Origin of the sequence: Nonomuraea sp. NPDC003709 (assembly GCF_040610775.1) — a bacterium.
GTDB lineage: Bacteria > Actinomycetota > Actinomycetes > Streptosporangiales > Streptosporangiaceae > Nonomuraea > Nonomuraea angiospora_A.
This window is the reverse complement of the sequence record NZ_JBEXMW010000018.1, coordinates 111,531-166,335: the sequence shown is the minus strand read 5'-3', so window position 1 is coordinate 166,335 and position 54,805 is coordinate 111,531. Positions and strand designations below refer to the sequence as shown.

Sequence of the window (54,805 nt, the reverse complement as noted above, 5' to 3'; positions counted from 1 at the left end):
GATCTGTTCGCCCCGGCCGTCGCGCTGGGCATGGCGGTCGGCCGGATCGGATGCCATCTGACCGAGGCGCCGGGCAGGCCGACCGAGCTGCCATGGGGAGTGCACGCGCCCCCGACCACTCCCGAGTGCCCCGGGTGTCTCACTGGGCAGGCCATGCACCCGTCGTTCATCTACGAGATCATCTTCCAGCTCGCCGCCTTCGCCGCGCTCCAATGGGCGCGCAAGCGGCTCACTCAGCCGGGCGAGCTGTTCACGCTCTACGTCGCCGCGTACGCCGTCTTCCGCTTCCTCGTCGAGTTCACCAGGGCGAACGAGACGGTCTGGCTCGACCTGACCAGGCCCCAGTGGTTCCTCGTCCCGAGCCTGCTGCTGCTCGCCCTCAGGCTCGGGTACGGCTGGCGGCGCGGCTACTACGATCCCCTGTTCGAGCGAAGGGTCATGGCATGAGTGCAGGTATGGGTTTGCGGGGCGACCGCATCCACAGGTACGTCAATGCGTTCTGCCCCCACTGCCACGGCCAGGACCTCGACAAGGTCGAGCGGCTGAGCGGCTATCTGGCTGAACGCGACGGCAGGATCTGGCTGGAGCGCGGCTGCCGCGAACACGGCCTAATCAAGACGTTGTACGACGAAGACCCAGAAATCCTGAAATATCTCGAAGAGTGGACCGCCCCGACCAAGCAGCACGTACCCGATATTTCCGGGAACTTCCTCCCCATCCCTTCCGCCTACCTCCACGGTCTCCCCGAAATGCAGACCCAGCACACCTGCATTCTCCTTGAGGACATCGCCGAAGCCTGCAACCTCCGCTGCCCCACCTGCTTCGCCGACAGCTCCCCCGACCTGACCGGCATTGTCCCCGTCCAGGACATCCTCGCGAACGTCGACCAGCGTCTTGAAAGGGAGAACGGCAAGCTCGACGTCCTCATGCTGAGCGGCGGCGAGCCCACGCTCCACCCCGAGCTCAAGACCCTCCTCACCGAGCTCGAACAGCGTCCCGTCACCCGCATCCTGATCAACACCAACGGCGTCCTCGTCGCCAGGGACGACTCCCTCCTCGACCTGCTCACCGAGCACAGGGATCGGGTGGAGGTCTACCTCCAGTACGACGGCCCGTCGGCCGAGGCCTCGAAGCACCACCGGGGCGGCGACCTGACGCGCATCAAGGCCCAGGCCGTGAGCAGGCTGTCCGAGCGGGAGATCTTCACGACCCTCGTCATGACCGTCGCGCTGGGCGTCAACGACGGTGAGATCGGCGACGTCGTACGCCTCGCCCTCGACACGCCGTACGTGGGAGGCGTGTCGATCCAGCCCCAGTTCGGGTCCGGCAGGTCGGGCGCCATCGACCCCATGGACCGGCTCACCCACACCGGCGTGCTCAAGCGCCTCGGCCCGCAGACCGACGGCCTCGTGACCTGGCGCGACCTGACTGCCCTGCCCTGCTCCCACCCCCATTGCTGCTCGGTCGGCTACCTCCTGCGCGACGACTCGAGAAGGTGGCGCTCGCTCACCGCGCTGATCGGCCACGACCGCCTCAAGCAGAACCTGGGCCTGGTCTCCAACCGCATCGCCGACACCGAGCTGCCGCGCGAGCTGCGTCTGGCCGTACAGGAGTCGCTGCTCGGCCTGCTGTCGGAGCAGTCGTCACTGTCGCACCCGCAGATCGGCGACCTGTGGCGGACCATCAGCGAGAACTGCGACCTGGGCATCTCCACGCTGCTCGCCCTGACCGTCAGGCGGAAGAAGCTGCGCAGGATGCTGGGGGAGCGAGTGGTCCGGATCACGGTCAAGCCGTTCATGGACATCTCGACCATGATCGAGGAACGGCTCGCACAGTGCTGCGTGCACGTGGGGACGCGGGCCGAGCAGGACCAGTGCGCGCCGTTCTGCGCGGTGCAGGCCTGGCCCCAGCTCTCCCGCCAGCGCCTGTCGGCGGTGGCAGCCCGGCCGCGCGCCCCGTTCGAGGCGGCCCTGTAGGGGAGTCATCGGGGGATGGCCGCCACGTTCAGAACGATGTACTCCTTGGCGTCCTGCACCCTCGCCGCGGTGTACCAGAAGGGCGCGGTAGACGGCGAAGTCGAGTATCCGTACCCCACCGAGCCGTCCCCCGCGGCGAACGGCCTCTCCCCGAGCTTGGCCATCGTCCCGGTCGCGAAGTCGTACACGATGTTCAGCGGCACCCCCCGCTTCATCGGCTCATCCAGCACGCTGAAGAGCGCATAACGGTCGCCCAGCAGCCCAAGTCTGACGTTTCCGATCGGCCGCAGCTCCTGAGGCAGGGCCTGCCGCTCGGACCCGTCCACGCGCTGCACGATCGCGCGCCGCTCCTGCGCTCCGACGCACCACTCCGGCTGGCACTGCATCGACCGCACTCCGTCAGGCAGGGAGACCTCGGCCGACTCGCCGGTCTCCAGGTTGACGATCCGGTTCTGGCCCGCCGCCCAGGGCCAGTAGGTCAGCCGGAGCCCGTCGGTGCCGGGCAGCCGCTGAGGCGTCCCGCCGGTCACGGGCATGCGGTAGACACCGCCTCCTCCTCTGACCGACCACACGAGGGTGTCTCCCGGGATCCCGAACGACTCGACATCCTGCGCGATCTCGCCGACGCGCCTGGCCGCCCCGCCCGCTCGGGACATGAGCCAGAAATTCACCGGCCCACCGGCGAGCGGGCCCGTGTACCAGGCGATGTACTGCGTTCCCACCGCCACGTATCGCAGATCCTGGGCCTCGGGGATGGAACCCAGGATCCGGATCGCACCGCGCGCCGAGTCGTACACCTCCAGCCGCCGGTCCTTCTCGGATTTCGCCAGCAGCAGCACCTCCGTCGCGCTCATGCTGGTCGCCACCTGCGTTCGCCAGCCCTCGGAGTCGTAGGCGGGCACTCTGAGCACAGCACGCGGCCACAACTCGGCGGCCGACTTGATCGAGTCCCAGCCGTGCAGGACCGTCGCGGGCTCGGCCCGGCGACCGTCGCCCCCACGTGAGACCACCGCCGCCGTACCCGCCACGACCGCCACCACCGCCGCGGCGGCGAGCACGACCCGCACGCGCTGCCTGGTACGCCGGGCGCGGCGGCGGCGGGCCACGCCGTCCGCCAGATCATGGCTTTCGACCTGGACGGCGGCCGCCCGCAGGGTCCGGACCAGGTCGCGCTCGTCCCGCACCGCGTCACCACGCCTTCCCGAAGCCCCGTTCATCGCGCCTCCTGCAGCACTCGCTTGATCCGGAGCTTGTCCAGGGCGCGGGCCGCCTGGCTGCGTACGGTTCCGCGGGAGACGCCGAGGATCTCGGCGATCTCTATGTCCGAGAGGTCCTCGTAGTATCGGAGCACGAGTACGGCCCGCTGCTTGCGGGGCAGTTCCTGGAGCTCGGCCCAGAGGTCGGCGTCGCCGTAGCGATCGAGTTCGCCGCGTTCGGGGACGGTGGCCACCAGGTCCTCCCGGCGCCGCCGGCGCCACGACCTGATGTGGAGCCTGACCATGGTCGTGCGGACGTACCCCTCGGGGTCGTGCTTCTTGCGCACGCGGGGCCAGGCGTCACCCAGCCGGGCCAGGGCCTCCTGTACGAGATCGGCCGCGTCCTCGGAACTTCCGGCCAGCACGAAGCCGTACCGGAGCAGCGCGTCGCCCCGGGCTCGGACGAACTCGTCGAAATCCTCCACGAACCCAGGGATCACGCGGGACGCGCTTCTGTTGCAAACCTACTCGGCGGGAACGTACAGGCTCAGCGTCTCGGCGATGCAGGCGGGCCGCTTCTCGCCCTCGATCTCGATCGTCATCTTCAGGTTGGACAGGTAGCCGGCGGGGGTGCCCTTCACGTCCGTCAGCTCGCCCACGGCCCTGATCCGGGCGCCGACCAGGATCGGCCGGGGGAAGCGGACCTTGTTGAGGCCGTAGTTGACGCCCATGGCGATGCCCTCGACCTTGACCATCGAGAACATGAACGACGGCAGCAGCGACAGGCTCAGGTAGCCGTGGGCGATCGTGGCACCGAACGGCCCCTCCTTGGCCCGCTCCACGTCGACGTGGATCCACTGGTGGTCGTCGGTGGCGTCGGCGAAGAGGTTGACCTGGTCCTGGGTGACGGTGCGCCACTCGGTCGGGCCGAACTTCTCGCCGACGGCCGCCTTGAGCTCCTGAACATTCGCGAAGGTCCGCATGGATCCGAACGCTATTGCGCAGGCGGGACGGGTGCCAAGTTCGGAGTCGCCGCGACCTGTTGCGAAGATCTTTACTCGAAACCATCGCATAGGTGTTCGAGTCCGCGCTACAGTTCTGTGTACCGCAATCGAACAAGGGTTCGGCCTGGTGAGAGGGGGTGTGTCCGATGACGGTGCTCGCGACCGCCCCTGCTCGGACACGCCGTAGCACTTTCTTCCCAAATCTAAGACGGCCGCTATATCCGGCAATAAAGTCCGAGAGCGTGGACCCTGTGCGAAACCCCTACGCCCCCGGAGCCGGCCAGCGTCCGCCGGAGCTCGCCGGGCGCGACCGAGAGCTGCAGCAGTTCGAGGTCGTGCTGGAGCGGGTGGCCCGCGGCCGTCCCGAGCGCAGCATGGTCGTCACCGGCCTGCGAGGGGTCGGTAAGACCGTCCTGCTCAACACGTTCAAGTCCATGGCCATGCAGCGGCTGTGGGGCACGGGCAAGATCGAGGCCCGGCCCGACCAGTCGATCCGGCGCCCCGTGGCGGCCGCGTTGCACATGGCCATCCGGGAGCTGGCGCCGCGCCACCGCGCCCCCGAGCGCATCGAGGAGTTCCTCGGCGTGCTCAAGGCGTTCGCGATGCGCGATCCGGCGGCGGCCAAGGGCACCTCGCACTGGTCGCCCGGCATCGAGGTGCCTGCCAGCCGCGGGCGCGCCGACTCCGGCGACCTGGAGATCGACCTCACCGAGCTGTTCGTCGACGCCGCGAGCGTGGCCACCGACCTGGCCGTGGGCATCGCGCTCTTCATCGACGAGATGCAGGACGTCCCGGCCGCCGACGTCTCCGCGCTCTGCGCCGCCTGCCACGAGCTGTCCCAGACGGGTGGGCCGCTGATCGTGGTGGGGGCCGGGCTGCCGCACCTGCCGAGCGTGCTGTCGGCCAGCAAGAGCTACTCCGAGCGGCTCTTCCGCTACGCGCGCATCGACAAGCTCGACCGCGAGGCGGCCGATATGGCGCTGATCCTGCCGGCGCGGGAGGAAGAGGTGGAGTTCACCCAGGAGGCCCTCGACGCCCTCTACGAGGCGGCCGACGGTTATCCCTACTTCGTGCAGGCGTACGGCAAGGTCGCCTGGGACCTGGCGCCGCGCAGCCCGATCACCATCGAAGACGTCAAGGTCTCCGCGCCGGAGGCCGAGGAGGAGCTCGCGGTCGGGTTCTTCGGCAGCCGCTACGAGCGGGCCACCCCGGCCGAACGCGACTACATGCACGCCATGGCACAGATCGGCGACGAGCCGGTCGCCACCGCGGAGGTGGCCGACGCCCTCGGGCGAAAGCCGTCCAGCCTCTCACCTGCCCGTGACAGCCTCATCAAGAAAGGGCTCATCTACAGCGCCGAGCGCGGCCTGATCGCGTTCACGGTGCCGCACTTCGGGAAGTTCCTGCGCGCTCAGCCGATCTGAGCGACGCCCCTAGACCTCTATTGGGCTGTCTAGTGGGGAAGCTAGACAGCCCAATAGAGCTATATCGCCATGCCTGTCGAGCGGAATCTAACGCTTTCTAGCGTCAGGCCGATACTGGCGTATATTCCGGCAGAGTCCCGTTGCCCGCCGCGCTGACCACGGCCATCCGCACCGCCGGGCGCCGGCCGCTGAGGTAGACGGCGAAGACCACGTCGTCCGCGTCGTGGTTGCGGAAGGCGTAGAAGCGCCAGCACAGCTCGCGCCAGCTGTCGTACGGCTCGGCCGAGGTCAGCTCGCCCGCGTGGGCCCGCCAGGTGCCGCTGGACCTGAGCCTGGCCAGCGTGACCGACTCGGCGGGGCCGCGGCGTTGCTCGCAGGGGGCGCGGAACCGTACGCGGTCGATCAGCTCCTCGATCTCCGGGGAGAGGAGCGCGAGCACGGCCACGCCCGCGACCGTCAGCCACTGCGGGTGGACCACGGCCACCCACCCCGGCACCGGTGCCCACACCGACAACCCGGCCATCCCGGTCAGCGCGACCGTCCGGCCGACCGAACGCAGTCCGACCGGCGCCGAGCTCACCTCGCCGAAGCAGCCGCAGCCCGCGTCCGGCCGGCGTCTGCGCAGCTCCAGCAGTACGTACGTGGACAGGGCGAAGAAGGCGACCGTACCCCACCGGAAGAACGGATGCGTCGTGACCAGCAGCCCCACGGCCAGGAACAGCTCACCCGCCGCGCAGACCAGCAGCGCGACGGCCTGCATCCGCCCCGGCACCAGGACCGCGGGCCCCAGCCTGGACAACGAGCCGGGTTCGCCTCCCGAGCGCACGGTGATCAACTTGGCCATCATGCCCAAGAGGAGCAGCGCGATCAGAAGCGGCAGCTGCGATTCGAACACGTGCCCGTCACCCCAATCCGATCTGAGCGTTGAAACAGCCTTTGACCAGGTCGCCGCCGAGCTCCACGTAGGAGAACGGCGACAGCTCCACGACCCGCCCGCGCGGCGACGTGTCGCACTCGACGCAGCGGTCGCAGAAGCGCCCCGCCACGCACCCGCACGCCACCACGGGAACATTGGCGTTCCGCTGCGAGCACAGGTTCCTGACCTGGAGCAGCGACCCGACGGCGAGGTACGGCAGCCCGGTGCACGACACGCCGGCGTCGGGGCAGCCGGTGTCGGAGCGCTCCAGCATCGGGTACGCGGCGCCGCGCTCTTCCTCGTCGAACGTGTCCGACCAGGTGGCGGGGCCCGAGATGCGGGACTGCAGCCCGGCGTAGGCGGGCGGCGGGGTGGGCACCGCGCGGGCCGGGTAAGGGGGCTGCGAGGTGGCTGGCAACATGGCCAGGCTTGTCCCGTTCTGCCTGATCCCGATCGCGTCGAACAGGTAACCGGGCTCGAACTTGGGATGCCGCACCTGCAGCCGCCCCGACGCCCGGTAGGGGATGATGACCGTACGGTGGCCCCGGTGCGGGCCGCAGTCGAGCTCGACCGTCAGGTCCCTGCGCCCGCTGATCGACAGGATCGTCCCGGTGATGCGGGTGGTGTCCGCCCAGATGCGCTCCACCACGCGTCCGTCACGCGTACGCATGACGATCATGGAACCCGCGGGGAGGTCGGCGGGCGCGGCGTCCTTCCCGTGCCAGGCGGTGGCCCAGGGGGCGATCACGAGCCGTTCCTCGGCGCCGTCGGGGGTCTCGATGATGATCAGATGCGGGCTGACGTCCTTGATCTCGCCGGCGACGGCGCGTAAAGGCTCCCCATTGTCCGGGTCAGGACCGGGAACGCCGGATTCGCGACCGAGCGCGGCCGCGGCGAGCACCCGACGGCGCTCAACGCTCGGATACCCCATCGGCCCCTCCCTCGTCGGTACTAGATTCACACGACTTGGGCGTAGCTCACACCGTTGCGGCGCAGACGGGATCAAAATACGCATCCCCGGGGAAGTGAGATGACACCCGGCGTCGAACAAACCGCCACCGACCTTGACCTACCTTTATCGTCGGCGGGCCGAAACCTGAATTCTGGTTCAAGCTCAATAGAGCATCAGGCTGCGATTCTGGCCACGATGCAGACCACCGGTTGGGAAGACGAGTTCCGCGAGTACGTGAGGGCGCGCGGTCCTGCGCTGCTGCGCGCGGCCCACCAGCTCACCGGACACCCGCTGGACGCGGAGGATCTGCTGCAGAACGCGCTGACCAAGACGTACCTGGCCTGGGACCGCATCGAGGACCGGGGGGCGCTCGACGGGTACGTGCGGCGGGCCATGGTGAACATCAACATCTCGCAGTGGCGGCGGCGCAGGCTGGAGGAGTACCCCTCGGACGATCTGCCCGAGGTGTGCTGCACCTCCGAGGAGCCGCACGGGGATGTGCACGAGCAGCTGGAACAGGCTCTGGAGGAGCTGCCGGAGCGGATGCGGGCGGCGATCGTGCTGCGGTATTACGAGGACATGACCGAGCCGGAGATCGCCAGGACGCTGGGGATCAGTGTGGGAACGGTAAAGAGCACGGTGTCGCGCGCGATGGCCAAGCTCAGGAACGCGCTGGGCCTTCCATCGCACGGGCACGGCTCATGACCTTCGATCTACGACCTCGGCCTCATGGTGCTTCGGCTTGCACGCCCATGGCGGCTTGCGCCGGGGCCGTGGCTTCTTCCGGCTGGTGTGCGGCGATCTCCGTGCATGCTGCCGTGGCCTGAGCCCCAGTTGCCCCACCTGCCCCTGCGGTGGCGCAGGGCCGTACCACGTCCCTGATCTTCCGCAGCGTGGCCAGGAACGCCTCCAGCTCCTCCGCGCCCAGCAGCCCGGTGAACCAGTCGTCGATGTCCTGCACATGCTGCGGCAGCACGGACTCCAGCCGCGCCCGCCCGGTCTCGGTGAGTACGGCGTAGGAGGCCCTGCGGTCGCTGGGACACGCCTGCCGGGTCACCAGCCCTTCCCGCTCCAGCCGGTCGACGACCCTGGTCACCCCACTCGTCGACAGCTCGGTCTGCGCGGCAAGATCGCTCATCCGCAGCCGCTGTCCGGGGGAGCGGCCCAGCCGGAGGACGGTCTCGAAATCGATCTCCGACAACCCCGCGCCGCCGAGCACTGGCTGAAGTCTGGCCAGCAGCCCCCCATGCACCTCCGTCAGAAGCCCAACGGCCGTCAGCCGGTGGTCGTCAAAGTTCATCACCCTCATAGCGTAACCGACGATAGTTGACGCGCGGAATATTCCTCGTGTAGAAATTTGTTGCCGCAGACATCCGCACAGCAACGAACCCCAATCGAGGAGAACCCCGATGACCACCACCCGCACCTGGGAGTCCCTGACCATCCCCGCCGTCGGCACCTACAACTTGGACGTGGCTCACACCCGCATCGGTTTCGTGGTCAAGCACATGATGGTCAGCAAGGTCCGTGGCCACTTCGGCTCCTTCAGCGGCTCGGTCACGATCGCCGAGAACCCGCTCGAGTCGACCGCCGAGCTCACGATCCAGGCCGACAGCATCGACACCGGGGTCGCCGACCGCGACGGCCACCTGCGCAGCGACGACTTCCTGGCCACGGAGAAGTTCCCGGCGATCACCTTCAGGAGCACCCGCGTGGTCGGCCACTCGGGCGACGAGTTCACCGTCGCCGGCGACCTGACCGTCCGTGATGTCACCAAGGAGGTCGAGCTCACGGTCGAGTACGGCGGCGCCGGCACCAACCCGTGGGGCGCTCCGGTCTGGGGCTTCTCGATCACCACGGAGTTCGACCGCGAGGAGTTCGGCCTGACCTGGAACCAGGCCCTGGAGACCGGCGGCGTCCTGGTGGGCAAGAAGGTAAAGATTGAGATCGAGGGCGAGGCCAACCCGGCCGCGTAACCCGGTTATCCACAGCCCCGAAGCCCGTCCACGCTCTGGGCGGGCTTCATCCACAGGCAGTTACCCACAGGCTGTTGATAACTCTTGACGAAGGACGGGGATCAATCACTTTGCCGCCTCGCCAGAAGGCCGGTACGCTGTCCTGAGCCGCGAAGGCTTCCAGGAGGATTCGCCTAGTCAGGTCTATGGCGCCGCACTGCTAATGCGGTTTGGGTTTACCGCCCATCCGGGGTTCAAATCCCCGATCCTCCGCAGGTGAACGGCCCTCTCCCGATCTTCGGGGGAGGGCCTTTCGGATCTTCAAGGGCGCCGTAGTTGCAACGGCTAGGGATTTCCCCAGGGAGCGGAGGCGAGTTGCTCCCCCGCGTCGGGCATCAGGGGTGTGGATACGTGGGTGTAGCGCTCGGTGGTGGTCACCCTGGTGTGGCCGAGTACCTGCTGTACGACGCGGATGTTCGCACCCTGCTCTATGAGGAGTGTCGCGGCGGTGTGCCGGGCGTCGTGGACCCGGGCGCCGGGCTTGCTGGAGGATGGCCTTCCAGATCTTCCAATCCTCGGTGCGTTCGATGGGAGTGCCGTGCTTGGTCGCGAAGACCAGGTCGTGGTCTTCCCATCGATCTTCCGCCCTCTCCCGCTCGGCATCCTGCACCTCGCGGTGTGCCTCGAGCTGGGCAAGGAGCTCTGGAGGGTGAGCTTGCTCTTGCCCTTGCGCTGACGGAAGACCAGGCCACCGCCGGTTCGCTTGGGCACTTGTCCGCATGGCCGGCGCAGTCCGTGAGATAGGGCCTGACTGGGCGCAACCCGGCTTGCACGTCGGTCGGTGACCGTGGATCTTGCATTTCTTGTGACACGGCCGGCGGAGCCACTTCTCACCGCATGCGCGCGGGTCGTTGAGTCCACCACCGCGCCCAGCTCAGAGCTCTAATCGTCGTGCCATTAGCCAGAGTAACGAGGGGTCGACCACGGTCACTCACGACCGGCCCGACGCCCAGCTCAGCCGCCTTGCGAGGCATGATCTCCGCAATTCGCAAGCTGACAGCGCGGGTTCGATTCCCGTCACCTGCTCCAAGCACGACGGACAGGCGGAACGGCAGCCTTCCAGTCAGGAACGCGACGGTGTCACTCGCTTCCGCTACACCGCCGAACGCGACGACGAGGTGTTGTCCTTGGACCGAGAGGCGGCCTTTCCCTATCACTCAGGACGCGGTGGGAAGGCAGAATGCCTGGTATGGAGTTACGACCGGAACTGCTTCCCCCGCCCGTCTCCCAGGAGCGACAGGAGCAGCTAGGGAGCGAGATCGACCGGATCGCGGAACTCATGGAAACCGGCAGGCTGATAGAGGCACGCGAGGCCGTCGCCGCTTTCAACAGGCAGACTGGGCACAGCTACGAGCCGTCCGATTTCGCCGCGTACTGGGAATCGCAGGATCTGGAGGAACTCGCCCGGGACGCCGCTCGCGCGGAGCGGCCCAAGGTATCGGACATCACCCGGGAAGAACTCGCTGAAATTGTCCGCAGAATCATGGAGGTCGACCCGGACTCGGACTACTACCTACGCCTGCTAGAAGCCAATGTGCTCCATCCCCGCGTCAGTAATCTGATCTTCTGGCCGCCGGAAGAACTACAGGACGCCACAGCCGAGGAGATAGTTGAAGCCGCCCTGACCTATCGCCCCATCGCGTTGTGAGCGCGGCCCATGGCGGTACGCCACCGAGCAACGTGGCACCGACGTTCGGTGTTCTTCTACATCGGCACATAGTGATCTTAGGTAGCGCATGCGGTGCAGGCGACGCCCTACTTCGATCCCTCAGGTGCCGTCGGCAAGTGTTCACAGCGCCAGGCGTGATCAGCGATAGGGAGCGAACCACTGATGAGAACCTGCGCGACGTAGTGATCAGCTTCATGCGGCCTGGCTGGGGCTGCTATCCGAACGAGCCGTCCTCGCGGCCGACGAACCGCACGCAGCCGTCGTGCTCGAACCGCACCCGCCCGTCAAACGACGAGGCGGGGTTGGTGCAGGCCCCATAGTCCAACCCGAGCTGACCGCTCAACGCGATCCAGAAACGGCATCCTCCGCACTGGGCGTAGTACCACTCTTCCAGATACTCGGATTGTGCGGTGGAGCGATTCAACGACGCACCCCACCGCACATGGCACTGATCGTTGTGATCTCGATCGTTACCCGTCCAAGGCTCAACGGTAGCCATTCTCAGCGCCTCCACCTAAATCCGAGACCGTCAGCTCCGGCGATTGCCAAGTGGCCCCCCGTCCTCCCAGCAGCAATAGTGAGAAAGCGTCTCCCAGGTCCCCGCCAAGCAAAGGGATCAGCCGGCCCGCCAGTGGTTACAGGTCGGATTGCAATACAAGGCCGTTCCGAGCAGTTCAGGATGGACATCGTATAGGCGTTGACCCGCATTGAACGATTCAGAACGGCTCGAGCTGGATCTTTAATCCGCAGGTTCCGGGTTCGAGGTCCTGTCACAATCAGGCTGTGGATTCTGAGGACTCCCCGCTTCTCAAGGCTGTCCAGCTCTATCTCACCGGCGTGCGTACCGAGGAGGCCGGCACCAGCGCGACTCGCGTCGTGGCGTGCCTGGAAGACGGCGACTGGGAGATGGCCCTCCTCCTTCTTGAGGATCTCGGTGATGTGGATCCACAGCCGCCTGAGTTCTGGAGCCGACTGGCCGCCGCCGCGCGCCTGATGTGGCTAAAGAATGATGCTGACTGGTACGAATGGCGGCGCGGTGAGGCCCGTAGCGGTGCCTTCAGGGCTGAACTGTGTCTCGACCGTACCGAGGACGGAGGCCGTGCACTGCCGATATCTCCTGGCGATGCGCTCCGGCCCATGTGGGACATCGGCCGGCGGACACCCGAGGGCGGGCCTCTGTGGAGCATCGCTTTGCTCTGGGTGGAGGGCCGAGGCTCCCTGAAGCCGGGCGGGTGCGGGCTGGTGAGACTGCTTCCTCTGACCCCAGGGCACTGGTGGCACCTTGAGCCGGGTGACCTGATCACCATGCATGAGAGGCGACGACCCTCTGGAACGGCACGCATCATCGAGGTCATGCCTCCCGTGATGACCGCTCCTCAGTTGCAGTTCTAGTTGCAATCCAGCGTCCTCCGCAGGCGGAAGGCCCTCTCCCAGATCTTGGGGGGACTTGGGGCTGTGGCTTTGACCCTCGGCCACCTCGTGAGACCTTCGAATTCGGCGTGGAGTGGCCTGTCGGCGGCGTTGAGCTGAGCATCGTTGACCTGGACGGCGGGGCCATCGTGGCCGCCGCCCAGCAGTGGGTTCCGTACTGGCCGGATGCCCCGCAGAGCGAGTGGATCCTCATCTGGGGGAAGTGATTGCCTGTGATCCACTGTCGGCTGGTATGTCGTTACTGCGGTGCTTGCGGTTGCTGGAGTCGGGGCAGGAATCTACGGCTGGCGAGGGCGGTCGTCGTCTTGGCGGCGAGCGCGGCGATGAAGGCTGTGATCGCGAGCAGTACGCACCAGGCCCACACCGTGTACCCGACGGGCCTTCCGTAGCTGATCCAGTGCAGGGCGAAGATGGCGACGGCGGCGTATGGGAACGCGAAGGACCAGAACGCGGGGCCGAATGCCAACCGGCGGTACACGGGGATCAGCCGGAGTTGGACGATGACGGCGAGCGCGGTGAAGCCGCCGAACACCAGGGCGACGGCGTCAACCTTGTCGTGGGTGATGGCCAGGTAGGCAAGACCGCCGAGAGCGGGCGGTGCGATCTCGATGGCCAGGGTGGGCAGCAGTGGCGCAGGCAGGCGGGGGCGGAACAGTAGCCGGGCCATGATGACGGAGCCGATGAGCAGCCACGAAATGACGCCGAGGCCCATGAACGCGTGGGCGATGGCGATCCAGCCAGCGCGGGCGGCACCGATGGAGGCGATGAGTCCTCCAGCGACGGCGGGCAGGACGTAGCCGGAGTGCAACCGATCCAGGTCGAGCTCTTCGACGATCCATTGGCCGGTGATCCACCCGGCCAGGATGGTGGTGGCGGCGGCGAAGACGGCGAACAGCCACCGGCCGGCGGTGGGGGCGTGGGGCATCAGGCCGGTCGCCAGGAGCATGCCGACGATCGGGATCAGCGACACGAACGGCGCCAGCACCGGATCGGCCAGTTCGGCGCGCCAGCCACCGGGTCGGCGCGGAACCTGCGACACGTAGCCGACGATGAGCACCAGCCACACGACGGCGGTGACGATGAACAGGACGTCGGCCACCAGCGCGGGCGCCACCCCCCGCATGGCCGCGTACCCCCAGCAGGTGGCCAGACCGGCCAACCCGTAGGAGATTCCGAACATGTTCGGGGTGATCCCAACCTGGGGCTGAGCTGTCCGCGTGTTCATCGAGCCCTCCACCGCGAATACTGGCGGCCGCGTGCCCTCTGCAAATTCGCTGACGCTGACTGTGGCTGTCTGGGCGACGTCGTAGGATCCGGCCGCCTGGCAATTCGACCTACCCCGAAAACCCATGCCCATGTCACGTGCGTGATCCATGCCAGACAAGATCAGGCGATCACCAGGCCGTGGAAAGACCATGCGTCAGCTGGCCGCACCGCGGCCCAGTGCATGGAAGTCGCGTCGCCCAGGGACGCGTGGCTTCTTGCGTGACGGCACCCTGAGCTTGGGAGATGGAGTTGGGTACCACAGCAGAGGCGATCATCCGCCTAACTCTGTTTGGCCCATAGCCATCCCATGGAGACCAGCGCGGCCAGGTGATCCAGGTGGAACCGATAGGGACACACAGGATCCGAGCTGCTGATGCGGTGAAGCGCAGCCGCGGAACTTGCCGTAGTGGAGCTCGTAGTCTCGTCCTTCTCGGCTGGTTGTTACTCGTAGCGGCCGGCTGGGTCGTTCTCACCGGAGCAGGGGGCGATGCGACCACAGCGGTGATCGCGCTGGTGGGCGTGGGATTGGGGTTTCTTGTCACAGCCGTCGTGCTCGCGATCGAGGACCTTAACCGTCCCTGATCAGGGAGACCCCCAGAGGGCCGCCGTCTATGCGGTCCCCGGAGTCTTTCATCTGGAGGGTTGCTGCATGGGTGCAGTACTCACATGGGTCTCCTGAACACTCTGCTCGATGAGGAGGGCATCGTGGACTCGGGCGTCCTGTAGGTAGGCCTGTTTGAGGATGGGCTTCCACTGCTTCCAGTCCTCCGTGCGCTCGATCGGGTCGCCAAGCTTCGTGGTGAAGACCAGATCATGATCGGTCCACCTGTTTCCCAGCCTTGAGCCCTTCCTCGGACTGCGCCCGTAGGAGGGCAGGAGCGCGACAGGCGGTGTCCTGGGGGCGATCAGGTCGGATGCTGTGTCGGTGTCAGCGGCTGTGTCAGCACGCCAACGGCCCGGTATCAGAGCGGTCGGTGACAGTGAATGCACAGAGCGCGAACCGGGGCACGCCCAGCTCGCCCCCGCCCCCCGTGGAAGCCCGTTTCATAGCAGACCTGAAGGAGTACAGCACCATGTCCATCACCCTCATCGACCAGGACAAGCTCACCCTGCGGACCGCCGCGTGGGGCGCCGTCTCCCTGATGTCCGCCGCTGGTGCCGCCGGCTCGGCCCACAAGGTCGCCACCGAGGGCTCCATCGCCCTGACCTCCGCGACCGGCCTGGTAGGGCACGTGCTCACCAAGGCGCCCAAGGGCGTGAAGTACGGCAAGTCCGTCGCCGACCTCGCCGACCTGGTGCTGCCGGCCCTGACCGCATCCATGAGCCTGCTCAAGCAGCAGGATCCGGCCGAGGCCGACAACTTCCGCAGCACCGTCAGCGTCGCCCTCGAAGCAGCCGCCCGTACCCACCAGGGCCGGCCCAGTCCCACTCTGGTCGAGATGACCCGCAAGATCACCGCAGCGCTCGACGCTGCTTGATGGGATGTCAACCTCGTGTCACGGGGTCCGCTCCGGACCCCGTGACAAGGCGGCGTGACGGGTCAGGCACGGGTCGAGTCCCGCCACCGGGCGGCCAAGCTGGTGGGCGCCGAACTTACCGACAGGCAGTGTTCAGACGCTCAGGGGCGCCTCACCGCACCCAGCCGAAGCTTCTCAGAGGGCCGGCGAACGGGAGCTCACGGCGGTGAGACGGGCTTGCAGTGCCGGTTTGACGGTTGGCCAGTCTTCGGCGACCACTGCGAACATGGCCGAGTCGCGGACCTTGCCCTCCTCCCCGTGCGCCCACGACATGGACCAGGCGCGCAGCACGCCCTCGAAGGGGATGCCGAGGTGTTCCAAGGCCTGGCGGCACCGGTGGTTGCGGGCGTCGGTCTTCAGGTCGACGCGGGCAACGCCGAGCGTGTCGAACGCATACGACAGCAGCAACAGCTTCGCCTCGGCATTGATCCCGGTGCCCTGCGCCGAGGCGGCCAGCCAGGTGAAGCCGATCTCGATCGCGCGCAGGTCCGGCCGGTCCGGCCACCTGCGGGGATCCCACAGGCCGGTGCAGCCCACCGCCTTGCCGTCGGTAAGCCGAACCTGCGCGAATGGGGTCAGCCCGTCGCGGACGAGCTGGGCCGCCAGGTAGTCCGGTATCTCGCGAGCGCGAGGCACCAGCGTGAAGTCGTAGGACGACCGATCCTCCTCGGCCGCCTCCGCGAGATCCGGCGCATGTCGCATCGCCAGCGGCTCCAACCGCACCAGATCCCCGGAAAGGACAGGAACATCAAGCCGCACGCTCATCAGCTCTCCCTCATCGTTCCTGGCATTGGCACCTTTCCCGCGGGTTTCCCGCCGGGGAGGTTGCCGGACCGTCACAGGGCCAGGTCCCTCAGATCCTCTGGATGAACTACCGAGTCGAGATCATGCCCGCACAGGCGGACACCGTCAATTCGCAAGCGGGTCCGCCCAATCAAACCGACGCGGTTTCTCCCATCAGGCGTTGATCGACCTGCCGAGGGCGCTGCCCGCGAGCCAGTCGTCCCATGACTTCGCCCACGGCGTCGGCCCGTTGCCGAACTCGAGCTTCCGCGACGTCCCCGTGACCTCGATGATGTCTCCCCGCTGCGTGAAGTTGTAGAACCAGCGGGCGTTGGCCATGCTGGCGTTCACGCAGCCATGGCTGACGTTGCTGTTGCCCTGCGCGCCGGTCGACCAGGGCGCGGCGTGGAAGAACATGCCGCTGTAGGTCATCCTGACATTCCACTTGGTATGGGCGTAGTACTCGCCGGGCCTGCCGATGGTGGCCGAGTCCATGAGGGTCGACGCGGCCTTCTCCTGGGCGATCATGACGCCGGACCAGCTTTCGTCGCCCTTCTTGCCCAGGCTGACCGGGATGGCCTTGACGACCTTGCCGTTCTCCCGCACGACCGCCCGGTGGGTGGCATTGCGGATCTTGGTGATGTGCTCGTCGCCGACCGTGAACGTCAGGCTGCGGTCCCTGGTGCCCCACAGGTCCCGGCCCGCGCGCAGCCCGGCCAGGTGCGCGACCACCGTGATCTTCTCGCCGACAGGCCAGTACTCGCGCGGCCTGAACTGGACCTCGCGGTCGCTCACCCAGCTCCACGCGCCTTCGACCGGCTTCGACATCCGCACCTCCAGCGACCTCTCGACCGCGGCCCGGTCGCTCCTGGCGGTCATGGGGCGCGACAGCAGGAGCTGGACGGGCATGCCGACGCCGACCTTCTCGCCGTCCAGCGGGGACATGCCGCTCTCCAGCACCCGCTTCGGCTTGAGCGTGGTGAACGTGGCCCGCGCGGTGACGGGTTTGCCGTCCCTGCCGGTCGCCTGCGCGCTGACCGTGTACGCGGTCGAGGGCCGCAGCGGCCACGTGGGGTGCCACGTCCCGTCCGCGCCGAGGGTTCCGCGGACCTCATGCCCCTTGGCGTCGGCGACGGTCAGCTTGGTGACCTTGCCGTCGGTGGCCTTGACACTGACCCCGGCGTCCGGGGGCACCTTCTTCGTGCCGTTCGCCGGGATGATCGACAGCTTGGCTGCGAGGGCCCGCTCCTGTGGGCCGGCGGGCGGTGGTGGGTTCGAGCCACCCGAGGTGCAGCCTGCGGTCAGCAGCAGCGTAGCCGTGAACGTGCTGACGAGTATGGTTCGGCCGTTCCGCATCGTCGATGCCTCCATTCCCCGACAAATAGGCATCTTTCGGACAAGACGGCCTATTAGCGATACGGAGAGCTATATGCCCATAACTGTGGGTAACAATGCAAAAGTGCCTTGATCGATGCGGCAGGTTGCGAGGCAGGCGTATCCAGAGGGCGTCTGCGAGATCGAGGAGTGGGACCTCGGGACGTGGCACCCGCCCACCATGAGGTGAGGCCGTTCTTGCTTCTCGGCTGTGTGGGCGGCCCTGAGCGCGTCCGCCATACCTCTGGGAGACTGGGTGCCTGTGACGCGCTCTGACCTGGCTCGCAGGATTCATGCCGCAGCCCACCTCACCGGCCACTTCGTGCTCCGCTCAGGACGTACCGCCACCGAGTACTTCGACAAGTACAAGTTCGAGGGTGATCCCGTTCTGCTGGATGACATCGCTCGGGCGATGGCGCCCGTGGTCCCGGGGGACATCGAGGTGTTGGCCGGGCTTGAGATGGGCGGGATTCCGGTGGTCACCGCGCTTGGCCGGCACACCGGTCTGCCGTGTGCGTTCGTCCGTAAGCAGGCCAAGGCGTACGGGACCTGTCGTCTGGCCGAGGGTGCGGATGTGGTGGGGCGGCGGGTTCTGGTGGTTGAGGATGTTGTCACCAGCGGTGGCCAGATCGTCCTGTCCACTGCTGAGCTGCGGAGCCTCGGGGCCCAGGTCAGTGAGGCATTGTGCGTCATCGACCGCGAGCAGGGAGGTGCGGCGGCGTTGGCCGCGGAAGGCATCAGGCTTTCGTCGTTGTTGACCGCGACCGATCTGCGCATGACGGACTGATCCGCCGGGCCCATCGACAAGGGCTTCTCTCTACGATCGTCACCCGTCCGGGCGGGCAGAACAAGACTGTTTCTTTGGTCGGTGCCGTCGCCATGCTGTAACCGTGAACGCCACAAATAGCGAGGTCTGGGATCCGTTCGGCACCTTGCACAACGCCCTGTGGATCGGAGGGGGACAATGGGCCGGCAAATCCACCGTCGCCAGGCTGCTGGCCACCCGGTACGGGCTGACCGCCTATCACTACGACTATCACGACGCACGTGCGCACAATGACCGTCGGATCGCCCGTCGCGTGCGGCTTGGCGAGCCCATCGCGGACCCTGAGCCGGACGCCGTCTGGGTGAACACCAGCCCGCAGAAAATGGCCGACGAGATCCTGGCCGGGTTTCCCGCGCGGTTCGAATGGGTTCTGGACGACCTGCGTGGCCTGGTTTCGGGGCGGCCGGTCGTCGCCGAAGGCTGGGGGCTGCGTCCCGAACTGGTCGCTCCCATCATCGACTCAACCTGGCGAATGATCGTCATGGTGCCGAGCGAAGAGTTCCGCCGGCGTCAGGTTCGCGAGCTGCCCCGGGCCGCCGCCGTCGATCACCAGGTCAGCGATCCTGATCGAGCACAGCGCAACCGACTCGCCCGAGACCGGCTCGTCGCCGACGAGGCCGTTCGTTCCGCTCGTCGTTTGGGCATCCGGGTTCTGGAAGTGGATGGGGTCGATGATGCGGAGGCTGTGGCGGATATTGTGGCCGACCACTTCAGTGCCTATCTGCCGCTTACGAACGTCTACGGGTCTTGATTACTCGGGCTCCGCGGAAGAGTTGTACGCATTCATGGAACCAATGGCGTGGTCTCGGTGATGCCGATGCCGGAGACCGTGGCGACCGTCGGTTCGTAGCCGTATATGACGTTCATCGCTTTCGACAACTCTGCGCGGTCCAGCCCGATGGCGTATCCATTTGCCCGGAAGATAGTACGGCCAGTACTCGGAAGAGCGGCGTGGACCCTCGGTTGCCGCGGTGACTCCGGGAAATGTCCCTAGGAAACCCAGGTTCAGGGGTGGTGCCGGTACGAGGAGAGCCGATCCCGCACCGGCCGGCCTCTTGTGGGAGGGTTGAAGATCGTGAGTAGCGTTGGTCAGGGCCCCTGAGGAGACAGTGGCAGTGATCGTGCGCGAGATTCTCGCCCTGTCGACCGGACATCTATGCGCAGGCAGAGCGTCATTTCGTTGCCGTTCTGACCGGCCCTCGCGTTGAACTGCGTGTACCTGCTGGTCGCCGAAGGGTACGCGGCGCAGTCGCCCGCCTGCGGCGACTCTGTCGTTTAACCAGACTCCGGAGGGTGAACGGCTCCGCCTTAATTGAGTCGCGGTGGCGATGGCGTGGTTCTTATCGTGTCGGCATGCCTTTCTACGCTCACTCGCTGGCCTGGCTGCTGGGGCTGGAAGGAATCGCGCTGTTACGCGCGCAGGCGGGTGATCTGGGGGATGCGGCCTTTGTGGAGGAGCGGATCGCCGAGATCCGCAAGATGGTGACCGACCCGGATCCGGAGCTGAACGCGGGCGTGGTCGTCGGCCAGGCCTCCACCACGGAGGGGTACGCGCAGTGGGCTGAGCAATACGACGGCGAAGGAAACCCGCTGATCGCCGTGGAGGAGCCGCTGGTGCGGCGCATCCTGGAAACGTTGGCGGTGGGGCGGGCGCTGGACGCCGCGTGCGGCACCGGCCGGCATGCCGCGTTCCTGGCCGGGCTGGGGCATGAGGTCGTCGGCGTGGACTCCTCGGCGGAGATGCTTGCCAGAGCGGAGGCCAAGGCTCCGGACGGGGAGTTCCATCAGGGGGACCTGTGTCGCATGCCGGTCCCGTCGGAGAGTTTCGATGCGGTGGTCTGCGCGCTGGCGTTGACCCATCTGCCGGCCCTGGGGCCGCCGCTGGCCGAACTGGCCCGTGTCGCTCGCCCCGGTGGGCACGTGGTGCTGTCGGACATCCATCCGCTGTCGCTGTATCTGGGAGGCGTGCCGAGGGTGGCGGGATCGGACGGGGGCGTACGGGCCATGCCGGCCAGCCGCTTCCTGGCCAGTGACTACATCAACGCCATCCACGAGGCAGGGCTGCGGATCGTGGCCTGCCACGAACCTCGGTGGGGCGAGTCGTACGGCGGGCACGGTGGCCCTCTCGCTCAGCGGTGGTGTTCGGAAGCGGCGGCGGTGGCCTATCGGGACACTCCCGCCTTGATCGTCTGGCATCTCCGAAAGCCCTGACCCGCTCACCAACTCAGCGCCTTCGGCCGGCCGGTCGTGGCGGGCGGCCGGTCACGGAGCATCCGGGCGCCGAGCGGGACCAGGGCCACGCAGAGCAGGCCGGTGACCAGCACGTCGGGGATGGAGGCGCCCTTCAGCACGCCCATCCACGTACCTCCTGCCAGCAGCAACATCACGGCGCGGGCGGTGCCGAAGAGGCCTGAGCGCCAGGCGGCGATGGCCAGCAGCAGCGAGCCCGCGTACTGGCCGACGGAGGCCCAGACCGGTACCCGCCACGGTCCGTAGGAGATGTCCACATACTCCTTCATGATCGCGCTCGTCGCCTGGTCCAGGCCGATGACCTCGGTGAGCTGGAAGGCGGTCTGGTCGGCGCCGGCGAAGTACAGGCGGGCGAACAGGCCGATGACCAGCAGCGTGGCGCCCCAGTAGGCGAGGTGGCCGCCCACCTGCTGGGCCAGGGCGACGAAGGCGGGGAAGAGCAGCAGCGCCCCCAACGCGAACACCGCGTAGGAGAGGGTGAGCAGGGCGGGCGCCGACGTGTAGGTGAGGAGCTGGCCGTAGGCGGCGAAGGGCTGTGCCTCGGCCCAGGCCTGCTGCTGAGGGGTGAGGGCGGTGACCGTGCTCAGATGACGCAGCAGGTATCCGGCGGACATGATCACCGGTCCCACGATGAGCGTCACGCCGCCGATCCATCGTCCGGGGAAGGGAATGTCCATCGGGGCGCCGGTGAGAGAGGAGGGTGTGTTCATGGGAGCGAGCCTGGCGCCGCTGAGGTGGGCCCGTCATCGGCCGATGGTCAACCGGCGCCCCTGTCGAAAGTCAGGGGCGCCGGGCAGGCGACCGGAAACAAGCCGGACAGGTGTCAGTCGAGGATGTGGGTGGTGGCGCGGGCGTAGCGGTCGCGGATCGACGGGACGGCGTCCCCTTCGTACGTCTCCGTCTCCTCCGACCGCCAGTCCGGCGTGGTGACCAGTGTGGCGGCCTGGTACGCGGCGCCGTTGGCGACGTACTCGGCCGGCGGCGGCACCGTGATCGGGACACCGAAGATCGTCGGGGCGATGCGGCGGACCGCCTCGGAACGGGCCGCGCCGCCGATCAGCAGCACCCGCTCCGGCTTGGTGCCCAGCGCGTCGAGAGCGTCGGCGAGGCCGCACAGCATGCCCTCGATGGCCGCCCGCGCCAGGTGGGCGGGGGTCGAGGTGGCCAGGGTCAGCCCGTGGACGGAGCCCGTCGCGGTCGGGCGGTTGGGGGTGCGCTCGCCCTCCAGGTACGGCACCAGCGTCAGCCCGCCCGACCCCGGCGGGGCCTGGAGAGCCAGATCGCTCAGCGCGTCCAGGCTCACCCCGGCGATGCGGGCGGCGGCGTCCATGACGCGGGCGGCGTTGAGCGTGCACACCAGCGGCAGGAACCGTCCCGTCGCGTCGGCGAAGCCGGCCACCGCGCCCGTCGGGTCGGCGCTGGGCGACTCCGCGACCGCGAACACGGTGCCGGAGGTGCCCAGCGACACCACGACGTCGCCGGAACGGGCGCCCACGCCGAGCGCCGCCGCCATGTTGTCGCCCGTGCCGGGGGCGATCAGCGCCGCGCCCCCTTCGTACGCCGCCTCGTCCGGCCCCAGCACCCGGGGCAGCAGGGGGATCGAGCCGAACGCCAGCTTCAGCAGATCCGTCCGGTACGCGCCCGTCGACGGTGACCAGTAGCCCGTGCCCGAGGCGTCCCCCCGGTCCGTGGCGAGCCGGTCGAGCGGCGGCACCGGGGAGTCGGCCGAGAAGGTCCCCGAGGCGAACGCGCCGGCCAGGCGCCAGGAGAGCCAGTCGTGCGGCAGGCAGACGGCCGCCGTACGGGCCGCGTTGTCCGGCTCGTGCTCGGCCAGCCAGCGCAGCTTGGTCACCGTGAACGAGGCGACCGGCACCGACCCGACGGCGGTGGCCCAGGCCTCCGGCCCGCCCAGCTCCGACACGAGGTCGGCGGCGGCCTGCGCGGAGCGGGTGTCGTTCCACAACAGGGCATCACGTACGACATTTCCGGACTCGTCTAGGCAGACCATGCCATGCTGCTGCCCGCCCACGCTGACGGCGAGCACGTCGTCCAGCCCGCCGGCCTCCTCGATGGCCCGCAACAACGCGTCCCACCAGTGCGACGGATGCACCTCCGTGCCGTCGGTATGCGGCGCGCGGCCCTGCCGGACCAGCGCGCCCGTCTCAGCGTCACGAATGACGACCTTGCAACTCTGCGTCGAGGAATCGACCCCAGCGACCAGCGTCACCCACGAACTCCTAACAAGTGCTCCAGCGCAAGCTGGTTGAGATGCGTGAAATGGTATCCGCGCGCGGCAGCGACGTCCGGATCGACGTCGTCGGAGGCGAGATCGGCCGACGTCTCACCGCGGTTGAGCGTGGGCAGGCCGAGCTCCTCGACCCGGTAGGCCGGCCCGGTTTCGGCAAGCGCTTTCCTGAAGGCCGCGATCGCCCGGTCGCGATCGGGCTGGACGGCCGGCAGGTCGTCGTCGTGGAAGGTGACGCCGTAGGCCCCGAGCTCGGTCAGTCGGTGCACGCTCTCCACCGGATCGAGCGGCTGCCAGCCGACTGTCCACAGACCGAAGGTGAATCGGTCTTCAGGGGTTGGCTCGTACATGTCTCGATGCTCCCCTGGCGATCAGCTGTTCACAAGCCCGAGGGGTCACGTCCCACGCTGATCTCCTCGGCGATCTTGCGGATCTCCGCCACCTCGAGGCCCGGAGCTTTGGGCAGGTGGCGCAGCAACGCCTCCATCACCACGGGCACGGGCTGGCCGGCGAACCGTCCCGCGATGCCGTGGACAGCCCTGAACAGCGCCTCATCGGTGTCGTGCATCGGCCTCTCCTTGTTCGGGTACCCGGAGAAACCTACGGCCTCGGCACGACAGTTCGCTCGCTACCCCTCCAGCGTGTTCCGCACTGCGACGCAAATCTCGTCGAGCCGGCGTACCTGCTCGGGCGTCAGCACGTCGAAGAGGCTCCGCCGTACCTCCTCGACGTGTCCGGGCGCGGCGGCGGCCAGCGCGGCGAACCCGGCGTCCGTGAGCACCGCGAAGCTGCCGCGCCCGTCGTCGGGGCAGCGCTCGCGCCGGACCCACCCGCGCTCCTCCAGGCGCGCCACGGCGTGCGACAGCCGGCTCTGCGAGCTCTGCGCCCTGGCGGCCAGCTCGCTCATCCGCATCGACCGCCCGGGCGCCTCGGAGAGCGCCACGAGGATCATGTAGTACGTGTGCGGCATGCTCGCGTCCCGCTGGAGCTGGCGGTCGAGCGCCTCGTTGATGAGCTGGGTCGCCGCCAGGAAGTTCCGCCAGGTGTGCTGTTCGTCCGCATCCAGCCATCTCGTCACGGTCCCAATTTAGTTGAACTCTCATATACTTGAGACGGGACTCCGCCCGGAAAGGGGCACATCATGCCTGTTCAGCGACTCAACCACGCGGTTCTTTACGTTCGCGACGTGGAACGCAGCGTCGGCTTTTACCGCGAGGCCCTCGGCTTCGACGTCGTGATGGGCATGCCGGGCGCCGCCTTCCTGCAGGCCCCCGGCTCGACGAACGACCACGACCTGGGCCTGTTCCAGATCGGCCCCAAGGCGGACCCGTCCCCGGCCGGCAGCACGTCCGTGGGCCTCTACCACCTGGCGTGGGAGGTCGACACCCTCGACGAGCTGGAGCGGGTCGCGGTCAAGCTGAGCGAGCTCGGCGCGCTGGTCGGCTCGTCCGACCACGGCACGACCAAGGCGCTGTACGCGAAGGACCCCGACGGGCTGGAGTTCGAGGTGTCGTGGCTGGTGCCGGCCGCGCTGATCACCGACGAGGTCCTCGCCGCGCGCTCCAGCATCCGCCCGCTCGACCTGGCCGCCGACAAGGAGAGGTACGGCGCTCAGACCCGAGGCGGAGTAGGCGTGTCCATCCCCGTCTGAAGTACCGTAGGTGTGATACGACCCTTCTTTCACGGGGAACGGTCATGCCAAGCGATCCTGACCACGTGCTCGACGCCATCGACGGTGTCGTCGACGAGTGGGAGACGCTGAGCGCGGACGCCATGCGCTGGTCGCCTCCCGAAACCAAGAGTCCCGACTTCCTGACCGAGGTGACGGAGATCTTCGGTCCGCTGGTCAACGCGTTCGCGCAGGCGCTGCGTCCCGTCAGCGACGCGTTCGAGCGGGTCATGCACACCTTCGACGACGACGATCACTAGCCGGTGCGCCGGCGCTGCGCCCGGCGCGGGTAGGCCTTGGCCGTCTCGGCCAGCCGTACGGCGTGTTCGGCCTGCTTGCGCCAGTGCCCGTAGGCGTCGCCGCGCTGCGCCAGCCGGTCCAGCTCGCTCATGGTCGCCAGCGGGATGAACGCGGGCTCGGCGTCCCGCCACGGCGTGCCGGGCAGCGGCATGAACGTGTGGGTGTGGATGCGGGCCCCCAGCTCGGCCAGGTCGGAGGCGAGCTTCAGCGACTGCTCCTGGTCCTCCTCGGTCTCGCCCGGCATGCCGAAGATGAAGTCGACGTTCGGCCGGAAGCCGTGCTCGACCGCGATCCTGACGGCGTCGCGCACGGGCGAAGTGTCGTGGCCGCGGCCCGAGGTGGCCAGCACCTTGTCGGAGCCGGACTGGGCGCCGATGATCAGGTTGTCGTTGGCCACGTAGCGCTTGAGCATCCGCATGGCCTCTGGGCTGACGTGCTCGGGCCGTACCTCTGAGGGGAAGCTCCCGAAGAACACCCGGCCGCGCGCCGGCAGCTCCTCCTTGACCCCGGCCAGCAGCTCCTCCACCTTGCCCAGGTCGGGATCGGGCCCGGGGGAGCCGTACGAGAGCGAGGTCGGCGTGATGAAGCGGATGTCGCGCAGGCCTCTGTCGACCATCCCGCGCACGTGCTCGCGCACGCTGGCGACCGAGCGGTGGCGGAACTGCCCGCCGAACATGAACGGCGTCTGGCAGAAGCGGCAGGTGTAGCGGCAGCCGCGGGTGATCTCGATCGGCCCGTTCCTGCCCACGAAGGAGGGGAACGCGTCGAGCGGCAGCTGCGGCGCCGGCCTCGTGCGCAGGGCGACGCCGTCGGCGTCCTTGATCGCCAGCCCCGGCACCGAGGTGAGCGGCTCGTCCTGCTGGAGCGCCCGGACGAGGGAGATGATCGTGGTCTCGCCCTCGCCGATCCCCGCCAGGTCCCAGCCCGCGTCGACGACCTGCTGCGGCTCGGCCGTGGCGTGCACGCCGCCCGCGATGTGCAGCCCCCGGCCGCCGCTCAGCGACCTGACCGTGGCCAGCTCGGCGGCCATGGCCTCGGCGTCGGGCGAGTAGAACGACCAGAGCACGAGCACGCGGTCGGCCTGGCTGGCCGTGATGTGCTCCGCGGTCTCCTCAGGGGTGGTGCCGAGTCTCAGCTCGTGCTCCACCCCGGCGCTCTCCAGCGCGGCGAGCAGCGCGTGCACGCCGTACGTCACCGCCTTGCGGTAACGGACCACCACGCCTACAGCCAGTGCCACGTCCGGCAGCGTAGCTCAGGCGGCGCGCATCGAACGCAACGCGCCGGTCAGCTTGGCCAGCTCGGCGAGCATGGCGTCGGCGGCGGAGTCCATGACGTCGTTGGCGTGCACCTTGCCGTCCTCGCCGATGAACTGGGAGTAGAACGGGATGTTCACCGCCTCCAGCACCGGGATCATCCTCAGGGTGCTGGTGACCTGGCGCAGGCTGTTCGCGGCGCGGGTGCCGCCGGAGACGCCGCCGTAGCTGACGAACCCGGCCGCCTTGTGCTGCCACTCGTGGTGCAGGTAGTCGAGGGCGTTCTTCAGTACGGCGTTGAAGCTGTGGTTGTACTCGGGGGTCACGAACACGTACGCGTCGCCCCGCTCGACGGTGGCGCTCCACTCCTTGGTGTGCGCGTTCACATACTGCTTGAGCCGGGGGTGGTTGGGCTCGTCCAGGAACGGCAGCGCGACCTCCGCCAGGTCGACCAGCTCGACCTCGAACAGTCCCGACTCCACGGCCTTGCCGTGGAACCACTCGGCGATGGGACGTCCGGCACGGCCGGGACGGGTGCTGGCGACGACGATCTGCAGGACCGGCTTGCCCATGGCATGCTCCTTCACTCAGGCGATGTAGCTACTCAACATTATTGAGCTGCTACATATTTCTGAGCAAGCGCTGATAGGATTTGTGGCATGAGTCTCGATTTGGTGTGCGCGCGCTTCCACATCGCCTTAGAGCTGATCGGCGCCCGGTGGTCGGGCGCGGTGATCCACATGATCTTCAAGGGCGCCCACCGGTACGCCGACCTCAAGGCGGCCATCCCCGGCATCAACGACACGATGCTGGCCCGGCGGCTGCGCGAGCTGGAGAGCGCCGGGCTCATCGAGCGCCGCGTGCTGCCCACGTCGCCGGTGCGCGTCGAATACCACCTGACCGAGATGGGGCAGGAGCTGCGGCCGGTGCTGGACGAGCTGGTGACCTGGGCGCACAAGTGGATCCCGCTGCCGGAGGCCAAGTCCGCCTAGCGATCCCGGCCTTCAGCGATGGGAGGACGGGATCCGCTTGGGCAGCGGCGGCGGCTCCGGGGCCTCCTGCGGAGGCGGCGGGGGCGGGTCGGTCCTGGCCGCCCGCCAGCGTGAGGGGAAGAGCGAGGCGGTCAGCAGAATGCACCCGGTGGGGAGCGACCAGGACCCCGATGAGCATCACCGTGCCGACGTACACGGCCGGCACGACCCAGTCGACGGTCATGGCCGCCGTGTGGCGATAACGCTCGATCCCCACGATGAAACCGGTTGCAATGAGCGGGGTGGCCAGCAGTCCCGCGCCGGCGCCGAGCAGATGGCGAACACCGTTTCGCAAAGAGAACACCTCCAGCAACGGGACCATAGCGACCTGCCACGCCGCTCACCTTTTAGGCGATAAATCGGTCCATAGCCCGTGTCCGAAAAGACCCCATAACACCGAAATAGAGACTCTTTGGCATGCTGGCAGGCGCCTTAGCAACCGTTAGCTTGACAGCACCCCCACCCGAGGAGTGCACATGTCGAGTAAACGCTGTGCGTTGGTTGGCGGCGTCATCCTCGCCGCCTGCCTGGCCACCCCCCTCAGCCCCGCAGCAGCCGACCCGGCGCCTCAATCCGCCTCCCCGTCCCTTCCCCCGCCCGTCGTGGACGCGCTCGAACGGGACCTCGGACTCTCCGAGCAGCAGGTCAACGCCCGCCTGGCCAACGAGGAACGCGCCGCGTCCACGCAGGCCACGCTCACCTCCCAGCTCGGCGCGTCGTACGGCGGCGCCTGGCTGAACGACGACGCCTCCAAGTTCCTGGTCGCCACCACCGACCCCAACGCCACCGGCACCATCAAGGCGCAGGGCGCCGAGCCGGTCGTGGTCGCGCGCTCGCTCGCCCAGCTCGACGCGGTCGTGCAGCAGCTCGACCAGGCGCCGAAGAAGGCCCAGGCCGGGGCGGCGCTCTGGTTCGTGGACGTGAAGACCAACAGCGTCGCCATCCAGGCGCCCACGGTGGAGGCCGCCGAGGCCCTGGCCAAGGCCGCGGGCGTGGACAGGAGCGCGGTCAGCGTGTCGGCGACCGCCGAGCGGCCCGTTCCGCTCATCAACATCATCGGCGGCGCGCCGTTCTACATCGGCTCCAGCCGCTGCAGCGTCGGCTTCTCGGTCACCAGGGGCAGCACCCCAGGTTTCGTCACCGCCGGGCACTGCCGCGTGGCCACCAACACCACCAACCCGACGGGCACCTTCCAGGGCGCCTCCTTCCCGGGTAACGACTACGCGTGGGTCGCCGCTCCCGGCAACACCGCGCAGCCGTGGGTACGCGGCTCCGGCGGCGCGAACGTGATCGTCCGCGGCTCCACCCAGGCCGCGGTGGGCTCGTCCATCTGCCGCTCCGGTTCGACCACCGGCTGGCGCTGCGGCACCATCCAGCAGCACAACGCCACGGTCACGTACCCGCAGGGCACCGTCACCGGCCTGACCCGCACCAGCGCCTGCGCCGAGCCCGGCGACTCCGGCGGCTCGTTCATCTCGGGCAGCCAGGCCCAGGGTGTCACCTCGGGCGGCTCCGGCAACTGCTCCGTCGGCGGGACCACGTACCACCAGCCCGTCAACGAGATCCTGAGCGTCTACGGGCTCACCCTCCGCACAGGCTGACCCACGGCGCCGAACTCCGCGCGGCACGCCCGGCTGGGCGCGCCGCGCGGAGGTTTTTGCGTTCACAGCAATGAGTTCTTCCGCTCCGTCCTGTCTGTCTGATGGAAAGCACGTCAACACCATCGGAGGAGCTCGCGATGAGGCGACCCGTTCTCGGCAGCCTGCTGCTCGCCAGCACGAACCCCGAGCGTCTGCGCACCTGGTACGTCGACGCCCTCGACCCGGAGGACAACTCCGACGTCGGCGGGTACGGGGTGCTCAAGTTCGGCGAGTTCTACCTGTTCATCGACACGCGGACGGATGTGTCGGACAAGAACCCCGAGCCCGGCAGGGTGATCCTGAACTTCGACGTGGCCGACGCCCGCGCGGTCGCCGCGCGCATGGACAGCGCGGGCGTGACGTGGCTGGCGGAGGTCGAGGACCGCGACGGCAGCCTGTTCGCCACCGCGATCGACCCGGACGGCAACTACGTCCAGATCATCCAGCTCAGCGAGGCCCATCGCGCAGGCATGTGACCTCAGGGTCGGGTCAGGGTCGGCTCGGGGGCGGAGCCCGATGTGAGAGGGCCGCCCCCGGCGGGAGAGTTGCTTCATGACCGCAGTGAAGAGGCTCTCCCCCCTGATCGCCTGTGCCGCGATCCTGTTCTCGGTGGTCGCCGTGCTGGTCGGGCAGTTCGGGCCCGATCCCCAGCTCGACCCCATGAACACAACCGTCAGCGAATACGCCGTGTCCGACCGCGGGGGCGTCACGGAGATCGCCATGGCGGTGCTCGGGTTGGGGTCCCTGGCGCTGCTCGTGGGGTTGCGGGCGGCCGGGGCGCCGGTGCGGGGGATGCCTCAGTGGTTGCTGGGGGTGTGGTCCGGGGCTCTGGTCGTTGCGGCCCTGGTCCCGACCACACCCCTCGGGGCGGATCTCGACCTCGCGGCCCAGATCCACCGGTACGTCTCCGTCGCGGCATTCGTGAGCCTGCCCGCCGCCGGGCTGTTGATGGTGCCCAGACTGGGCTCAGACGCCCGCTGGAAGCCCGTGGCGCGGGTGGTGGAGTGGGTGACCCTGGCCGGGGGGTTCGGGCTGCTGGCGATCACGTACGTGGCCCTGCCCGGCGAGCGGGTGATGATCGGTCTCGTCGAGCGGTTGCTGCTGGGTGCCGAGGTGACGTTGCTGGGCGTGCTGGCCGCGTGGCTGGCGTGGCTGACCTGGCGTCCGGTCAGCCGGCGGGCTGCTGTGCAACATGCGGATTTCCTGACATATCACAGATTTATCGCAAGTCGATCTTAAAACCACCTGTTTCGATGCTATTCTCTCCCGCGATCTTCTATCCGGGAGCGGGTGTCATGGCATCGGGCAGATCCATCAGATTCAAGATCTCGACGCTGCTCGTCATCCCCTTGGTCTCCCTGGTCGCACTCTGGGGCTTCGCCGCGAGCACCACGTCGGGGGACGCGCTCAACCTGCTCAAGGTCGAGACGATCTGGACGGGCGTCATCAACAACGCCGACGGCCTGATCTCCAATCTCCAGACCGAGCGCCTGGCCTCCGCCGAGCGGATCGCGGGCACGGTCACGGACCCCGACGCGCTGAACAAGGCGCGGGCCAAGGTCGACAACAACCGCAAGACGCTGCGCGAGCGCGCCATGTCCGAGGACGTGCAGTCGGCGCTCACGCAGGACATGAAGACCCAGCTCCAGAACGTCTTCGAGGCGATCAACCGGATCCCGGACATCCGCCGCAAGGTGGACGACCGCAAGCTCACCCCCGGCACCCTCGTCACCGAGTACGCCAAGGTCTCCGACGAGATCCACCTGCTGTACTCCAGGATGATGGTCAGCACCGACCTCCAGATGGCGCTCCAGGCGCAGGGCCTGATCGCCGCCGACGAGGTACGCGAGCTGCTGAGCCGGGAGCACGCGCTGATCGTCGCCAGTAACGGCCGGATGACCATGCACGCCGACCTCCACCTGCTGGCCGGCCTGGACAACACCCGGACGTACCTGTTCCCCAAGGCCCTGGCCAACCTCGACACCGAGCTGCGGGCCCCGTTCGAGAAGCTGTACTACTCCCCGCGCTACGGCACCATGGAGAACCTGCTGGAGAGCTACATCTCCGGCCAGCCGGTGGACGTCGAGCTGTGGCGGGGCGTGTCCGAGCAGGTGCAGAAGGAATACCGCGACGCCGTCTGGCGCACCGGCGACAAGCTGCTGGCCAGGATGGAGCCCGCGGGCATCGGCATCGTGGTGCGGGCCGCCATCGCGGGCGCGCTCGGCCTCATCGCCGTCATCTTCTCCATCGTCATCTCGATCAAGGTCGGTCGCAGGCTCACCCGCGAGATGAGGACGCTGCGCCGTACCGCGCTGGACCTGGCCGAGATCAGGCTCCCGGACGTCGTGACGAAACTGCGCAAGGGCGAGAGCGTGGACATCGCCACCGAGGCGCCACCCATCACGGTGGGCCGCGGCTCGACCAGCGAGGTCACCGACCTGGCGACGGCGTTCGACAGCGTGCAGAGCACGGCCGTGGACGCGGCCGTCGAGCAGGCCAGGCTGCGCGAGGGTGTGTCGCAGGCGCTGCGCAACCTCGCCAGGCGCAGCCAGTCGCTGCTGCAGCGCCAGCTCAAGATGCTCGACGAGATGCAGCGCCAGACGGAGGATCCGGAGGCGCTGGAGCGCCTGTTCAGGCTCGACCACCTGACCACCCGCATGCGCCGCCACGCCGAGGGCCTGGTGCTGCTCTCGGGCGGCGCGGCGGGCCGCAGGTGGCGCGGCGTCATCCCGATCGAGGACGTGCTGAGCGGCGCGGCGGCCCAGGTCGAGGAGTACACCCGGGTACGCGTCTACCCGATGAACGAGTGCGGCGTCTCGGGCGCGGCGGTGGCCGACCTCATGCACCTGTTCGCCGAGCTGATCGAGAACGCCGCCTCCTTCTCCTCGCCCAGCAACGAGGTCTCCGTACGCGGTGAGATGGTCGGCCGGGGCTTCGCGGTCGAGATCGAGGACCGCGGCCTGGGCATGGACGATGCCGTCCGCAGGGGCATCAACGCGCGCCTGGCCAGCCCGCAGGAGTTCGACCCCTCCCAGACCGAACGGCTGGGCTTCGCGGTGGTCGGCATGCTCGCGGCCAGGCACGGCGTCAAGGTGACGCTCAAGCCCTCGCCGTACGGCGGCACCACCGCCATCGTGCTCGTGCCCGGCTCCCTGGTGGAGCCCATGGCGACCCCGGTGCAGCCGCTGGAGTTCGAGTCCGTCTCGGTCTCGGTGCTCGGCCGCGGTGAAGTCCGGCAGGAGCCCACAGGGCCTGGCGAGCTGCCGCGCCGGGTCCGTACCAGCAAGCGGGGCCAGCAGGCGGGCGGGACCGGCCCCGTGGCCGTGCCCCAGCAGGCGTCACAGCAGCAGACGGGCAGCGGCCCGGTGGCCCTGCCGCAGCAGCAGGAGCCCGACCTGCCGCGCCGTCAGCGGCAGCGGGAGACCGGGTTGCCACAGCGTGACCGCCAGCGGGAGACGGGGCTCCCGCAGCGCGAGCGGCAGCGGGAGACCGGCCTGCCGCAGCGCGAGCGGCAGGCGGACCTGCCGCAGCGGCTCAAGCAGACACCGCCACCAGTGCCGCCGGCCGAGGAGCGCTCACCAGAGGAGACCAGGGCGCTGCTCTCCTCGCTCCAGTCGGGCTGGCAGCGCGGGCGGCAGGACGCCAGTGAACAGGATGGGGGATCTCAATCGTGAGCGGCGAGCACGAGTGGGTCGATGAGGAGGCGGGGCCCGTCGTGCGGCCGTACGCGGTCGCGCGTGGGCGCACCAGGCCCACTTCCTCCAACGCGCTCGACCTGCTGGCAACCGTCGCCGGGACGGGGCTGCCCGTCCCGGCCAAGGCGGAGCTCAGCGCTCAGCACCGGCGGTTGCTGGGCTTCGTGGCAGGTCAGACCAGGCCCGTCGCCGAGGTCGCCTCGGATCTGGGCCTGCCCGTCGGCGTCGTGAGAGTGCTGCTGGGCGACCTGCTCGACCACGGGCTGGTCACGGTCCGCCCGCCGCGCGACAAGGCCGCGACGCCCACGGAGAGCCTGCTCCGAGAGGTGATCAACGGCCTCAGGGCGCTCTAGTTCGCTGAGGTCAGCGTCCGCAGGGAGTGCTCCACGAGGGCGATCATGACTTCCTTGGCGGAGGTGCGCCGCCGCACGTCGCACAGCATGACCGGCACGTCGTCGTCCAGGTCGAGCGCGATGCGCACGTCCTCGACGCTGTGCCGCGCCGCCCCCTCGAAGCAGTTGACGGCCACCACGAACGGCGTGCCGCGCTGCTCGAAGTAGTCGACGGACGGGAAGCAGTCGGTCAGCCGGCGCGTGTCCGCGATGACGACGGCGCCCAGCGCGCCGTAGGACAGCTCGTCCCACATGAACCAGAACCGCTCCTGCCCGGGCGTCCCGAACAGGTACACGACCAGCCCGTCGCGGATCGTGATGCGGCCGAAGTCCATCGCCACGGTCGTGGTGTTCTTGGCCTCCACGCCGTCGAGGTCGTCGATCCCGATCCCACGGTCGGAGAGCACCTCTTCCGTGCGCAGCGGCTTGATCTCGCTGACCGCCCCGACCAGTGTGGTCTTGCCGACGCCGAACCCCCCTGCGATGAGAATCTTCAGCGCGACGGGGTCCTCAGAGAGCACGGAGTCCATTGATCACTTCCTTGAGAATGCGCTCATTCGACCGCGACCCTCCGGATGAGGGCGACGACACCGAGATGAGCCCGTGGTCACGCATGTCGCCCAGCAGGACCCGGACGACGCCGACGGGCAGGTCGAGCTCGACGGCCAGGTCGGCCACCGAGATCGGATTGCGTGCTGCCCGCAGGATGAGCTGCTGTTCGGGACCGAGCTCGCCAGACGGGTCGCCGACGGCGCGCACGGTTGCCACGAGGTCGAACGTGTCCCCTGAGGAACGCGTACGGCCGCGGATGAGAGCATAGGGCCGAACGACGGGCCCCGCGTCCTCATCGAACCACTGCGGGCTATCGCTCATGACGCTCCAGCGCGCGGATTGGTGGTGATGTGCTGGCCAACCCGCTTGACCAGCATCGCCATCTCGTAGGCGATGTGGCCGACGTCCACGTTCGCATCGGCGATCACGGCCAGGCAGGTGCCCTGTCCCGCCGCTGTCACGAACAGGAAGGCCGACTCCATCTCCACAATGGTCTGACGCACGTCGCCGCCGCCGAAATGGCGTCCGGTGCCACGGGCCAGGCTCTGGAACCCGGCCGCAACCGCCGACAGATGCTCGGCGTCCTCCCGGATCAAGCCCTTCGAGTACCCAATCGCGAGGCCGTCGGTCGACAAGATGACGGCCTGGCGCACCGCGGCGACCCTGGTGGCAAGATCGTCCAGCAGCCAGTTGAGCTCACCGGTGTTGGTGCTCGGCAAAGTCATGCATCCCCCTTACTCATGGCCCCTCCTCAGAGGCATCTTCTCGGGCGCGTTGGGTCCCCCGCTGGAACGCGGAGAACAAGTCCCTTACCTCATCAGGAGAGCGTTCGGGCGGCGGCTCCTGGCCACGCGGCTCCTGCTCGGGAGCCCGCTCCTGCCCGAGCGGCGGGCTCTCCTTGAGCTGCGGCGCCAGGTTGGTCTGGCGAACCCGTCTGGGCAGTCCCGCGTGCGTGCCCGAGGTCACCACGGCGAGCGCCTTCTTCCGCGTACGGCTCGGCAGATCGGCCTTGCCGTCGATGTCGCCCGCCTCCAGCGCCGCCTGCTCGGTCACCATCGAACGCGGCACGAGCACGATGGCCGTCGTCCCGCCGAAGGGCGACCGCCGCAGCAGCACCTTGATCCCGTACTGTTGCGCCAGCTTGGCCACCACGAACAGGCCCAGCCTGTCGCTGTCGGCCAGGTCGAACTCCGGCGGCGCGGCCATCCGCGTGTTGAACGCCGAGTACTCGGCGACCGACAGCCCGAGCCCGCGGTCCTCCACCTCGATGACGTATCCGTTGCTCACCAGGTCGCCGCGCACCTGGACCGTGGTGTCCGGCGGCGAGTAGATGGTGGCGTTCTCGATCAGCTCGGCCACCAGGTGGGTGAGGTCGGCGGCGGCGGTGCCGTCGACCGCGGCGACCGGCATGCCCTCGACGGTGACCCTGGTGTAGTCCTCGATCTCGGCGATGGCCGCGCGGACGATGTCGATCACGGGCACCGGCTTGCGCCAGGCCCGTCCCGGCGCGGACCCGGAGAGGATCATCAGGCTTTCCGCGTGCCGGCGCATGCGGGTGGTCAGGTGGTCGAGGCGGAAGAGCTCCTCGAGCCGGTCGGGGTCGTGCGTACGGCGCTGCATGGCGTCCAGCAGCGACAGCTGCCGGTGCAGCAGGCCCTGCTTGCGCCGGGCGAGGTTGAGGAAGACCTGGCCGACCCCGCGCCGCATCGCGGCCTGGCCGACCGCCGCCGTCACGGCGGTGCGCTGCACGGAGCCGAAGGCCCTGGCGACGTCGCTGATCTCGGCGGAACCGTGCACCTTGATCGTCTTGGCCTCCTTCCGCACGTCGACGTCCTCGCCCCTGCGCAGCCGCTCGACGATGTCGGGCAACCGGCTCTGCGACAGCTCGATCGCGGCGGTACGCAGCCCGGCCAGCTCGCCGGCCAGGCGGCGACCGAAGCGTACAGAGATGATGATCGACGCGAGCACGGCGATCAAGCCCACGCCGCCGGCGACGGAGATCTTGACGATGGTGGAGGTCGCGGCCTCGGACGTGCGCGTGGCCAGCACGCCGGCGGAGGAGGAGCCGAGCTGGTCCAGCCGCGAGGTGAGCTTGTCGACGGCCTCGGTCCACGCCTCGGCGGTGGGGGGCGGGCTGCCGGTCTTGATGATCCGCGCCTCCGTGGTGGCGAAGGTCTGGAACGGCTCGGTGGCGAAGACCTGCTCGTACGGCCGGCGCAGCGTCACGTCGAGCCCGGCCAGGCCGCGCGCGTGGAGGAACTTCCTGGAGGCCGCGTACTCGGTGAAGGCGGAGACCTCGGGCGCGGTGAGCCGGCGGTCGGCCAGCGCCCCGATGACGAGCGCGTGCTCCCTGGCGATGTACTCCCTGGCCATGCCCATGGCCTGCAGCGAGGACGCCTGCTGGAAGATCGTCAGGTCGGAGACGGAGACCAGGTGGTCGTAGAGGGTGAAGATCCCGTCGAGGATGCGGTTGTACTCGTTCAGCCCGGCCAGCCGGGAGCCGAGGCCGCCGTCGATGTCGGCCCTGATCGCCGCGAGGCGGCCGAGAGCGGATTCGAGGGTGTCGAGCGGCAGTCGCAGGTCGTCGCCGACCGAGCCGCCGGCTTCCATGACGGCCAGCTTGAAGTCGGTGACCGACCGGTCGGTGCGGGCGCGCTGGGCGCTGAGCACCGAGGTGAGCTTACGCGTAGTGAGCGTCTCGGCGGAGCGCACCCGCTCGGCCTGCAGCTGTAGTCCCAGGTCCGTGGAGGTGACGCCGATAGTCCGATAGAGCGTGTTCGCGCGGAGCAGTGACTGGGCGTCGCCCATGGTGAGGTTGAGGACGAAACCCCAGAGCGCGCTCAGAGACAGAAGGGGTAGCAGCAACAATAAGAAGATCTTGAACCGAATTGACCGGTTTCGCGAGCCCATGTCCCAACCTCGAGTCGGGGGCATTTCCACACCTTGTGTAAATACACCTCCGGAAGATCGCATAGGAGACTAGCACCGTTTATGGTTCCGGCGCAGTGGGAGGAACACGTTCATTACCGTGATTATTGGGACAAGATCTCGCGATCGCGACGCGCCCTGGCGGCGATCGTCCGCAGCCACAGCAGCGCCACCAGGGAGATCGCGATGAGCCCGGCCCAGTTGACCAGGGTGTACACGTGCACCTGCCACGTGGTCACGTTCGGGACCCGGCCGATACGCAGGAGCTCCCACTGCCACGGCTGGCCGGTCAGCACAAGCGTGATCGCGATCGCGATGGCGGTCATGGAGTCCCAGAGGGCGTGCAGCAGCGAGACGCCGAGGTAGGCCAGGACGACGGGGCCGGTGATCCGGCCGCGCGCCGCGAACAGCACGCCGCCCGCGATGGCCGTCCACAGGCCGTGCCCGACGGGCGACAGGATGCCGCGCAGCACCTCGGTCTCGACGAGCTGGGACAGTGACAGGCCGTCGGCGGTGAAGAGGGCGTTGAAGGCGTACCCGGCGCTCTCGAACGCGGCGAAGCCGAAGCCGACGGTGGCGCCGAGCACGATGCCGTCCCGGGCGGAACGCCGGGCCATCCTCCTCGTGACGAACATCAGCGCGCCGAGCTTCACGCCCTCCTCGATGAGGCCGACGAGGACGTACATGACGATCGACGGGCGGATCAGCAGGCTCTCGAGGAGGGAGGCGCCGAGCACGCCCAGCACGCCGCCCACCACGAACGCCACGAACAGCAGCTCGACCGTCACCTGCGGCGAGCGGTCGCGCCCGTACGCCCAGACCACGAACGTCACGGGCACCAGGAAGCTGCCGAACAGCACCACCGTCGGCACGAGGTTGGAGTTGGCCGTCCAGGCGGTGACCGCGACGCTGGCCAGCCACAAGACGAACCCGATCAGGAAGACCCGCGGCCACAGCTTCACAGCGCCTTCACCTCCACAGCGCGCAGGGCTGCCGTGACGGCGCCGCCAGGCCGAGCCCAAACCGTCCAACCGCGAATACCCCGTCCCTCAGGCGTCAATCGTCGTCTCAGGGATCGATCGTCCCGAATGTCCGGGTATCCGGGAATCTTTCGTGCGGCCTATTACCGCGAATGCTCGTTTGGAGTAGCGTCCGGAATATCGCGAGCGGGGGGAGTCAGGTGGTCGGCAAGCAGGGCAGGGTCACGGGAAAGATCGGCCCAGGGCTCGTCGGCGAGGTCATGATCCCGGTCAGGGGCGGCGTGGAGGCGTTCTACGCACATCCCAGCGTGCCCGACGAGGAGTTCCTGACCGGATCCATCGTGGTCGTGGTCGAGTACTTCCCCCCGCGGACCGTCTACGTGGTCAGGGCGCTCGTCTAAGGGAGGCCGGCTCCGATGTCCCCCGAGTTCTACATCGCCGCCGGCGGCATCGTCGCCGCCGCAGTCATCATCATCCTGCTGTTCAAGGCCGTGTGGCGGGTCGCGGAACCCAACGAGGCCCTGATCATCTCCGGGCTGGGCGCCCGCCGTCGCGGCGAGGGCGTCGACAGCCTGGGCTTCAAGATCATCACAGGCAAGGGTACGGCGGTGCTGCCCGGGTTCCAGGCGGCCAGGCGGCTGCGGCTGGACACCAGGGCCGCCAACCTCCAGGTCTCCTGCGTCACCCAGCAGGGCATCCCCGTGCACATCCGCGGCGTGGTCATCTACAAGGTCGGCGACGATCTGTCCTCCATCGCCAACGCCGCCCGCCGCTTCCTCGACCAGCAGGACTTCATGACGAGCGCCATCCACGAGCTGTTCACCGGCCACCTGCGCTCGATCATCGGCAACCTCACCATCGAGGACCTCATACTCAACCGCGAGCGCCTGACCAGCGAGACCAGGGCCTCGGCCGCCGACGAGATGAGCAAGCTGGGCCTGATCGTCGACTCCCTGCAGATCCAGGAGATCGACGACGAGACCGGCTACATCGTCAACCTCGGCAAGCCGCACGCCGCCAAGGTCGCCTCCACTGCCCGCATCGCCCAGGCCCAGCGCGACCAGGAGGCCACCGAGGCCGAGCAGATCGCCGCCGCCAACATGGCCGCCGCCCGCCGCGACTCCCGCATCAAGGAGGCCTCCTACCAGGCCGAGATCGACCAGGCCCAGGCCACCGCCCGCCAGGCCGGCCCGCTGTCGGAGGCGACCGCCCGCCAGGAGGTGGTGGTCCAGGAGACGAGGGCCGCCGAGCTGGAGGCCAAGCTCGCCGAGCAGCGGCTGCAGTCGCAGGTGCGCAAGCCCGCCGACGCCAAGGCGTACGAGACCGTCACGCTCTCCCAGGCCGAGCGCGACGCCCGCATCGCGCAGGCGGAGGCCGAGGCCAGGGAGACCGAGCTGCGCGCCGCCGCGCAGGCCTCCCAGGTCAAGCTGGCCGCCGCGGCGGACGCCGAGTCCGTACGGCTGCGCGGCGAGGCCGCGGGAGCCGCCACGAAGATCGCCGGTGAGGCGGAGGCCCAGGCCGCGCAGGCCCGCGGTCTGGCCCAGGCCGAGGCCGCCAAGGCGCTGGGCCTGGCCGAGGCCGAGGCGTCGTCGGCCAAGGGCCTGGCAGAGGCCCAGGCGCTCAGGGCCCGCGCCCAGGCGCTCAAGGAGAACCAGGAGGCGGTCATCGCCCAGCAGCTCGCCGAGCGCTGGCCGGAGGTCGTGGAGGCGGGCGCGAAGGCGTTCGGGAACGTGGACCACATGGTGGTGCTGAACGGCGCCCAGGGCGTCGAGGAACTGCTGGCCAAGGCCCTCACGCTCGGCGGCGCCGGGATCGGCCTGGCCAGGGCCCTGCTCAACGGCGCCACTCCCCATGGGACTCCCAATGGGACGGAGCCGGAGATATCTAGTAAAGCGCCTTGATCGGGCGTACCTTCTCATTGGGGCGAGCCGGGAAGTCTGGTCGGCGACTTATATGTCGACGTCCTCCCGGAGTGGATCATGGACTTAATGCTCGCAGGCATCATCGCCCTCATCGCGTTCATCTGCGTCGTGGCGTTCAAGCTGGTCTGGCGGGTCGCGGAGCCGAACGAGGCGATCCTCATCTCGGGCCTGGGCGCCCGCGGCCGGGAGACGCTCGGCTTCAAGATCGTCACGGGTAAGGGCGCGCTGGTCGTCCCGGGGTTCCAGACCGCGCGCCGCATGTCGCTCGACAGCCGCGTCTCCCAGCTCGAGGTCAAGTGCGTCACCAAGCAGGGCATCCCGGTGCACGTGCGCGGCGTGGTGATCTACAAGGTGGGCGACGACTTCGTCTCCATCGCCAACGCCGCCCGCCGCTTCCTCGACCAGCAGAAGACCGTGGACGAGAAGACGCACCAGCTCTTCTCGGGCCACCTGCGCTCGATCATCGGCAACCTCACGGTCGAGGACCTGATCGTCAACCGGGACGCGCTCACCAACGAGATCCGCACGTCGTCGGCCGACGAGATGAGCAAGCTCGGCCTGAACGTGGACTCCCTGCAGATCCAGGAGATCGACGACGCCACCGGCTACATCTCCAACCTCGGCCGCCCGCACGCGGCCGCCGTGGCCTCGCTGGCCAGGATCGCCGAGGCCCACCGCGACCAGGAGGCCAACGCCGCCGAGCAGGAGGCCGCCATCAAGAAGGCCGCCGCGGTCCGCGAGGCCCGCATCCAGCAGGCCGGGTACCAGGCCGAGATCGACCGGGCGTCGGCCGCGGCCAAGCAGGCGGGCCCGCTGGCCGAGGCCACCGCCCGCCAGGAGGTCGTGGTCCAGCAGACGACCGCCGCCGAACGCGAGGCCATGCTCGCGGAGAAGCGACTGGAGGGCGAGGTGCGCAGGCCCGCGGACGCCAGGGCGTACGAGCAGGTCACGCTCGCGGAGGCGGCGCGGCGCGTGGCGGTCGCCGAGGCGCAGGCCGAGGCCGAGGGCATCAGGCTGCGCGGCGAGGCGGAGTCGGAGGCGACCAGGCTGCGCGGCATCGCCGAGGCCGAGGCCGCGCGGGCCAAGGGCCTGGCGCAGGCGGAGGCCATCAAGGCCCGCGCGGAGGCGCTGGCGAGCAACCAGGAGGCGGTCGTCGCGCAGCAACTCGCCGAACGCTGGCCGGAAATCGTCGAGGCCGGCTCGAAGGCGTTCGGAAACGTCGAACACATGGTGGTCCTGAACGGCGCGCAGGGCGTCGAGGAAATGCTCGCCAAGGCGCTCACGCTCGGGGGTGCCGGATTGGGCCTGGCCAGAGCCCTGCTCAACGGCGGATCGCCAAACGGCAACGAACCGGAAATCGTTCGTAAAACCACTGAATCCCGCGAATAGCGACGTTACTCGGCTGTCCGGCCTTCCATTCCTCTAGCGTTTTGACAATACCGCTGGAGCGAATTGGAGGACGAATGCTGAAGCCCATTTCCGGTATATTCCTGAGTTTGCTGGCCATTGCCGGATGTTCCGCCGACAACGCCCCGTCGGCGGCGCCGGCGGCCGCCGCGTCGTCCGCGCCGCAGGCGCCCGCCGAGACGGCCCGGCTGCGCGCCGCCCTGCTGCCGGTGCCCAAGGGCATGCACGTCGCGTACGGGCCCGAGCTGGGTGCGTTCGGCTCGCTCAAGTCCACCCAGCAGGGCCTCGCGGCCGTCCGCGCGGCCAAGCTGCAGCGGCCGGAGTGCGCGGGCGCGGCCCAGCTCGACGCCGACAGTCCCGACGTCGCCCAGGCGCCGGCGGCGGTGATCGCCTTCGCCGCCGACCGCGGCTCGATCACGCAGGCCGTGGTGGCGCTGCCCGGGAAGGCCTTCCCGGCACCGCTGCCCAAGGAGTGCAACTCGTACACCGCGGACGTGAGCGGCACGCAGGTGACCTACAAGACGCGCATGCTCGCGATGCCGACCAAGGGCGACGAGTCGCGGGCCTACCTCACGACGGCGGCGGGGGGCCAGAAGAACGCGCAGATCGGGTCGGTCATGATCCGGCGGGGGACGCTGATCATGAGCATGCTGGTGGTGGGGCAGCGGGTGAAGCCGCAGGGGCTCTACGAGCTGGCCCGCCTCGCCGACCAGAACCTGGCCCAGATCACCCACTGACCCGCCGCACTTCGGCCGGGGTCCTTCCGGGGACGGAGGGCGGCACCGCCCCCCGCTGCTCTCCTCAAAGGGACGCCGGCCTAGATGAGGACGTGGTCGTCCGGGCGGCCGACGAAGGAGAACTGGGCGTTGCGGGTCAGCTTGATGTGGTCCGCCTGCCAGGTGTGCATCGACGCGTCCGCGCTGCGCCAGTAGACGAAGTTGAAGCGGTCCGCCGAGTAGATCTTGACGGAGTCCTCCTTCAGCCGCCGCACCAGGTGGGTGTCCTCACCACGGGTGATGTCCGCGAAGCCGTACGAGCGGAACATGTCCGCCTTGCCGAGGAACGTACCGCCCTGGACCAGGAAGGAGTAGCGGTGCTCCAGCCCCGGCAGGCGGAGCATGGTCGTGTTGCTGCCCTCGAAGTACGCGTAGTGCGCCCCCTTGCCGACCAGTTCGGCGTCGGAGTAGTCGAACGCGCGCACCAGGTCCGACAGGTAGTGCTCCCCGTACAGGTTGTCGTCGTCCATCTTGGCGATCAGGTCGCCCTCGGCGGCCGAGATGCCCAGGTTCATGCAGGCGCCGAGCGACAGGGAGGCGTCGGCGGGCAGGACGACGACGTCCGTGATGCCCGCCATGCGGGCCTTGTCGGCGACCACGACCGGGTCGATGTCCAGCCCGTGCAGCACCATGACGAGCTGGAGCGGCCGGTGGATCTGGCGGGCCACGGAGGAGATGGCGTGTTCGATCTGGGAGGCGCGGTTGGTGGGCAGCACGACCGAGATCGAGCGCGACCTGGGCTGCACCTGGTGCCCGAGGTCCTGGAGGATCTGGTCCACGCGGTGCGAGAACAGGTGCTTGTCGAAGACCTCGCGCATCGCCAGGTGCCCCATCCTGGCCCGCAGCTCGGGGCTGTTGATCAGGTGCAGGACCTGGTTGTACGACTCGACCGGCTCGCGCGCGATGGGGACGAGGTCGCCGAAGGTCTCCTCGACGGCCCGTGACCACCCCGACACGACGGGCGTGGCGCAGGCGGACAGCTCGAAGACCCGGCGGGCGCACATGGTCGGCGAGTCCAGCACCGAGTTCACGTTGAGGAAGACCTTGTACATCCGGTACGCGGCCAGCATCTGGTCGTAGGGGAGCTCGCCCACGATGTGCGGCCGGTACTTCTCCGGCCAGGCGTACTTCTCGTCCACCTCGCCGTTGCGCGCGAAGATGTGCAGACCCAGCTCCCTGACCGGGTCGATGACGGTCTCCATCTGCTCGCGGCGCTCGGGGTGCTTGTCGCGGAAGTACATCCCGGCGAAGACCACGTCGTGCAGGCGCCCCTGCCGCTGCTGGATCGGGTTGTGCACGCGGGGCTGGGCCGCGAACTGCAGCACATCAACCCGATCGTGTCCCAAAATTTCCCGATATTTCGGCACCATGTCACCGTCGCAGGTGAACACGTAGTCGAACAGCTTGGCCGTGTCGATGAAGAAGTCGAAGTTCGGCGGGTCCTCCTTGTTCCAGAAGACCGTCGGGATGCCCTCCCGCTTGCACCAGGCCACCAGCTCGCGCAGCGGCTCCTTGGGCGCGTTGGTGCCGGTCATCTGGTAGCGCCAGCGGCCCTGGTTCCCGTGCCAGGCCGACTCGCAGAACAGCAGGTCGGGCCGCTTCTCGGCGAAGATCTCCGGCCAGTCCTTGAGCCCGAACTCGATCTGGTCCCACTCGTACTTGAAGGCCATCCGGGAGAAGTCGTCCAGGATCACCGCGACCTTCAGGTCCGGCCGGTTGACCGGCCCCTTCGGCCACTTCACCGCCGGCACCTCGACGAGCGGCGGCCGGTGGTTGGCGAGCTCGGTCGCCTCGGAGACCGGTACGGGCGGCTTCGGCGCCTTCTCCTTCGACCGGACCGCCTCGACAATCTTCCCCGGGCTCTTCGAGCCCAGGGCCTCGCCCAGCTTGAACGTCCGCTTCGCCTGCGTGGCCTCCAGCTTCCAGCTCGCGTACGCGGCCTTGGCCTCGGCGATCTCCAGCCGCCGCCGCAGCTCCCTGACCTCGGCCTCGAATCGCTCGACGAGCTTGCGCTCCTCGGGCAGCCAGTTGACGGGCCCGAGCCGCTGGTACGTGGGCTCTTCAGGGGTTTCGGCCATGGTGATACGCCTATCGCTTAGCGGAGGTACTGCATCTTACGGCGGATATGACCGCTAAACGGGTCGTTTGGCCTGAGAGGCGGGGGCGAGGTTGTCGCCCTTCAGCCAGGCGGAGATCACCCGCGCGATCCGCATCCCGGCCTGGCCGTCCCAGAGCACCGGCAGCTCGCCCGCCGGCGTGGCGGCCCCGTCGGCCAGCGCCTTCTCTGCGGCGGCCGGCAGGACGGTCGGCGTGACCAGGCGGTTCGTGCCGTGCGTGATCGTGATCGGCCGCTCGGTGTTGGGCCGCACGGTCAGACAGGGGACGCCCAGCACGGTCGTCTCCTCCTGGACGCCGCCGGAGTCCGTGACCACCAGCGCGGCGCCGCGTACGAGTGAGAGAAAGTCCACATAGCCCAGCGGGTCGACGACCTTGACCGACTCCCCGTCCACCAGGCCCGCCTCGGCCAGCCGCGCCTTGCCGCGCGGGTGGATCGGCACCACGATCGGGATCTGCCGCGAGACCTGCAGCACCGCGTCCACCAGCTCCTTGGCGGCCTCGGGGGTGTCCACGTTCGCGGGCCGGTGCAGGGTCGCCACGGCATAACGAGCCGGTATGGCCAGCCGCTCCACGACGGGCGCCGGGTCCAGCGACGGCAGCGCCGAGTACAGGCTGTCGATCATGGGGTTGCCCACCAGGTGCACCTTGGACGCGGGCACGCCCTCGTTCGCCAGGTAGGCCAGGGCCTCGGGGGAGGTGGCGAAGAGCACGTCGGCCAGCGCGTCGGTGACGACCCGGTTGACCTCCTCCGGCATGCCCCGGTCGAACGAGCGCAGCCCCGCCTCCACGTGCGCGGTCCTGACGCCCAGCTTGGAGCAGACGAGGATCGCGGCCAGCGTCGAGTTCACGTCGCCGTAGACGACGACCAGGTCGGGGTCCTGCTCCTGGACGACCTCCTCCAGGCCGACGAGGAGCGCCGCGGTCTGCTTGGCGTGGCTGCCCGAGCCGACCCCCAGGTTCGCGACGGGCTCGGGGAGGCCGAGGTCGGCGAAGAAGACGTCCGACATCAGCGCGTCATAGTGCTGACCAGTGTGGATGATGCCCTGCCGCACGCCGAGTTCACCGAGTGCCCGCACCACCGGGGCCGCTTTCACGAAATTGGGGCGAGCGCCCAATACGTGCAGGACCAGGGGGTTCTCCCTCATTGACCTCGCCTTTCATAGCGGAAGGGGAAAAACGTTGCCTATGGTACGGTCACCGCGTGGCATCCGACGCCAGTCGTCAAGACTCCTCCAAGGTTTCCGCGAAGTCCGCCCGAGCCGGCGTCGGTGGACTTCTCAAAGGTTTCGTTCAGCACCCGATCATCGTTTCCCGCGTCGTCGTGACGAAGGTCAAATCCGACCCCGTCCGGGTGGCCCAGGCCGCCGCCGACGCGCTCCCGCCCCGGCTGCGTCCCGTCGTGGGCAGCGTCGCCTGGCCCGTCGCCCGCCGCGCCAGGCGCATCGTGCGCAAGTTCGGCATGCGCGTGGTCAAGGGGCCGTGGAACGAGGCCAAAGAGCTGTGGGACGCCGGCAGGGTGACCGAGGCCGCCGAGGCGCTCGAAGCCCACACCAAATACCCGTTCGTCAAGCGCAGGGCCGCCTACTACCGGGGCGAGCTGGCCGCGATCAGCCCTGACCCGATCCCGCCCGGGCCGAAGGTGGCCATCACCGACCGCGTCGCGGGCCGGGTGCTGCACATGGTCACGAACGCGTTGCCGTACACGCAGGCCGGGTACACGGTGCGCACGCACCGTATTGTCACCTCGCAGAAAGCCGCCGGGCTCGACCCGCACGTGGTCACCAGCTGGGGCTGGCCGATGCTGCAGGGGCACGCGGACGCGGCGCCGTTCGAGGAGATCGACGGCATCCCCTACTACCGGCTGCTGCCCGACGGCCACGGCGAGATGCCGTTCGAGACGCGCGGGCGCATCATCAGGGGCGCCGATGCGGTCACCAAGCTCGTCACCGAGCTCAAGCCGCAGGTCCTGCACGCCGCCACCGACCACCGCAACGGCTCCATGGCCCACGCGGTGCGCGACAGGACGGGCACGCCGTTCGTCTACGAGGTACGCGGCTTCCTGGAGGAGACCTGGGCCTCGCGCGACCCGATCCGGGTGGGCAGCGAGCGGCAGGTGCTCCAGCGCGAGCGCGAGGCGTTCCTCATGCGCGCGGCTGACGCCGTGGTCACGCTGGCCGAGACCATGGCCACGGAGATCGTCGAGCGTGGCGTGCCGCGGGAGAAGATCCACCTGGCGCCCAACGCCGTGGACGACTCGCTGCTGACCGCCCACTACGACGGCGCCTCGTTCAGGAACGCGTACAGCATCGCCCCCGGCGAGATCGTCGTCGGCTCGGTGTCCAGCATCGTGGCCTACGAGGGCTTCGCCACCCTGCTGCGGGCCGCCGCGCTGCTGCGTGACGACGGCACCCCCGTAAAGGTCCTCATCGTGGGCGACGGCACCGAGCGCGAGAACCTCCTGGCGCTGGTCGACGAGCTGGGCCTCGGCGACGCCATCCTGCCGGGCCGGGTCGGCCCCGACGAGGCGTTGCAGGCGCAGGACGCCATCGACATCTTCGCCTGCCCGCGAGAGGACCTGCGGGTATGCCGACTTGTTACGCCATTGAAACCCGTCGAGGCGATGGCGCTCGGAAAGCCCGTCGTACTCAGCGATCTGCCTGCTCTGTCCGAGCTCGTGGGCTCGGACGGGGCCGGGATGCTCGTCCCTCCGGGCGACCCGGCCGCGCTCGCCAAGGCCATCGCGGGGCTCCGGGAGGACCCGGCCCGGCGCGCTGAGATGGGTGAGGCGGGACGGGCGGAAGTGGCGGCGAAGCGGACTTGGAGCCGCGTTGCCGAGACTTATCAAGCCCTATACCGGTCGCTTGCCTAATGTTGACCTTCGCGTTGGCTGTCACTTCTGACGTGTTCGGTCGCATTAGGCGTGAGCTAGGTGGACTTGAGATAACCTTTGCGACCATGAAGTGTTGTTTCCGGCTCTCTAAGGCGCTGCTGTGACAGAAATCGACTTGGCTGTCATCGGCCTGGGCTATGTCGGCATGCCGCTGGCCAAGGAGGCGGTCGCCGCCGGCCTGCGGGTCGTCGGCCTCGACGTCGACCCCGCCAAGGTCGACGCGCTCAACGCCGGGCAGTCGTACATCGATGACCTGGCCGACGCCGATCTCGAGCACATGCTGGCCAACGGGTTCAGCGCCACGCTCGACGAGACCGTGCTGGCCAGAAGCAACACGATCGTGATCTGCGTGCCCACCCCGCTGGACGAGGACCACCGACCGGACCTGTCCGCCGTGGAGGGCGCCACCAAGGCCGTCGGCCGCAACCTGAGCAAGGGCACGCTCGTCGTGCTCGAGTCCACCACCTGGCCGGGCACCACCGACGAGGTGGCCAGGCCGCTGCTGGAGAGCTCGGGGCTCGTCGCGGGCAAGGATTTCCACCTCGCCTTCTCGCCCGAGCGCATCGACCCCGGCAACCCCAAGTTCGGCCTGCGGAACACCCCCAAGGTCGTGGGCGGCTACACGCCGCCCTGCCGCGACCGCGCCACGGCGTTCTACGGGCAGTTCATCGAGCAGGTGGTGCCGGTCAGCGGCACCCGCGAGGCCGAGATGGCCAAGCTGCTGGAGAACACCTACCGGCACGTCAACATCGCCCTCGTCAACGAGATGGCGATCTTCTGCGACGAGCTCGGCATCAACCTGTGGGAGTCGATCGAGGCCGCGGCGACCAAGCCGTTCGGCTTCCAGAAGTTCCTGCCCGGTCCGGGCGTCGGTGGGCACTGCATCCCCGTCGACCCGTCGTACCTGTCGTACACCGTGCGCAAGCTCGGCTACCCGTTCAGGTTCGTGGAGCTGGCGCAGGAGATCAACGAGCGGATGCCGTCGTACGTGGTGGCCCGCGTCCAGCGACTGCTGAACCGGCATAAGAAGGCCGTGAACGGCGCCCGGGTCGTTATGCTCGGCGTCACCTACAAACCGGACATCGCCGACGAACGCGAAACTCCGGCCCTCCCGGTGGCGCGTGCGCTGCTGGAGCTGGGCGCCGAGCTCTCGTTCGCGGACCCCTATGTCAAGGAGTGGGCGGTTGACGGCACCCCGGTGCCGCGTGAGGAGGATCTGGCCAAGGCCGTGATCGACGCGGACGTGACGCTGCTGCTGCAGCAGCACGCCGCTTTCGACCTCGACATGGTCGAGGAGAACGCCCGGCTCGTGCTCGACACCCGCGGTGTGCTCACCGAGGGTGAACGCGTCGAGCGGCTGTAGCGACGGAGGGCTGCGCGCAGTGCACGTGCTCGTCATGACGGTGGTGCATAACCCCGAGGATGCTCGAATTCTGCACAGGCAGATTCGTGCCCTTGTGGATGCCGGTCATGAGGTCACGTACGCCGCCTCGTTCACCGCCCACGGGGTCGTCCCGCGACCCTGGGTGACCGGCGTCGACCTCCCCCGTGCCGCCCAACGCAAGCGCATGTCGGCCGTGTGGGCCGCCCGGCGGCTGTTCAAACGCATGCGTGACAAGGTCGATCTCGTCCTCATCCACGACCCCGAGCTGCTGTTCGCCATCTGGGGCGTGCGCAACCGGCCGCCCGTGGTGTGGGACGTGCACGAGGACACCCCCGCCACGCTCTCGCTCAAGCCGTGGCTGCCGGCGCCGCTGCGGCCTCCCGTGCGGTTCTTCGCCCGCATGCTGGAGGGCACCGCCGAGCGCCACATGCACCTGCTGCTGGCCGAGACGGCGTACGCGGGCAGGTTCAAGCACGCCCACCTGATCGTCCCGAACGAGACCTGGGTGCCCGACTCCGTGACGCCTCCCGGCGACGACCGGGTGGTCTACCTCGGCTGGCTGTCCAGGGCCAGGGGCGTGTTCGAGGCCGTCGAGGTGGCGAAGCTGCTGCAGCCGTACCGGGTGGCCGTGGAGCTGATCGGGTACGCCGACCCGCAGAGCCGTCCGATGCTCAACCAGGCCGTCACCGAGGGCCTGCTGGAGTGGCGCGACTTCATGCCCAACGACGAGGCGCTCAAGCGGCTCGACGGGGCGCTGGCCGGGCTGTCGCTGCTGCACGACGAGCCGAACTACCGCCACTCGATGCCCACGAAGATCGTGGAGTACATGGCGCACGGCATCCCCGTCATCACGACCCCGTCGCCGCGCGCCGTCGAGCTGGTGGAGCGCTATGACAGCGGCGTCGTGGTGCCCTGGGAGGACCCCAAGGCCGTGGCGCAGGCCGTCCTGACGCTGCGGGACGACGTACGGGAGCGGCGGGCGCAGGGCGCGCGCGGCTACGCGGCGGCCCGGGCCAACCACCACTGGCCCAACTCGGCCAAGCGCTTCGTGACCCAGCTTGAGTCCTGGGCCGGGGTCAAGCGGGGGTAGGTTCCTGACCGTGCGCTGGCTCTTACTCGTCGTGGGCGCAGCGATCCTGGCAGTGATCGCCGCCGTGGTCATCGTCATGCCGCCGTCCGACGAGCCGGCGCCCACGGCCTCGTCCTCGACCCCCAAGCCGTCGCCGTCCGACCCCACGCCGAAGGTGTCGAAGTTCACCGACCCCTGTGGAACGTTCGAGACCAGAGAGCGGGCCCCGTACGCCGTCACCGGCTACTGGATCACCCCCAGGTCGAACCCCTGCACCTGGCGCAGCCAGCTGGAGGAGATCCACAGCGTGGGCGGCGACACGATCATCCGGATCGGGTACGGCCTGCAGTTCCGCACCGTCTCCGACTCGGGCGAGATCCTGACGAGGGACGGGGAGCTCGACTCGCTCTACAAGGCGTGCGAGGAGGACGGGCTCACCTGTCACGACGCGGCCGAGCGGGACCTGCGCGAGGCCAACCCCGGTAACCGGATCGGCCGCACGTACGTCTACCGCACGGACGAGTCGTTCGGCACCAACCTGTTCCGCTGCCCGCAGATGGAGCACCCCGTCAAGGCGGGCAAGCGGATCTACTACCGGCTCCTCACCCAGCCGGACGGCTCGGACGACGCCACGTGCGACTTCTCCGGCAAGGCCACCTCGTACGACATGATCCTGGTGGCCGGGTCGGAGGAGGACAGCCTGGCCAAGCTCCTCGACCTGGGCGACCAGTTCGGCATGCGGATCTTCCCGGCGTTGCCGCTGGCGCCGCGCGACCCCAAGACGCCCACCAGGGCGTACAAGAAGCATCTCGGCACGCTGACCACGCTGACGCGGCGCATCCTGCAGGACTACGGCGTGCGGTTCGCCAACCGCGACTCGCTCGGTGGCGTCTACCAGCCGTTCGAGGTCCAGATGGCGGACACCCTGGCCACGAACCCGACGCTGGAGGTGTACGCCGACCAGCACACGATCGTGGAGCAGGAGCTCGGCAAGCCCATCCTGATCAGCCCCTACATGGACGCGCGCAGGAGGGTGCCCTTCGGGCAGTCGCCCAAGCAGGTGGCCGAGGCGTTCAAGGCGCTGGCGAAGACCGGGGTCGGCATCATCGCGCCCCAGGACAGCCGGGGGACCGGCAAGGTGGGGCTGTTCTGGCCGGACCAGCGCGACGACGAGGTGGACGAGCGGCTGCGCCCGGTGGTGGGGGAATCGACGTACGGGACGGCGTACCACGGCTCCACGCGGGACTACTACCGGGAGATGGCGGCGGCCCGCGCGGAGATGGTCGCGGCCGGCTTCCAGGTGGACCTGTGGGCGAACGTCGAGGCGTTCGAGCCCTCCGGCAAGGAGCCGTGCGCCCCGCAGGGCACCCGCGGCAAGACGGACAAGAAGCGCCTGGACCAGGCCGTGACGATGGCCGGGCGTTACGTACAGAAGGTCGTCTCCTACATGTGGAGCGACTTCATGACGTGCGGCACGCCGTCGCTCGAGAAGGAGATCATCACCGACTGGCGGCGGCCGATCGCGGTGGACGCGATCAGGAAGGCCCGCGACGTCCAGGACGGGGTGGAGGTACGCGGCTACAACTTCAAGGACAGCACCGTCACGATCACGTGGTCCGGCGGGACGAAGGACCTGTCGGTGCCGGCCGTCGGCTGGCTGGACGAGACCCGGCAGGAAGGGCTGGCCGAGGGCATGGTCACGGCGTGGGTGCCGTTCGACTGGACGCAGGTGCCGGCCGGCGACTGGGTGCAGGTCACCGTCAAGGGTCCGTCGGGCCAGGCCACCACGGAGCCCTTGCACGTTCGGATTGTCACGTAGGCACGGTTACCTGCCGACTGCTGACAACGTGTAGCGTGCCTGCATGGTCCCGAGCATCCCGGTCAGCGTCGACCTGGTCGTGCTCACCGTGCGAAACCACGCCCTGAGCGCCCTGGTGTGGCGCCGGGACAACCCCCCGTTCCTCCGGCGCTGGTCCCTGTCCGGCGGTTTCATCCAGCTCGACGAGGACCTTCCGGCCGCCGCCCACCGCATCCTCGCCGAACGGGCCGGTCTCCCGGGCGCGCCGGTCCACCTGGAGCAGCTCCAGACGTACGGCTACCCTGACCGCGACCCGCGCCAGCGCGTCCTGAGCGTCGCCTACCTGGGCCTGGCCCCCGACCTGCCGGCCTCGGAGAAGGCCCACATGAGCTGGCAGCCGGTCGACTCGCTCACGGTCATGGCCTTCGACCACCGCCGCATCATGCAGGACGGGATCGAGCGGGCACGGGCCAAGCTGGAGTACACGCCGCTGGGGGCGGCCTTCTGCCCGCCGGAGTTCACGGTGGCGGACCTGCGCCGCGTGTACGAGATCGTCTGGGGCCGCCTCCTCGACCCGCGCAACTTCCACCGGAAGGTCACCAAGGCCGAGGGCTTCCTGGTGGAGACGGGGGCCACGACGACCAGGGACGGGGGCCGCCCGGCCAAGCTCTACCGCCGCGGCCCCGCCGAGCTCCTTCACCCGCCGATGCTGCGCAGCCTCAAGGAGTAGGGCTCCTCAGCACGGCGGCGGTCATGGGGGTGTGCAGGGTCCAGCCGAGGGTTTCGTAGAGGGCCTGGCCTTCCGCCGTGGCCACCAGGACGCCCGTACGCGCCCCCAGGGACGCCGCCGTGCTCGCCAGCGTACGCATGATCACGCTGCCGAGTCCGCGGCGGCGGTGGTTACCCGCCGTCTCCACCTGGTCCACCACGGCCGTGCGGCCCGCCAGGGCGAACTGGCCCCTGGCGGCCACCTCGCCGGCGGCCGTCAGCAGGCGGGCCGCCGTGACCCCGGCGCGGGTCGTGACGGCCAGCGTGTAGCCGGGGGGAGCCTGGAAGGTCCCGCGGGTCAGGGGCACCGTCATCATGAACTCCGGTTCCTGGACCACCCACCGCTCCGGCAGGAGGGGGCCGACGTCCGCGGCGGAGGCGCACAGCTTCAGCCAGGTCCCGGGCGTCATGAGGGTGGCGGTCAGGCGGTGGAGGGCCTCCGGCGTCGGGGCGGCGACGATGTGGCGGGACACGTGGCCGGGCAGGCCCACGTCCACCCGCAGGCCCCACGGCACCGGTACGGGTCGGGGGGCGTTGCGGGAGATCACCCAGCCGTCCACCCAGGCCCGAACTGTTGCGGTATGGGCAGTTTTGAGAACCTCCGTCATGATGTCCAGCTTATGGTCTGGCCTCTACCACTGACCGGGGCGTAGCAGGATAAAAAGGACACGGCGTGGCACCGCCGAGTCGTTACCCGGGCCCGGTAGGGTCCCCGGTGTGCGCGTTGAGATACATGGTCACAGGGGAGCTCGTGGCCTCTGGCCGGAGAACACCCTGCCGGGGATGAGCCGCACGATGGAGCTCGGCGTCCACGCGCTAGAGCTCGACGTCGCCCTCACCGCCGATCGGCGGCTCGTGCTCACGCACGACCTCACGGTCTCCGCCGTGACCAGTGCCGACCGGCGGCCGCTCAGGGCCGACGATCCGCTCTACCCCTACGTCGGCAAGCCGATCAACGCCCTCACGCTGGCGCAGCTGCGCATGCTCGACGTGGGCGTGCGGCTGCCGCGCCACCCCGACGACCCGTTCGCGCTGACGCAGGTCGCCATGCCCGAGACCAGGATGCCAACGCTTGGCGCGGTGCTGGGGCTGGTGAACGCCTACGAGGCGGAGGGCGTACGGCTGCACGTCGAGCTGAAGTCCGACCCCACCAGGCCCCACCTGACGGCCGACCCCGAGCTCTTCACCGAGCTGGTCGTCGAGGAGCTCGACCGGCACGGCAGGCTGGACAACGTGGCCGTGCTCAGCTTCGACTGGCGGATCATCACCCATGCGGCCAGGCTCGCCCCGGGCGCGCGGCGGTTCGCGCTGATCGAGCTGGACACCCTCCACTGGCACGACGACCTGGGCGACGACATCCCCGCCGCCGCCCGCGCCGCCGGGGCGACCACGCTCTCGCCCGAGCACGCCATGGTGGACGAGGCGCTGATGGCCCAGGCCCGGGCCGCCGGCCTCGACGTGGCGGTCTGGACCGTCAACGAGGCCGGCCTGGCGGCGCGGATGCTGGACCTGGGGGTGGCCGGGATCGTCACCGACTACCCCGATCGGATGCGGGACCTCTGGCGGGAGCGGGGCATGGAGCTGCCCGAGCCCGTGGGCCCGCTGAAGCCGGTGGGGGTCTAGAGCCAGCCGTTCCTGCGGAAGCCCCGATGCAGGAGCACGCAGGCGGTGACCATGACGGACAGCACCGCGGGGTAGCCCCAGACCGAGTGGATCTCCGGCATGAAGTCGAAGTTCATGCCGTAGATCCCGGCGATCATGGTGGGCACGGCCAGGATGGCCACCCAGGACGAGATCTTGCGCATGTCCTCGTTGGCCAGGGCGTTCGAGCGGGCCAGGGCGGCCTGCAGGATCGAGCTGCACAGCTCGTTGGAGGACTCCACCTGCTCGCAGACCCGGGAGAGGTGGTCGCCGACGTCGCGGAAGTATTCGCGCATGTCCGAGGGGATGACGCGACGCTGCGGCAGCGCGGCCAGGGGGGACTGCAGCGGCATTATGGCCCGCTTCATCTCCAGCATCTCCCGCTTGAGCTGGTAGATCCGGTTGATGTCGCGGGAGCTGACGTCGGCGAACACCGTCGCCTCGACCTCTTCCAGCTCCAGCTGCATGAGGTCGGCGACCTGGAGGTACTGGTCGACGACGTGGTCGGAGATGGCGTGCAGGACGCCGGCGGGGCCGCGGTTCATCAGCTTGGGCTTGTCCTCGAGGCGCTCGCGGACCGCGCTGAGCGGGCAGTGATCACCGTGCCGCACTGTCACCACGAAGTCGGGGCCGATGAACACCATGATCTCGCCGGTGGCGATGATCTCGCTGGTGGCGGTCAGCTCGTCGTGGTCGAGGTAGGCGATGGTCTTGAGCACCATGAACAGGGACTCGCCGTACCGCTCGACCTTGGGGCGCTGATGGGCCTTGACGGCGTCCTCGACGGCGAGCGGGTGGAGGTCGAACACCTCGGACAGCCACTCGACCTCGGGGGCGTCGGGCTCGTGGAGCCCCACCCAGACGAACGCGTTGGCGCCGTCGGACTCCCTGTTGCGCTCGCGGACGAGGTTGAGCGCCTCGACGATGCCGGTGGCGGCGACCTTCTTGCCCTGGACGTAGGCGCCGTACTCGACGATGGAGTCGACGGGGGGCACGCACATGTCACGCACCGGCTCTACGAGCTGGAGCGCGGTGCGCGTCTGAAGAGGGTGACGGTTGATGCGACGGAAAAGCGTGGACGAGCGCATGGCAGTCCCTTTCCGCCCGACATGGCACGCTCCACGCGCGATGAAACTTCACCTCACAGAATGCGTGGAGGCACGATCAGGCTGCCGGATTGGAGTGGTCGGGGGTATACGAGGTGTACGTGGGCGAGCACGTACTGCTGGGATCACCAGGATTCATCCCGGACCACCTCCAATCACATGGGGACGCCGCGAAGCCGCCTTAACCTACCACAGCCGAGTGAACTTCTTTGACGATACTCGCCAGGACCGTCTCGACTCAGGTAGAACTCCACAAAGTTATGGCCCTATTCCGGCGATTGGTGTGGCCGAGGCCCTAGCCTGTGCCAGGCTGCGGGCCTGCGACAATGGACCTCGTGCGCGTTCTAGTCATTGGTTCCGGAGGGCGTGAGCACGCCCTGTGCCGTTCCCTCAGCCTCGATCCCCAGGTCAGCGAGCTCCACTGCGCCCCGGGCAACCCGGGCATCGAGCAGGTGGCGGCCCTTCATCCCGTCGATCCGCTCGATCCCGGGCAGGTGGCCGAGCTGGCCGTGCGGCTGCGGGCCGATCTCGTGGTCGTGGGGCCAGAGGCCCCGCTCGTCGCGGGGGTGTCCGACGCCGTGCGCGACGCGGGCATCGCGTGCTTCGGGCCGTCGAAGGACGCCGCCATGATCGAGGGCTCCA

The 54,805-nt window shown here is 68.8% G+C and carries 57 protein-coding genes, 1 tRNA gene, 1 pseudogene and 1 riboswitch (2 of these 60 only partly in view); of the genes and pseudogenes, 32 read left to right on the top strand and 27 right to left on the bottom strand.

Annotated features, from left to right (window positions below):
* Together ABZX61_RS43010 and ABZX61_RS43005 are read left to right on the top strand one after the other, a co-directional pair.
* Positions 1 to 447, top strand: the 3' portion of a protein-coding gene (locus tag ABZX61_RS43010) for a prolipoprotein diacylglyceryl transferase family protein (RefSeq protein ID WP_355203000.1). Its footprint begins 285 nt before the window's first position; only the last 447 of its 732 coding nucleotides appear in the window; its start codon lies beyond the left edge, outside the window; it ends in the stop codon at positions 445 to 447.
* Positions 444 to 1,976, top strand: a complete 1,533-nt coding sequence (locus ABZX61_RS43005; protein ID WP_355202997.1) for a radical SAM protein — start codon at positions 444 to 446, stop codon at positions 1,974 to 1,976. Before ABZX61_RS43010 ends, ABZX61_RS43005 begins: the two co-directional genes overlap by 4 nt.
* A 5-nt stretch (positions 1,977 to 1,981) precedes the next feature.
* Here ABZX61_RS43005 and ABZX61_RS43000 read toward each other — a convergent pair whose 3' ends face one another.
* From ABZX61_RS43000 to ABZX61_RS42990, 3 genes are read right to left on the bottom strand one after another with little or no spacing between them, the layout of a single operon-like run.
* Positions 1,982 to 3,193 carry a hypothetical protein gene (locus ABZX61_RS43000; RefSeq protein ID WP_355202994.1) on the bottom strand — a complete coding sequence of 404 codons (1,212 nt, stop codon included), beginning with the start codon at positions 3,191 to 3,193 and terminating at the stop codon, positions 1,982 to 1,984.
* The gene (locus ABZX61_RS42995) at positions 3,190 to 3,672 is read right to left on the bottom strand and encodes a SigE family RNA polymerase sigma factor (protein WP_355202992.1); all 483 of its coding nucleotides are present in this window, start codon (positions 3,670 to 3,672) and stop codon (positions 3,190 to 3,192) included. The genes ABZX61_RS43000 and ABZX61_RS42995 overlap by 4 nt, the downstream gene beginning before the upstream one ends.
* A gap of 24 nt (positions 3,673 to 3,696) precedes the next feature.
* Positions 3,697 to 4,155, bottom strand: coding sequence for a MaoC family dehydratase (locus tag ABZX61_RS42990; RefSeq protein ID WP_350732503.1), 459 nt, complete (start codon positions 4,153 to 4,155; stop codon positions 3,697 to 3,699).
* A gap of 263 nt (positions 4,156 to 4,418) precedes the next feature.
* Here ABZX61_RS42990 and ABZX61_RS42985 point away from each other — a divergent pair, with 263 nt between their 5' ends.
* Positions 4,419 to 5,600, top strand: a complete 1,182-nt coding sequence (locus ABZX61_RS42985) for an ATP-binding protein (protein ID WP_350732505.1) — start codon at positions 4,419 to 4,421, stop codon at positions 5,598 to 5,600.
* Between the two features lie 103 nt (positions 5,601 to 5,703).
* Here ABZX61_RS42985 and ABZX61_RS42980 read toward each other — a convergent pair whose 3' ends face one another.
* Together ABZX61_RS42980 and ABZX61_RS42975 are read right to left on the bottom strand one after the other, a co-directional pair.
* On the bottom strand, positions 5,704 to 6,495 hold the full coding sequence (locus ABZX61_RS42980) for a MauE/DoxX family redox-associated membrane protein (protein WP_355202988.1): 792 nt from the start codon (positions 6,493 to 6,495) through the stop codon (positions 5,704 to 5,706).
* 7 nt (positions 6,496 to 6,502) lie between these two features.
* Positions 6,503 to 7,447 carry a hypothetical protein gene (locus ABZX61_RS42975; RefSeq protein ID WP_355202985.1) on the bottom strand — a complete coding sequence of 315 codons (945 nt, stop codon included), beginning with the start codon at positions 7,445 to 7,447 and terminating at the stop codon, positions 6,503 to 6,505.
* Between the two features lie 216 nt (positions 7,448 to 7,663).
* On the opposite strand from ABZX61_RS42975, the gene ABZX61_RS42970 reads away from it, so the two are divergent.
* Positions 7,664 to 8,173 carry a SigE family RNA polymerase sigma factor gene (locus ABZX61_RS42970; RefSeq protein WP_350732510.1) on the top strand — a complete coding sequence of 170 codons (510 nt, stop codon included), beginning with the start codon at positions 7,664 to 7,666 and terminating at the stop codon, positions 8,171 to 8,173.
* A gap of 22 nt (positions 8,174 to 8,195) precedes the next feature.
* Here ABZX61_RS42970 and ABZX61_RS42965 read toward each other — a convergent pair whose 3' ends face one another.
* Positions 8,196 to 8,768: a MarR family transcriptional regulator gene (locus ABZX61_RS42965; RefSeq protein ID WP_355203283.1), complete on the bottom strand. Its 573-nt coding sequence runs from the start codon at positions 8,766 to 8,768 to the stop codon at positions 8,196 to 8,198.
* A 109-nt stretch (positions 8,769 to 8,877) separates the two neighbouring features.
* Between ABZX61_RS42965 and ABZX61_RS42960 the strand changes: the two genes are divergently transcribed.
* Entirely contained in the window at positions 8,878 to 9,444 is a 567-nt protein-coding gene (locus ABZX61_RS42960) for a YceI family protein (RefSeq protein WP_355202982.1), read from the top strand.
* A 162-nt stretch (positions 9,445 to 9,606) separates the two neighbouring features.
* A tRNA-Ser gene (locus tag ABZX61_RS42955) sits at positions 9,607 to 9,696 on the top strand.
* 72 nt (positions 9,697 to 9,768) lie between these two features.
* Here the strand turns inward: ABZX61_RS42955 and ABZX61_RS42950 are convergent.
* Entirely contained in the window at positions 9,769 to 10,086 is a 318-nt protein-coding gene (locus ABZX61_RS42950; RefSeq protein ID WP_355203280.1) for a tyrosine-type recombinase/integrase, read from the bottom strand.
* Positions 10,087 to 10,672: 586 nt separating this feature from the next.
* Between ABZX61_RS42950 and ABZX61_RS42945 the strand changes: the two genes are divergently transcribed.
* Entirely contained in the window at positions 10,673 to 11,131 is a 459-nt protein-coding gene (locus tag ABZX61_RS42945) for a bacteriocin immunity protein (protein ID WP_355202979.1), read from the top strand.
* A gap of 235 nt (positions 11,132 to 11,366) precedes the next feature.
* Here ABZX61_RS42945 and ABZX61_RS42940 read toward each other — a convergent pair whose 3' ends face one another.
* On the bottom strand, positions 11,367 to 11,651 hold the full coding sequence (locus ABZX61_RS42940; protein ID WP_355202977.1) for a DUF3027 domain-containing protein: 285 nt from the start codon (positions 11,649 to 11,651) through the stop codon (positions 11,367 to 11,369).
* Positions 11,652 to 11,935: 284 nt separating this feature from the next.
* On the opposite strand from ABZX61_RS42940, the gene ABZX61_RS42935 reads away from it, so the two are divergent.
* Positions 11,936 to 12,544 (top strand): hypothetical protein, encoded by a 609-nt coding sequence (locus ABZX61_RS42935; RefSeq protein ID WP_355202975.1) that lies wholly within the window; start codon positions 11,936 to 11,938, stop codon positions 12,542 to 12,544.
* A gap of 107 nt (positions 12,545 to 12,651) precedes the next feature.
* Entirely contained in the window at positions 12,652 to 12,789 is a 138-nt protein-coding gene (locus tag ABZX61_RS42930; protein ID WP_355202972.1) for a hypothetical protein, read from the top strand.
* 32 nt (positions 12,790 to 12,821) lie between these two features.
* Here the strand turns inward: ABZX61_RS42930 and ABZX61_RS42925 are convergent, their stop codons facing one another.
* Positions 12,822 to 13,763, bottom strand: coding sequence for a hypothetical protein (locus ABZX61_RS42925; protein ID WP_355202969.1), 942 nt, complete (start codon positions 13,761 to 13,763; stop codon positions 12,822 to 12,824).
* Between the two features lie 1,159 nt (positions 13,764 to 14,922).
* On the opposite strand from ABZX61_RS42925, the gene ABZX61_RS42920 reads away from it, so the two are divergent.
* Complete coding sequence (locus ABZX61_RS42920; RefSeq protein WP_355202966.1) at positions 14,923 to 15,327, top strand: hypothetical protein; 405 nt, start codon at positions 14,923 to 14,925, stop codon at positions 15,325 to 15,327.
* Positions 15,328 to 15,501: 174 nt separating this feature from the next.
* Here ABZX61_RS42920 and ABZX61_RS42915 read toward each other — a convergent pair whose 3' ends face one another.
* Positions 15,502 to 16,131: a GNAT family protein gene (locus ABZX61_RS42915; RefSeq protein ID WP_355202963.1), complete on the bottom strand. Its 630-nt coding sequence runs from the start codon at positions 16,129 to 16,131 to the stop codon at positions 15,502 to 15,504.
* A gap of 7 nt (positions 16,132 to 16,138) precedes the next feature.
* A riboswitch (SAM riboswitch) is annotated at positions 16,139 to 16,239 on the bottom strand.
* 84 nt (positions 16,240 to 16,323) lie between these two features.
* Entirely contained in the window at positions 16,324 to 17,505 is a 1,182-nt protein-coding gene (locus ABZX61_RS42910) for an Ig-like domain-containing protein (protein ID WP_355202960.1), read from the bottom strand.
* A 280-nt stretch (positions 17,506 to 17,785) separates the two neighbouring features.
* Here ABZX61_RS42910 and pyrE point away from each other — a divergent pair, with 280 nt between their 5' ends.
* The 3 genes from pyrE (at position 17,786) to ABZX61_RS42895 (ending at position 20,560) form a co-directional block, all read left to right on the top strand.
* Entirely contained in the window at positions 17,786 to 18,310 is a 525-nt protein-coding gene (gene pyrE / locus ABZX61_RS42905; protein ID WP_355202957.1) for an orotate phosphoribosyltransferase, read from the top strand.
* A 103-nt stretch (positions 18,311 to 18,413) separates the two neighbouring features.
* Entirely contained in the window at positions 18,414 to 19,100 is a 687-nt protein-coding gene (locus ABZX61_RS42900) for a hypothetical protein (protein ID WP_355202954.1), read from the top strand.
* A gap of 602 nt (positions 19,101 to 19,702) precedes the next feature.
* On the top strand, positions 19,703 to 20,560 hold the full coding sequence (locus ABZX61_RS42895; RefSeq protein WP_355202951.1) for a class I SAM-dependent methyltransferase: 858 nt from the start codon (positions 19,703 to 19,705) through the stop codon (positions 20,558 to 20,560).
* Positions 20,561 to 20,565: 5 nt separating this feature from the next.
* On the opposite strand, the gene ABZX61_RS42890 is transcribed toward ABZX61_RS42895, so the two are convergent.
* The 5 genes and pseudogenes from ABZX61_RS42890 to ABZX61_RS42870 all read right to left on the bottom strand — a co-directional run bounded on the left by ABZX61_RS42890 (position 20,566) and on the right by ABZX61_RS42870 (position 23,922).
* Positions 20,566 to 21,309 carry a hypothetical protein gene (locus ABZX61_RS42890; RefSeq protein WP_355202948.1) on the bottom strand — a complete coding sequence of 248 codons (744 nt, stop codon included), beginning with the start codon at positions 21,307 to 21,309 and terminating at the stop codon, positions 20,566 to 20,568.
* Between the two features lie 113 nt (positions 21,310 to 21,422).
* Positions 21,423 to 22,826 (bottom strand): xylulokinase, encoded by a 1,404-nt coding sequence (gene xylB, locus ABZX61_RS42885; RefSeq protein ID WP_355202945.1) that lies wholly within the window; start codon positions 22,824 to 22,826, stop codon positions 21,423 to 21,425.
* A gap of 164 nt (positions 22,827 to 22,990) precedes the next feature.
* Positions 22,991 to 23,194, bottom strand: a pseudogene (locus ABZX61_RS42880) (xylose isomerase); the annotation flags it as partial.
* Positions 23,195 to 23,223: 29 nt separating this feature from the next.
* Positions 23,224 to 23,412 carry a hypothetical protein gene (locus tag ABZX61_RS42875; RefSeq protein ID WP_350732537.1) on the bottom strand — a complete coding sequence of 63 codons (189 nt, stop codon included), beginning with the start codon at positions 23,410 to 23,412 and terminating at the stop codon, positions 23,224 to 23,226.
* A gap of 60 nt (positions 23,413 to 23,472) precedes the next feature.
* Positions 23,473 to 23,922 (bottom strand): MarR family transcriptional regulator, encoded by a 450-nt coding sequence (locus ABZX61_RS42870; protein ID WP_350732538.1) that lies wholly within the window; start codon positions 23,920 to 23,922, stop codon positions 23,473 to 23,475.
* Between the two features lie 63 nt (positions 23,923 to 23,985).
* Between ABZX61_RS42870 and ABZX61_RS42865 the strand changes: the two genes are divergently transcribed.
* Together ABZX61_RS42865 and ABZX61_RS42860 are read left to right on the top strand one after the other, a co-directional pair.
* Positions 23,986 to 24,495: a VOC family protein gene (locus ABZX61_RS42865; RefSeq protein WP_350732540.1), complete on the top strand. Its 510-nt coding sequence runs from the start codon at positions 23,986 to 23,988 to the stop codon at positions 24,493 to 24,495.
* 44 nt (positions 24,496 to 24,539) lie between these two features.
* Positions 24,540 to 24,773, top strand: a complete 234-nt coding sequence (locus tag ABZX61_RS42860) for a hypothetical protein (RefSeq protein ID WP_185069775.1) — start codon at positions 24,540 to 24,542, stop codon at positions 24,771 to 24,773.
* On the opposite strand, the gene ABZX61_RS42855 is transcribed toward ABZX61_RS42860, so the two are convergent.
* A complete protein-coding gene (locus tag ABZX61_RS42855; RefSeq protein WP_355202940.1) occupies positions 24,770 to 26,050 on the bottom strand; it encodes a TIGR04013 family B12-binding domain/radical SAM domain-containing protein in 1,281 nt (426 codons plus the stop codon). The two genes, ABZX61_RS42860 and ABZX61_RS42855, sit on opposite strands and share 4 nt — an antisense overlap.
* A gap of 15 nt (positions 26,051 to 26,065) precedes the next feature.
* On the bottom strand, positions 26,066 to 26,638 hold the full coding sequence (locus ABZX61_RS42850) for an NAD(P)H-dependent oxidoreductase (protein WP_350732543.1): 573 nt from the start codon (positions 26,636 to 26,638) through the stop codon (positions 26,066 to 26,068).
* Positions 26,639 to 26,725: 87 nt separating this feature from the next.
* On the opposite strand from ABZX61_RS42850, the gene ABZX61_RS42845 reads away from it, so the two are divergent.
* From ABZX61_RS42845 to ABZX61_RS42820, 6 genes are all read left to right on the top strand, one after another.
* Entirely contained in the window at positions 26,726 to 27,058 is a 333-nt protein-coding gene (locus ABZX61_RS42845) for a helix-turn-helix domain-containing protein (RefSeq protein ID WP_350732545.1), read from the top strand.
* Positions 27,059 to 27,573: 515 nt separating this feature from the next.
* Positions 27,574 to 28,698 (top strand): S1 family peptidase, encoded by a 1,125-nt coding sequence (locus ABZX61_RS42840; RefSeq protein ID WP_355202937.1) that lies wholly within the window; start codon positions 27,574 to 27,576, stop codon positions 28,696 to 28,698.
* Positions 28,699 to 28,835: 137 nt separating this feature from the next.
* The gene (locus ABZX61_RS42835) at positions 28,836 to 29,213 is read left to right on the top strand and encodes a VOC family protein (RefSeq protein ID WP_350732550.1); all 378 of its coding nucleotides are present in this window, start codon (positions 28,836 to 28,838) and stop codon (positions 29,211 to 29,213) included.
* 76 nt (positions 29,214 to 29,289) lie between these two features.
* Entirely contained in the window at positions 29,290 to 29,976 is a 687-nt protein-coding gene (locus ABZX61_RS42830) for a DUF998 domain-containing protein (RefSeq protein ID WP_355202935.1), read from the top strand.
* 56 nt (positions 29,977 to 30,032) lie between these two features.
* On the top strand, positions 30,033 to 32,411 hold the full coding sequence (locus ABZX61_RS42825) for a nitrate- and nitrite sensing domain-containing protein (protein WP_355202932.1): 2,379 nt from the start codon (positions 30,033 to 30,035) through the stop codon (positions 32,409 to 32,411).
* Positions 32,408 to 32,785 (top strand): DUF742 domain-containing protein, encoded by a 378-nt coding sequence (locus ABZX61_RS42820; RefSeq protein ID WP_350732555.1) that lies wholly within the window; start codon positions 32,408 to 32,410, stop codon positions 32,783 to 32,785. The genes ABZX61_RS42825 and ABZX61_RS42820 overlap by 4 nt, the downstream gene beginning before the upstream one ends.
* Here the strand turns inward: ABZX61_RS42820 and ABZX61_RS42815 are convergent.
* From ABZX61_RS42815 to ABZX61_RS42795, 5 genes are all read right to left on the bottom strand, one after another.
* Positions 32,782 to 33,354 (bottom strand): ATP/GTP-binding protein, encoded by a 573-nt coding sequence (locus ABZX61_RS42815; protein WP_350732556.1) that lies wholly within the window; start codon positions 33,352 to 33,354, stop codon positions 32,782 to 32,784. The genes ABZX61_RS42820 and ABZX61_RS42815 overlap by 4 nt on opposite strands.
* The gene (locus ABZX61_RS42810; RefSeq protein WP_355202929.1) at positions 33,335 to 33,697 is read right to left on the bottom strand and encodes a DUF742 domain-containing protein; all 363 of its coding nucleotides are present in this window, start codon (positions 33,695 to 33,697) and stop codon (positions 33,335 to 33,337) included. The genes ABZX61_RS42815 and ABZX61_RS42810 overlap by 20 nt, the downstream gene beginning before the upstream one ends.
* Positions 33,694 to 34,101 carry a roadblock/LC7 domain-containing protein gene (locus tag ABZX61_RS42805; RefSeq protein WP_355202926.1) on the bottom strand — a complete coding sequence of 136 codons (408 nt, stop codon included), beginning with the start codon at positions 34,099 to 34,101 and terminating at the stop codon, positions 33,694 to 33,696. The genes ABZX61_RS42810 and ABZX61_RS42805 overlap by 4 nt, the downstream gene beginning before the upstream one ends.
* Before the next feature lie 13 nt (positions 34,102 to 34,114).
* A complete protein-coding gene (locus ABZX61_RS42800; RefSeq protein WP_355202924.1) occupies positions 34,115 to 36,241 on the bottom strand; it encodes a nitrate- and nitrite sensing domain-containing protein in 2,127 nt (708 codons plus the stop codon).
* Positions 36,242 to 36,408: 167 nt separating this feature from the next.
* On the bottom strand, positions 36,409 to 37,266 hold the full coding sequence (locus ABZX61_RS42795) for a PrsW family glutamic-type intramembrane protease (protein ID WP_355202921.1): 858 nt from the start codon (positions 37,264 to 37,266) through the stop codon (positions 36,409 to 36,411).
* A gap of 218 nt (positions 37,267 to 37,484) precedes the next feature.
* On the opposite strand from ABZX61_RS42795, the gene ABZX61_RS42790 reads away from it, so the two are divergent.
* The 4 genes from ABZX61_RS42790 to ABZX61_RS42775 all read left to right on the top strand — a co-directional run bounded on the left by ABZX61_RS42790 (position 37,485) and on the right by ABZX61_RS42775 (position 41,350).
* Positions 37,485 to 37,685, top strand: coding sequence for a hypothetical protein (locus tag ABZX61_RS42790; protein WP_350732563.1), 201 nt, complete (start codon positions 37,485 to 37,487; stop codon positions 37,683 to 37,685).
* Positions 37,686 to 37,700: 15 nt separating this feature from the next.
* Positions 37,701 to 39,185, top strand: a complete 1,485-nt coding sequence (locus tag ABZX61_RS42785; RefSeq protein ID WP_355202918.1) for an SPFH domain-containing protein — start codon at positions 37,701 to 37,703, stop codon at positions 39,183 to 39,185.
* 87 nt (positions 39,186 to 39,272) lie between these two features.
* Positions 39,273 to 40,595, top strand: a complete 1,323-nt coding sequence (locus ABZX61_RS42780) for an SPFH domain-containing protein (protein WP_355202915.1) — start codon at positions 39,273 to 39,275, stop codon at positions 40,593 to 40,595.
* 107 nt (positions 40,596 to 40,702) lie between these two features.
* A complete protein-coding gene (locus ABZX61_RS42775; RefSeq protein ID WP_355202913.1) occupies positions 40,703 to 41,350 on the top strand; it encodes a hypothetical protein in 648 nt (215 codons plus the stop codon).
* An 80-nt stretch (positions 41,351 to 41,430) separates the two neighbouring features.
* On the opposite strand, the gene ABZX61_RS42770 is transcribed toward ABZX61_RS42775, so the two are convergent.
* Both ABZX61_RS42770 and wecB read right to left on the bottom strand, forming a co-directional pair.
* Positions 41,431 to 43,467: a glycosyltransferase gene (locus ABZX61_RS42770; protein WP_355202910.1), complete on the bottom strand. Its 2,037-nt coding sequence runs from the start codon at positions 43,465 to 43,467 to the stop codon at positions 41,431 to 41,433.
* A gap of 54 nt (positions 43,468 to 43,521) precedes the next feature.
* Complete coding sequence (gene wecB / locus ABZX61_RS42765; protein WP_350732571.1) at positions 43,522 to 44,652, bottom strand: UDP-N-acetylglucosamine 2-epimerase (non-hydrolyzing); 1,131 nt, start codon at positions 44,650 to 44,652, stop codon at positions 43,522 to 43,524.
* A 176-nt stretch (positions 44,653 to 44,828) separates the two neighbouring features.
* Here wecB and ABZX61_RS42760 point away from each other — a divergent pair, with 176 nt between their 5' ends.
* The 5 genes from ABZX61_RS42760 to ABZX61_RS42740 all read left to right on the top strand — a co-directional run bounded on the left by ABZX61_RS42760 (position 44,829) and on the right by ABZX61_RS42740 (position 51,378).
* Positions 44,829 to 46,376 (top strand): glycosyltransferase family 4 protein, encoded by a 1,548-nt coding sequence (locus ABZX61_RS42760; protein WP_355202907.1) that lies wholly within the window; start codon positions 44,829 to 44,831, stop codon positions 46,374 to 46,376.
* Positions 46,377 to 46,497: 121 nt separating this feature from the next.
* Positions 46,498 to 47,760, top strand: a complete 1,263-nt coding sequence (locus ABZX61_RS42755; protein ID WP_355202904.1) for a nucleotide sugar dehydrogenase — start codon at positions 46,498 to 46,500, stop codon at positions 47,758 to 47,760.
* 19 nt (positions 47,761 to 47,779) lie between these two features.
* Positions 47,780 to 48,871, top strand: coding sequence for a glycosyltransferase (locus ABZX61_RS42750; protein ID WP_350732575.1), 1,092 nt, complete (start codon positions 47,780 to 47,782; stop codon positions 48,869 to 48,871).
* Between the two features lie 10 nt (positions 48,872 to 48,881).
* Positions 48,882 to 50,669 (top strand): DUF4434 domain-containing protein, encoded by a 1,788-nt coding sequence (locus ABZX61_RS42745; RefSeq protein ID WP_355202900.1) that lies wholly within the window; start codon positions 48,882 to 48,884, stop codon positions 50,667 to 50,669.
* Positions 50,670 to 50,712: 43 nt separating this feature from the next.
* Complete coding sequence (locus ABZX61_RS42740) at positions 50,713 to 51,378, top strand: NUDIX domain-containing protein (RefSeq protein WP_350732578.1); 666 nt, start codon at positions 50,713 to 50,715, stop codon at positions 51,376 to 51,378.
* On the opposite strand, the gene ABZX61_RS42735 is transcribed toward ABZX61_RS42740, so the two are convergent.
* Positions 51,368 to 52,024 carry a GNAT family N-acetyltransferase gene (locus tag ABZX61_RS42735; protein WP_355202897.1) on the bottom strand — a complete coding sequence of 219 codons (657 nt, stop codon included), beginning with the start codon at positions 52,022 to 52,024 and terminating at the stop codon, positions 51,368 to 51,370. The two genes, ABZX61_RS42740 and ABZX61_RS42735, sit on opposite strands and share 11 nt — an antisense overlap.
* A 109-nt stretch (positions 52,025 to 52,133) precedes the next feature.
* Between ABZX61_RS42735 and ABZX61_RS42730 the strand changes: the two genes are divergently transcribed.
* On the top strand, positions 52,134 to 53,039 hold the full coding sequence (locus ABZX61_RS42730) for a glycerophosphodiester phosphodiesterase family protein (RefSeq protein WP_350732581.1): 906 nt from the start codon (positions 52,134 to 52,136) through the stop codon (positions 53,037 to 53,039).
* Here ABZX61_RS42730 and corA read toward each other — a convergent pair.
* Positions 53,036 to 54,058, bottom strand: coding sequence for a magnesium/cobalt transporter CorA (corA, locus tag ABZX61_RS42725; RefSeq protein ID WP_355202894.1), 1,023 nt, complete (start codon positions 54,056 to 54,058; stop codon positions 53,036 to 53,038). The genes ABZX61_RS42730 and corA overlap by 4 nt on opposite strands.
* A 440-nt stretch (positions 54,059 to 54,498) precedes the next feature.
* On the opposite strand from corA, the gene purD reads away from it, so the two are divergent.
* Positions 54,499 to 54,805 carry the 5' portion of a phosphoribosylamine--glycine ligase gene (purD, locus tag ABZX61_RS42720; protein ID WP_355202892.1) on the top strand. The gene runs 908 nt beyond the window's last position, so 307 of the gene's 1,215 nt are visible here — the first part of the coding sequence; its start codon is at positions 54,499 to 54,501; the stop codon falls past the right edge of the window.

What these genes read in the sequence shown, in the direction of transcription:
- ABZX61_RS43005 (WP_355202997.1), top strand. Translation starts at nt 444, where the DNA reads ATGAGTGCAGGTATGGGTTTGCGGGGCGACCGCATCCACAGGTACGTC.
- ABZX61_RS43000 (WP_355202994.1), bottom strand. Translation starts at nt 3,193, where the DNA reads ATGAACGGGGCTTCGGGAAGGCGTGGTGACGCGGTGCGGGACGAGCGC.
- ABZX61_RS42990 (WP_350732503.1), bottom strand. Translation starts at nt 4,155, where the DNA reads ATGCGGACCTTCGCGAATGTTCAGGAGCTCAAGGCGGCCGTCGGCGAG.
- ABZX61_RS42975 (WP_355202985.1), bottom strand. Translation starts at nt 7,447, where the DNA reads ATGGGGTATCCGAGCGTTGAGCGCCGTCGGGTGCTCGCCGCGGCCGCG.
- ABZX61_RS42970 (WP_350732510.1), top strand. Translation starts at nt 7,664, where the DNA reads ATGCAGACCACCGGTTGGGAAGACGAGTTCCGCGAGTACGTGAGGGCG.
- ABZX61_RS42965 (WP_355203283.1), bottom strand. Translation starts at nt 8,768, where the DNA reads ATGAACTTTGACGACCACCGGCTGACGGCCGTTGGGCTTCTGACGGAG.
- ABZX61_RS42960 (WP_355202982.1), top strand. Translation starts at nt 8,878, where the DNA reads ATGACCACCACCCGCACCTGGGAGTCCCTGACCATCCCCGCCGTCGGC.
- ABZX61_RS42950 (WP_355203280.1), bottom strand. Translation starts at nt 10,086, where the DNA reads ATGCCGAGCGGGAGAGGGCGGAAGATCGATGGGAAGACCACGACCTGG.
- ABZX61_RS42945 (WP_355202979.1), top strand. Translation starts at nt 10,673, where the DNA reads ATGGAGTTACGACCGGAACTGCTTCCCCCGCCCGTCTCCCAGGAGCGA.
- ABZX61_RS42940 (WP_355202977.1), bottom strand. Translation starts at nt 11,651, where the DNA reads ATGGCTACCGTTGAGCCTTGGACGGGTAACGATCGAGATCACAACGAT.
- ABZX61_RS42925 (WP_355202969.1), bottom strand. Translation starts at nt 13,763, where the DNA reads ATGTTCGGAATCTCCTACGGGTTGGCCGGTCTGGCCACCTGCTGGGGG.
- ABZX61_RS42920 (WP_355202966.1), top strand. Translation starts at nt 14,923, where the DNA reads ATGTCCATCACCCTCATCGACCAGGACAAGCTCACCCTGCGGACCGCC.
- ABZX61_RS42915 (WP_355202963.1), bottom strand. Translation starts at nt 16,131, where the DNA reads ATGAGCGTGCGGCTTGATGTTCCTGTCCTTTCCGGGGATCTGGTGCGG.
- ABZX61_RS42910 (WP_355202960.1), bottom strand. Translation starts at nt 17,505, where the DNA reads ATGCGGAACGGCCGAACCATACTCGTCAGCACGTTCACGGCTACGCTG.
- ABZX61_RS42895 (WP_355202951.1), top strand. Translation starts at nt 19,703, where the DNA reads ATGCCTTTCTACGCTCACTCGCTGGCCTGGCTGCTGGGGCTGGAAGGA.
- ABZX61_RS42890 (WP_355202948.1), bottom strand. Translation starts at nt 21,309, where the DNA reads ATGAACACACCCTCCTCTCTCACCGGCGCCCCGATGGACATTCCCTTC.
- ABZX61_RS42875 (WP_350732537.1), bottom strand. Translation starts at nt 23,412, where the DNA reads ATGCACGACACCGATGAGGCGCTGTTCAGGGCTGTCCACGGCATCGCG.
- ABZX61_RS42865 (WP_350732540.1), top strand. Translation starts at nt 23,986, where the DNA reads ATGCCTGTTCAGCGACTCAACCACGCGGTTCTTTACGTTCGCGACGTG.
- ABZX61_RS42860 (WP_185069775.1), top strand. Translation starts at nt 24,540, where the DNA reads ATGCCAAGCGATCCTGACCACGTGCTCGACGCCATCGACGGTGTCGTC.
- ABZX61_RS42850 (WP_350732543.1), bottom strand. Translation starts at nt 26,638, where the DNA reads ATGGGCAAGCCGGTCCTGCAGATCGTCGTCGCCAGCACCCGTCCCGGC.
- ABZX61_RS42845 (WP_350732545.1), top strand. Translation starts at nt 26,726, where the DNA reads ATGAGTCTCGATTTGGTGTGCGCGCGCTTCCACATCGCCTTAGAGCTG.
- ABZX61_RS42840 (WP_355202937.1), top strand. Translation starts at nt 27,574, where the DNA reads ATGTCGAGTAAACGCTGTGCGTTGGTTGGCGGCGTCATCCTCGCCGCC.
- ABZX61_RS42835 (WP_350732550.1), top strand. Translation starts at nt 28,836, where the DNA reads ATGAGGCGACCCGTTCTCGGCAGCCTGCTGCTCGCCAGCACGAACCCC.
- ABZX61_RS42830 (WP_355202935.1), top strand. Translation starts at nt 29,290, where the DNA reads ATGACCGCAGTGAAGAGGCTCTCCCCCCTGATCGCCTGTGCCGCGATC.
- ABZX61_RS42825 (WP_355202932.1), top strand. Translation starts at nt 30,033, where the DNA reads ATGGCATCGGGCAGATCCATCAGATTCAAGATCTCGACGCTGCTCGTC.
- ABZX61_RS42815 (WP_350732556.1), bottom strand. Translation starts at nt 33,354, where the DNA reads ATGGACTCCGTGCTCTCTGAGGACCCCGTCGCGCTGAAGATTCTCATC.
- ABZX61_RS42810 (WP_355202929.1), bottom strand. Translation starts at nt 33,697, where the DNA reads ATGAGCGATAGCCCGCAGTGGTTCGATGAGGACGCGGGGCCCGTCGTT.
- ABZX61_RS42805 (WP_355202926.1), bottom strand. Translation starts at nt 34,101, where the DNA reads ATGACTTTGCCGAGCACCAACACCGGTGAGCTCAACTGGCTGCTGGAC.
- ABZX61_RS42785 (WP_355202918.1), top strand. Translation starts at nt 37,701, where the DNA reads ATGTCCCCCGAGTTCTACATCGCCGCCGGCGGCATCGTCGCCGCCGCA.
- ABZX61_RS42780 (WP_355202915.1), top strand. Translation starts at nt 39,273, where the DNA reads ATGCTCGCAGGCATCATCGCCCTCATCGCGTTCATCTGCGTCGTGGCG.
- ABZX61_RS42770 (WP_355202910.1), bottom strand. Translation starts at nt 43,467, where the DNA reads ATGGCCGAAACCCCTGAAGAGCCCACGTACCAGCGGCTCGGGCCCGTC.
- wecB (WP_350732571.1), bottom strand. Translation starts at nt 44,652, where the DNA reads ATGAGGGAGAACCCCCTGGTCCTGCACGTATTGGGCGCTCGCCCCAAT.
- ABZX61_RS42740 (WP_350732578.1), top strand. Translation starts at nt 50,713, where the DNA reads ATGGTCCCGAGCATCCCGGTCAGCGTCGACCTGGTCGTGCTCACCGTG.
- ABZX61_RS42735 (WP_355202897.1), bottom strand. Translation starts at nt 52,024, where the DNA reads ATGACGGAGGTTCTCAAAACTGCCCATACCGCAACAGTTCGGGCCTGG.
- corA (WP_355202894.1), bottom strand. Translation starts at nt 54,058, where the DNA reads ATGTGCGTGCCCCCCGTCGACTCCATCGTCGAGTACGGCGCCTACGTC.